Genomic DNA, 56630 nt, shown 5'->3' with positions numbered 1-56630 from the left:
CATCGCCAGCCTGCTGCTCGGTGCCTGTGCCCAGCAACCGCTGCGCGGCACCGGTGACATGGGCGTAGTGGTCGAACGCGCCACCGGCTCGCTTCAGATCATCGAGACCAGCGGCAAGACCCGCCTGGCGCGCATCGAGGGGCTCGGCGATCTGTCCCACGCCTCGGTGGTGTTTTCCCGCGATGAACGTTTCGCCTATGTCTTTGGCCGTGATGGCGGGCTGACCAAGGTCGACCTGCTGCGCCAGCGTATCGAGAAGCGCGTGATCCAGGCGGGCAACAGCATCGGCGGCGCGATCAGCCAGGATGGCCGCCTGATCGCGGTCGGCAACTATGAACCGGGCGGAGTGAAGGTCTTCGATGCCGAGACGCTGGAACCGGTGGCCGACATTCCTGCTACGCCCCTGGCCGACGGCAGCCGCAACGCCCGTGTGGTCGGCGTCATCGATGCCCCCGGCCAGCGCTTCATCTACAGCCTGTTCGATACCAACGAGACCTGGCTGCTGGATTTCAGCCAAGGCGATGCACCTCTCGTCACCCGCTTCGAGAATGTCGGCAAGCAGCCCTACGACGCGCTGTTGACGCCCGACGGCCGCTATTACGTGGCCGGCCTGTTCGGCGAGGACGGCATGGCCAAGATCGACCTTTGGCACACGGCCCGCGGTGTCGAGCGCATCATCGACGGCTACGGTCGCGGTCAGGAAAAACTGCCGGTCTACAAGATGCCCCATCTGGAAGGATGGGCGGTGGCCGGCAACCAGACCTTCGTTCCCGCCATCGGTCAGCATCGAGTGCTGGTGATCGACTCGCAGAGCTGGAAGCAGACGGACGTCATCGACGTGGCTGGCCAGCCGGTATTCGTCATGGCCCGGCCGGACGCCCGTCAGATCTGGGTCAACTTCGCCCACCCGGACAACGGCAAGGTGCAGGTGATCGACAGCGAGACCCACGACATCATCGCCACCCTCGAACCAGGTCCAGCGGTGCTGCACATGGAATTCACCGCGCGAGGCGACCAACTCTGGTTGTCGGTACGCGACGGTAACGAAGTCCAGGTCTGGGATCCCTACACCCTCGAATTGACCGCGCGCCTGCCCGCCGACAGCCCGAGTGGCATTTTTTTCACCAGCCGCGCCCACGAGACGGGGTTGTGATATGCGAATCGACCCCCTCAGCCGGCGCCTGATCGACCGCTTCCAGCACGGCATGCCCTTGTGTGCCGAACCCTACCGAGCCATGGCCGAAGCGCTTGATTGCAGTGAAGACCAGGTACTGGCCTGCCTCGAACGATTGGCGCAGGACGGTGGCCTGTCACGCATCGGCCCGGTGTTCGAACACCGCCGCGCCGGTGCCAGCACCCTGGTTGCCCTTTCCGTGCCGGAGTCAGGACTGGATCAGGTCGCAGAGCGGATCAACCGGTACCCCGAGGTCAACCACAACTACCTTCGCGAGCACCGCTACAACCTCTGGTTCGTGCTCACCGGCCCCGACCGCGCACATATCGATCGGCTGCTCATCGAAATTGCCGAGGAGACCGGACTGACGCCACTGGACCTGCCCATGCAGGTTGCCTACCGCATCGACCTCGGCTTTCCCATTGGAGACATGCCATGACATCGTCTCTCGATGACCGCCAATCCCTGCAATTGCGCCGCCTGCTGGAAACCGGACTCCCGCTCGCCACGCGCCCCTATCAGTTGCTGGCCGCGCGCATCGGGGCCAGCGAGCAGGCGGTGATCGAACAGGTCCGGTGCTGGAGCGAGAGCGGTCTGTTTCGCCGCGTCGGGCTGGTAGTCAAACACCGCGCCTTGGGCTTTCAGGCCAACGCCATGTTGGTGATGGATATCCCTGACGAGCAGGTCGACGCCGTCGGTCGCGCCCTCGCCCAAGCCCCCGGAATCAACCTGTGCTATCAACGCCCGCGGCGTCTGCCGCAGTGGACCTACAACCTGTTCTGCATGGTTCACGGTCACGAGCGCAGGCAGGTTTGCGAGTTGATCGAGGCACTGCTGGCCGAACATGGGCTGAGCGATGTACCTCATCAGCTGCTGTTCAGCAGTCGCGCGTTCAAGCAGTGCGGGGGCCGCTATGCGCCACCCGCTGCGCAGGAGCCTGCAGGAAATGGATGACCTGGGCCGCCTTCTGATCAATCGTCTGCAAACCGGATTGCCGCTGGTTCGCCATCCCTGGCAGGCCCTGGCCGAGGAGCTGGGCACTGACTCGCGAACGCTGCGCGAGCGTGTCCAGGTGTTGCTCGATGACGGCATCCTGACCCGCTTCGGCCCGATGTTCGACATCGACCGGTTGGGCGGTGCCTTTACCCTCGCTGCGCTCGCTGTGCCAGAGGCGCGCTTCGATGCGGTGGCCGAGCAACTCGCGGAGATGCCCGAGGTGGCGCACAACTACCGTCGCGAGCACGCATGGAACATGTGGTTCGTGCTCGGCTGCGCGACGCCGGAGGGTGTCGCCCAGGCCATCGCCCGTATCGAGGCACAGACCGGCCTGCCGGTGCTCAACCTGCCAAAGGAGGAGACTTATCATGTCGGCCTGTACTTTTCGGTGTGAATCGAAGGCCCCCCCTGGCTCGATCGCAACGTCTGGACCTGTCGACCGTTCGCTGGCGACGCGCCTGGTGGAACTCACCGAAGGGGGCCTTCCTCTGGTGGATGACCCCTGGGCCTGGCTGGCCGAGCGCCTTGGCATCGACATCGAGGCGACCCTCGCGCTGTTGCAACGATTGCAGGCCGACGGAGTGATTCGCCGCATCGCCGCGGTGCCCAATCACTACCGCCTCGGCTACCGGCACAACGGCATGACCGTCTGGGACGTGGATGACCGGGAAATGGCCCGGCTCGGCCCCTTGATCGGTGCCCAGGTTTTCGTCAGCCACTGCTATCGCCGACCTCGGCAGCAGGGCTGGCGCTACAACCTGTTCGCCATGGTCCACGGCCGCAGCGCCGAGAAAATCGACACCTACCGCAGCCTGATCCGGGAACTGCTAGGCAGCGCCTGCCGTGCCGACGAAATGCTGGTCAGCAGCCGCATCCTGAAAAAGACCGGGCTGCGGATTGCTGCTGCGGCGCGCTGAGCAGGCGCGGCCAGCGATGCGCCAGCAGCTATTACGCCCGGCTGATTGGCTTCCCCATCGGCCGGTTATCGCCACGAACGCCGCCTGTTTGTTGTTTCCGATCAAGGACCGGCAACTGCCGCTCGGGGATGCTGCGTTCATCGAACCACGCGACGTGCGTGACGCGGGAGAGACGCTCATGTTGAGAATCAGCCATTACCTGCGGGCCCTCACCCGGCCAGCCATGCCGGTACTGGGTGCACGGAGCGCCGACACGCGCCGGCCGCCCGTAGTGATCTGGAACCTGCTGCGCCGCTGCAACCTGACCTGCAAGCACTGCTATGCGACATCGGCGGACAGCGTATTCCGCAACGAACTGGATACAGGCGAAGCGCTCGAGGTCATCGATGACCTCCACGAAGCGGGGGTTCGCGTATTGATCCTGTCGGGTGGCGAGCCGCTGCTGCGCGATGACATCTTCGAGCTTTCCGACTACGCGCGCCTGAGGGGATTTTACGTCGCACTGTCAACCAACGGCACGCTGATCGGCGACGGCAACATCGAGCGCATCGCCGCCTCCCACTATGACTATGTGGGCATCAGCATCGACGGGCTGGAGGCGGTGCACGATGACTGGCGCCAGCTCAAGGGCAGCTTCGCAGCATCCATGCATGCCATCGACCTGTGCCGCCGATACGGTATCCGCGTTGGCCTTCGCACCACACTGACCCAGGACAACTACCCACAGCTGCCCGCTCTGCTGGCCCTGATGCATGAACACGACGTGCAAAAGTTCTATCTCTCGCACCTCAATTACAGTGGGCGCGGCAAACGCAACCGCAAGGCCGACGCCCTTCACCAGATGACCCGCGACGCGATGCACCAGCTGTTCGAACAGGCTTGGGAGGACGTACAGCACGGCCGCGAGACGGACTTCGTCAGCGGCAACAACGATGCCGACGCCATCCTGCTACTGCAGTGGGTCGAATCCAGGCTGCCGCAACACCGCGACCGGCTCGAGCTGTTGCTGCGTGCCTGGGGCGGAAATGCGTCGGGCAGCGGCATCGCCAATATCGACAACATCGGCGACGTCCATCCGGACACTTACTGGTGGCAGTACACCGTCGGCAACGTGCGGCGGCAATCCTTTCGCGAATTGTGGATGGAGCGGCCCGACCCGCTGCTGAGCGAACTGCGTCGATACCCCCGCGCCGTCGGCGGGCGCTGTGCCCAGTGCCGCTGGCTGTCGATCTGCAACGGCAACACCCGCACCCGTGCCTGGGCCGAAGGCAATCTCTGGGGCGAAGATCCCGGCTGCTATCTGAGCGATCAGGAGATTGGCCTGCCGCAATCCCAATGCATTCCAAGCGTCGTGATCTAGCCAGAGAGCGGCCCGAGTCCGCCACACCCAACACCGCAGCCCGTTGAGAATTCAGGAGTTCGTATGGATCAGCCACACACCCTCCCCGCTTCGCTCGGCACCACGCTGGCGGCTGGTGAGGTCGCCCTGGTCGGCGCCGGACCCGGCGACCCCGGGCTGCTCACACTGCATGCCTGGAGCCTGTTGCAGCAGGCCGATGCGGTGGTTTACGACCGCCTGGTGAGCGACAGTCTGATGCAACAACTGCCCACCAGTTGCGCACGCCATTACGTCGGCAAATCCAGCGGCAACCATAGTCTGCCGCAGCCGCAGATCAACCAGTTGCTGGTTGATCTGGCAAAGCAGAACCTGCGGGTGGTGCGCCTCAAGGGCGGTGATCCGTTCATTTTCGGTCGCGGCGCGGAAGAGCTCGAATATTTGCTGGCCCACGGCATCAACAGCCAGGTCGTTCCTGGCATTACCGCCGCTGCCGGTTGCAGTGTTTACGCCGGCATTCCGCTGACTCACCGTGACTTGGCGCATTCCTGCCAATTCGTTACCGGGCATCTCCAGGAAGACGGCGCCCTGCAACTGCCCTGGGGCAGCCTCGTCGAAGGCAAACAGACACTGGTGTTTTATATGGGCCTGGCCAGCGTCGATGAAATATCACGCAACCTGATCGCCGCCGGATTGCCGCCCGATACGCCGGCAGCACTGATCGGCAGCGGCACCCGACCAGACCAACGCGTGGTGCGCTGCACCCTCCGACAACTGCCGACCATCGCACAGGAGAAACAACTGGTTCCACCGACCCTGACCGTCATCGGCCAGGTCGTTGGCCTGTTTGCCGAACACGGCATGGAGTACCCCGCCCGCATGCTCTCGGTGCGTTCCGAAGAAGCCGTCCTCATGGAGGCCGCATGCGAGTAGTCCCGTTTCTTGTGATAGCGCTCTGTGCCGCAGCCGGGGCGGCGACGCACGACGACAGTCTGGAGCAGGCCGGCACGCTGTACGAAAAACACTGCCAGAGCTGCCACGGCGTCAACCGCCTCGGCGGGGCCGGTCCGGCGCTGCTGCCGGAGAGCCTTGTTCGCATCAAACCGGGCGAGGCCTATGCGGTTATCCGCGACGGCCGCCCGGCAAGCCAGATGGCCGCCTATTCCAGCATGCTGAACGAGACACAGATCGCCGGCCTGGTCGACTACCTCTACCAGCCCTCGGCGGTGCCGCCGACCTGGAGCGACGCCGACATCCGCGCCAGCCACCGCATTCTCACCGACGTCGCCACGCTACCGACGACCCCGCAGCACGGCGCCGACCTGCGCAACCTGTTCGTCGTGGTGGAGGCTGGCAATCATCACGTCCGCGTGCTGGACGGCGATCGCTTCGAGGAACTGGCCAACTTCCAGTCGCACTTCGCCCTCCACGGCGGGCCGAAGTTCTCGCCCGACGGCCGCTTCGTCTACTTCGCCTCCCGTGACGGCTGGGTCAGCGTCTACGACCTGCACAACCTGACCATGCTCGCCGAGGTCCGCGCCGGGCTGAACACCCGCAACCTGGCGGTGAGCAACGACGGCCGTTGGGTGCTCGTGGGCAACTACCTGCCGGGCAACCTGGTGCTGCTCGACGCCCGCGACCTGTCGCTGGTCAAGCACATCCCCACCGTAGGCCGGGATGGCACGCCGTCACGGGTCAGCGCCGTGTACACCGCGCCGCCGCGCGACAGCTTCGTGGTTGCGCTGAAGGACGTGAAAGAGGCCTGGGAGCTCTCCTATGCCGGCGAGCCGACTTTCGAACCGCGGCGCATCGAGGCTGCCGACTTCCTCGACGATTTCTCCTTTACCCCGGGCTACCGCTATCTGCTCGCCACCTCGCGCAAGGCCCATGGCGGCCAAGTGATCAACCTGGACAACGGCCAGGCGGTCACCGACATTCCTCTTCCGGGCATGCCGCACCTGGGCTCGGGCATTTACTGGAAGCGCGACGGCAAGTGGGTGTTCGCCACCCCCAACGTCAGCAAGGGGCTGATTTCGGTGTTGGATCTGGAAACCTGGAAGCTGATCAAGGAGATCCCCACGGAAGGCCCGGGTTTCTTCATGCGCAGCCAGGCGAACTCGCCCTACGCCTGGACCGACGTGTTCTTCGGCCCGAACAACGACGCCGTGCACCTGATCGACAAGCAGACCCTGGAAGTCGCCCACACCCTGCGGCCGATGCCGGGCAAGAACGCCGCCCACGTGGAGTTCACCAACGACGGCCGCTACGCCCTGCTCAGCGTCTGGGACGCCGACGGTGCGCTGATCGTCTACGACGCCAACACGCTGGAAGAGATCAAGCGCATCCCGATGAACAAGCCATCGGGCAAGTACAATGTCGGCAACAAGATCGAGTTCGCCGAAGGCACCTCGCACTAGCACCGGCGGGTCGCCGCCGAGAACGGCGGGCGACCTGTCATCCGCAAGCCAATACAATCGCTGGTCCATCGCTTTCATCGCACTGAAGTGCCGACCATGGACATCGATCTCGCCCGCACCTTTCTCGAGATCATTCGCAGCGGCAGGTTTCATCGCCGTTGTCGCAGAGCGGTAGGTAGCTGCTCACCCTCGGCTCCGAGGTGAGTCTGTGCAACCTGTTGATGCTGGCGCGGGCCCAGCGTCTGCGGCAGGGGCTGGCCAGCCATGCGATACGGCTCGAAGTGGCCAGTAGCTAAGAACTGCAGAAGAAGCTCGATCTGGGCGTGCTGGACGCCGCGCTGCGCACCAGCCGGGGTACTGGCCGGGCCTGCAGGCCGAGCAGCTGCTGGAGGAAAAGCTGATCCAGGTGGTGCAGACGCAGAATCCCGCCCTACCTGTACGTGGACCTGGGGGCCCGGCGTTTCGCAAGCAGCACAACCAGGCGCCGCCGGAATGCAGCCGCGCGGCGCTGTCGTTCAACCTCGGGCCGCTGGCCCTGCAGAACCTGATGCAGTGCGGCGGGCGTGGCTATTCCGTACCCGCGTGATGCAGCGCTATCTGGACAAGGGAGATTCTCAAGCGGGTGAAACAGGCTCCGGAGTTCTCCTACCCGATCCATCTGGCCCACGTCCGCGCCAGCGAGTCGCCGGCACTCCAATGCCACCGAGCCCAAAGCCTTTACCTTTCGATCTGGCGGAATGCCAGTCATAGGCCGCCTCGCAGAGGCTGCGTTTTTTTGGAGCCTAGTATTTGGATAAGCAGGTGTGAACACCAGCCCCGGCGCCCATCGCCGGCTGCTCAGCCCGGATGACCGTCCACGCGCGGGGCCACCAGCATCGGCGTGTAACGCCAGACATAGAGGGCAAAGGCCAGCGCCCAGCAGGTCGCCGCCAGCCACAGGCCGGTAACCGGCCAGGCGACGGCGAGGAACACCCGCGCCGCCGTGCCGAGGTTGAACAAGACGAAGGCGGCGACGATGCCGGGCGGCAGCTGCAGCGGGCGGCCGGTATGGCCGAGCGTCACCCGGGCGATCATCGCCAGGATCAACCCGCTCATGGCGCCGACCGTCAGCGCATGCAGCGCCGGGCTGGACTGCGCCAGCAGGCCGAAATGCCAGAGCGCCAGGCCGAACGCCGCCACCACCAGCCAGAGCATGGCCACGTGCAGCGACCAGAGCAGGCCGACGGTCCAGATACCCTCGTCGTACCAGCGCGCCAGGCGCAGCACATGGCCAGCGCCGATGGCGGCGAACAGCACGCCCAGCCACGGCTGAGGGCGCATGGCAAGGCCGAAGGCGTGCGTCAGGGCAATCAGCCCGGTGCCCGTCAGCAGGGCCACATCCAGCCATACCCAGGGCTTGACCGCTTCCACCCTGCCCAGCCCACGCTGGGTGAAGAACGGGATCACCCGTCCGCCGATCAACGCCATCAGCGCCGCGACCAGCCACAGACCGGCCAGCACGCCCTGGCGCTGCAGCGCATCGCTGTTCTGCAGCAGGCCGATCAGCACCAGCAGATCGGCTCCAGCCATCAGCGCCAGTACCGCAACGATCGGGTAGTTACGCTTCTGCCGAACCGCCCAGAGCATCTGCGCCATCAGCCAGGCCAGGGCCAACAGGAACAGCAGGTCCAGCGGCGCCAGCCACTCGGCCGGCAGACCGAACAGCCAGCCCAGGCGCGCCGCCAGCCAGACCAGCGCCAGCCCTTTCAGGCGATTGCCGGAGGGTGCGGCCTGGCCGGTCCAGGTTTGCACTGCGGTGAGCAGAAAGCCGGCGACGATGGCCATGGCGAAGCCGAATAGCATCTCGTGGCGATGCCAGGCCAGCCAGCCGCCGGTGGGCTGAAAGCCCGGCCAGTGGCCGGTCCAGGTCGCGACCCAGAGCGGGATCGCTAGCAGCGCGTAAAGGCTGCCGGCGAGAAAGAACGGGCGAAATGCGAGCCGCCAGATAGGCGCGACACTCAACGCTTTTCGTCGATCGATGACGTGCAAGGAAGCCTCCAGACGCTCTGTGCCCGGCTACGCAAGCGTCACGCACCGGACTGAATGGCAGCCCCTCAGGATGCGGGAGCCTGGCTTACTTTTACAGGTAGGTGCGCCCGGCAGGCTTGATCGCAATCAGCTTTTTCAAAGAGAGCAAATGCCGCGGGCAGGAGGGATCGTTTACGCCTGCTCATCCGGGCATGACCGGATAAGGGAGCGTACCGGGCGCGAACCTGACAGGCAACGGCGAGCCGGGCAGTCCGCCGCACGACAGGCTTATTTGGCGGAGTGCGCCTTGAGCCACGCACGAAGCTGATCGGCTTCCTGTTCCTGCGCCGCGATCACCGCTTCGGCCAGCGCTCGCATTTCGGGATCCTTGCCGTACTGCAGCTGGATTCGCGCCATCTCGATGGCCCCTTCGTGGTGAGCCAGCATTCCGGATGCGAACGCCACGTCTGGGTCCTTCGCCAGGATGCCGTCGTGCATGTCGTCGTGCATGGCCTGCATCGACTTCATGTAGGCCTCGTTGGCAGGACCGGCCGCGTGGCTGCCCGGACCATGGTCGTGCGCATGAGGCGCCTCGTTCGCCAGCGCAACTGAGCCCATGATGCATGCCAGGGTACCCACCACGAATCTCTTCATCATCGAACCTACCTCCAGGGTTGTAAGGCCTCGACGTTAGGGCTTACCGCGGTGGCAAGGTCAATTCGCCGGCTCAGGCCGAATGTAACCCTTTGTGATGAGGATTAGCGCTAACCCTGCTGCGTGACGAAGCGAGCCCGGAGGGTCCGGGCTCGATGGGGCGTTGAGAAACTGCGCGTCGCGATTGCTGGCGCCGGGGCCAGCGGAAGCCACCCAAGCGGGCGGCTTCCCTGGCCTGGCGTCAGATGCCGGTGGGCGTGCGCATGGTGACGAACTCTTCGGCGGCCGTCGGGTGGATGCCGATGGTTTCGTCGAACACCTGCTTGGTGGCGCCCGCCTTCAGCGCCACCGCCAACCCTTGCATGATTTCCCCGGCATCGGGTCCGGCCATGTGGCAACCCAGCACGCGGTCGGTCTGGACGCAGACCACCAGCTTCATCAGGCTGCGCTCGAGGCTGTCGGTCATGGTCAGCTTCATCGGCCTGAACCGGCTTTCGTAGACGCGGACCTGCCCCACCTCTTGCCTCGCTTCCTCTTCGGTCAGGCCGACGGTCGCGAGGTTGGGCAGGCTGAACACGGCGGTAGGGATCAGCCGGTAGTCCACAGGGCGATATTCCTCGGGCTTGAACAGGCGGCGCGCAACGGCCATCCCTTCGGCCAGCGCGACCGGCGTGAGCTGAACGCCGCCAGTGACGTCGCCGATCGCCAGGATCGAGGGCACCGAGGTCTGATAGCGCTCGTCGACCTTCACGTAGCCGTCGTCATCCAGCGCGACGTCCACGGCCTCGAGGCCGAGCCCTTCGAGCATGGGCCTGCGCCCGGTCGCATAGAGGATGCAGTCGGCTTCGAGCGTGCGACCGTCTCCGAGCGTCGCGAGCAAGCTGCCATCGGGCAGTTTGTCGATGCGGACGATGTCGGCGTTGAACTGCAGGTCGATGCCCTTCTTGATCATCTCGTCCTTCAGATGATCGCGCAGCGAGCCATCGAACCCACGCATGAACAGCTCGCCGCGATAGACCTGGGTGGTCTGGGCGCCGCAGCCGTTGAAGATGGAGGCGAACTCGACCGCGATGTAGCCACCGCCCACCACGATCGCCCGCCGCGGCAGGCGTTCCAGGTAGAACACTTCGTTGGAGGTGATGGCGTGTTCGCGGCCCGGAATCTCCGGCACGAACGGCCAGCCACCGGTGGCGACGAGAATGTGCTGCGCGGTGTAGCGCTTGCCGTCGACCTCCACGCTATGCGCGTCGACGATGCGGGCGTGCGCCTGCAGGAGCGTCACGCCGCTGTCGACCAGCAGGTTCTGGTAGATGACGTTGAGGCGCTTGATTTCCTTGTCCTTGTTCGCGATCAGGGTCGCCCAGTCGAAGGTCGCTCCGTCCAGGGTCCAGCCGTAGCCCTGCGCCTGCCCGAAATCTTCGGCATAGTGGGCGCCGTACACCAGCAGCTTTTTCGGCACGCAACCGACGTTCACACAGGTTCCGCCCAGATAACGGCTCTCGGCGATCGCAACCCGCGCGCCATAGCTGGCGGCGAAACGTGCGGCCCGCACGCCGCCTGAACCGGCACCGATCACGAACAGGTCGAAGTCATAGGTCATGGGCTGTTGTCTCCTTCTAGAACCATCAAGCATACCCCAGGCCTTCACCCGAGATCATTCCAGGAGTATCGCATGCGCCCTGCCCTGACCCACCTGGCCCTCCACGTGCCTGACCTCGAGGCATGCATCGATTTCTATGAGCGCTTCTGCGGCCTGCACGTGTTCCACGAGCGCCCCGGCAAGGGCTCTCGCATCGTCTGGATGGCCGAGCCCGGCAAGGAACGCGAGTTCATCTTCGTGATCATGCCCGGAGGCCAGGCCCGCGCGCTGGCCGATACCGACTACAGCCATTTCGGCTTCGCCCTGGAAAGCCGCGAGGCCGTGGACGAGATCGCCGCACGGGCGCGAGCCGCCGGCTGTCTCATCTGGGAGCCGCGCGAAGACGAATATCCGGTCGGCTATTACTGCGGCCTGCGCGACCCGGCCGGCAACTATGTCGAGTTCAGCTACGGCCAGCCGCTGGGGCCCGGAGCCGAGGCGTTGCCGATCCCCTGATGCGACAAAGCCGCCCGAAGGCGGCTTTGCTTGCTGCTGCAGACGGCGGGCTTAGAACGCCTTGCCGGTCTGGTAGAAGTGCTCGTAGCAGAAGTTGGTAGCGGAGATGTAGCCCTCTGCGCTACCGCAGTCGAAACGCTGGCCCTTGAACTTGTACGCCAGCACGCAACCGTCCTTCGCCTGGCGCATCAGCGCGTCGGTGATCTGGATTTCCCCGCCCTTGCCCGGCTCGGTCTGCTCGATCAGCTCGAAGATGTCCGGCGTCAGGATGTAGCGGCCGATGATCGCCATGTTCGACGGCGCGTCTTCCGGCTTGGGTTTTTCGACCATGTGGCTGACGCGGAAGATGTCGTCGCGGATCATTTCGCCGGCGATCACACCGTACTTGCTGGTTTCTTCCGGCGGTACTTCCTGGATGGCGACGATCGAGCAGCGGAACTGGTTGTACAGCTTGACCATCTGCGACAGAACGCTGTCGCCTTCGAGGTTGATGCAGAGGTCGTCGGCCAGCACCACGGCGAACGGCTCATCGCCGATCAGCGGGCGGCCGCTGAGGATGGCGTGACCCAGACCTTTCATTTCAACCTGACGGGTGTAGGAGAAGCTGCATTCGTCGATGAGCCTGCGGATGCCGACCAGGTACTTTTCCTTGTCGGTATTGCGGATCTGGTGTTCCAGCTCATAGCTGATGTCGAAGTGATCTTCCAGCGAACGCTTGCCCCGCCCGGTGACGATCGCGATCTGGTTGAGCCCAGCCTCCAGCGCCTCCTCGACCCCGTATTGAATCAGGGGCTTGTTGACCACCGGCAGCATTTCCTTGGGCATTGCCTTGGTGGCCGGCAAGAAGCGGGTACCGTATCCGGCCGCGGGGAAAAGGCATTTCTTGATCATTACTGAGTCCTTGTTGGATAGGGTCCAATCGATGTGCCGCTTGAACGACAGGCAACAGCTGCCTTGAGGTGACCGGCCGACGCCTTTCGAGACGGGAAAAACCGCGTAGGGGGCCGAATCTAGAGGCTACGACCACCGAACGACCGGGGGGTTCGCAGGGCCCTAACAAACGGTACGCATCAGCTCGGATCGGTCGACCGCCACCTGGATTGGAGCCAGGTCTTCGCGGGCGGCATAGAGTGATCCGGGCGATGCCGTCTGTCTACTGCCGGGGCCACGAACGCATTGCCGCAGGCTGATCGAGGCTATCGGCCCGACTGACAGGGATTGGCTATCTAACGCTCCAGCAGACGCCTCATGGCTCGGGGCTGCGCCAAACGGGACCGGTCTTGGCGGCCCTCGGCCCGGCAATGGCCCAGACGATCAGCCCAACGATGGGAAAGAGCGAAATGCCGATGGCCCAGAGCGCCTTCGCCCCGACGCCGCGATCGCTGCGGAACACGCTGACGATGGCCCAAAGATCCAGCAGGATGATGGCCACGGCGCCGATGATCGCCAGGTAGGAAAACGCATCACTCATGAGCCGGCCTCCAAAGCACGCTTGCTATATCTGGCCGCTCTCTCCAGGTGCAGTTCCGTGCGCGCGCCTGCCGCCGTGATCCGCTGGCCGCCGCCAAAGGCGCTCGCCCGTTCCCGGGCCAACCCAGGACCGACTCGGGCGCCCTGCATGGCTATCCGAAGGACATAACGAAAAAAGCCGCCTCTGCTTGAACAGAGACGGCTTCGATATTGGTGCCCGAGGCCGGAATCGAACCGGCACGACGGTTAAGTCGGGGGATTTTCTTACCACTTCGGCTTTCACCGCCAGCAGCGTCGCTGTTCGTGGTCTGGAGCACGCCTTCACCTTAGCCTTGCGCCTTAGGTGCCCGCCGTCTGCTCTCTACACCTTCCCGGCGCTTACGCATCGGGCTTGGCTCGGCGTTGGCTCGGATGCATCGAGCATCCAGGGCGTTCGCCGAATTTGACGGGCTTCACCTCTGGAGTTTCCTCCGGAGGGCTCAAATTGATTCAAGTCCCCTGTGTCTACCAGTTTCACCACTCGGGCATGCCGCATCTGCGCTCGCGGCGCGCAGGACTATAACCACCCTCTTTCACCCATGCAACCGCGCAACGGCTGGGACGCGAACTCGAACAGAAACAAAAAAGCCCTGTAGATCAATGATCTACAGGGCTTCAATGATGGAGGCCGATGTCGGAATCGAACCGGCGTACACGGATTTGCAATCCGCTGCATAACCACTCTGCCAACCGGCCTCAAAACGAAGACGCCGCATACTGCGGCGTCAGCGTCAACAAACTGGAGCGGGAAACGAGACTCGAACTCGCGACCCCGACCTTGGCAAGGTCGTGCTCTACCAACTGAGCTATTCCCGCGTCGTGGTGACGGGCGCCATTCTATAGTTTCGGAGCGGCGCGTCAACCCCTTGATTAAAAAAGTTTTTATTTCTTTTCCGTAGCGCTCAAGTGAGGCCATGCGGCAATCAGGTAATTAGCCATCGACCACAGGGTCAGTGCCGCCGCCACGATGAGCAAACCGTAGCCCAGGGCCACCCACGCCGTGAAGACCGGCGGGTTGGCCAGCAGGATCACCAGCGCCACCATCTGAGCGGCGGTTTTCCACTTGCCCAGATTCGAAACCGCAACCCGCGCACGGGCGCCCAGCTCGGCCATCCACTCACGCAGCGCCGACACCACGATCTCACGCCCGATGATGATCGCCGCGGGCAAGGTCAGCCAGAGATTGGCGTGGTGCTCGACCAGCAGCACGAGCGCCACGGCGACCATGAGTTTGTCCGCCACGGGATCGAGGAAGGCACCGAACGGCGTGCTCTGCTGCAGCCGACGCGCCAGGTAGCCGTCCAGCCAGTCCGTCACCGCGGCGATGGTGAACACGGCGCTTGCGGCCAGATAACTCCAGTGGAACGGCAGGTAGAACAACAGAATGAAGAAGGGAATCAGCAGGACGCGCAGGACGGTAAGCAGGTTTGGGATGTTCATCAGTACCAGAGTTCCGCCGATTTGAGGGGCATTCTACTCACTGTGGAGGGCGGCATAAATCGACTCGGCCAGCTTTTTACTCACGCCCGGCGCCTTGGCGATCTCATCCACGCTGGCCCTGCACAGTTCCTGAAGACCACCAAAGTGCTTGAGCAGTTCGCGCCTGCGCTTCGGACCAACGCCCGCGATGTCCTCCAGCGTGGAGGTACGGCGGGTTTTCCCGCGCCGTGCGCGGTGTCCGGTAATGGCGAAACGGTGGGCCTCGTCGCGCACCTGCTGGATCAGGTGCAGTGCCGGCGAGTCGGCCGGCAGCGTGAACTCGTGCTCGGCATCGTTGAGGTAGAGCGTTTCGAGCCCCGGCTTGCGGGTCACGCCCTTGGCCACGCCCAGCAGGATCATGTCCGGCACCGCCAGTTCGTCCAGCACCTCCCGCGCCATGTTCAACTGGCCCTTGCCGCCGTCGACGAGCAGTACGTCCGGCAGCTTGCCCTCGCCTTCGGCGGCCTTGCGAAAACGCCTCGTCAGCGCCTGATGCATGGCAGCATAATCGTCGCCCGCCGTGACATCTTCGATGTTGTAGCGCCGATAATCCGACTTCAGCGGTCCCTCCGGCCCGAAGACCACGCAGGAGGCCACCGTCGCCTCGCCGCTGGAGTGGCTGATGTCGAAGCATTCGAGCCGCATCGGCACCTCGTCCATTTCCAGCGCCTCGGCCAGCGCATCGAAACGCGCCGCCAGGTGTTGGCGGTTCGCCAGCCGGGCGCTCAGTGCCTGCTCGGCGTTGGTCAGGGCCAGCTGCTGCCAGCGCGCACGCGTCCCGCGGACCCTGTGGCTGATTGCGACCTCGCGCCCCTTGAGCTCGGCAATGGCGCTGACCAGGGTCGGAAAATCCTCGTGCACCGCGTTGACGATCAGCTCTCCCGGCAGATCGCGCTCCATCGAAGCGAGGTAATACTGCTCCAGGAAAGCCTGCAGGACCTCGGCGACGCTCTCCTCGATGGCCACCTGTGGGAAGAAGTTCTTGCTGCCCAGCACCCGCCCGGAACGCACCGTGATCAGGTGGACACAGGCACCGCCCGGACTCACCGTCGCGGCAACGATGTCCACGTCGCCGGTGCCGCCTTCCATGCTCTGCTGATCCTGAACGCGGCGCAGGATGCCGATCTGGTCGCGGATCTCGGCGGCGCGCTCGAAATCCAGGGCCATCGCCGCCTTCTCCATGTTCGCCGAGAGCTCGGCCGAAAGCGTGTTGCTGCGCCCTTCCAGGAACATGATCGAATGCCGCACGTCCTCGGCATATTCGGCCGGGTCCACCAGGCTGACGCACGGCGCCTTGCAGCGCTTGATCTGATATTGCAGGCACGGCCGGGTACGGTTGCGGAAATAGCTGTCCTCGCACTGGCGTACCTGGAACGCCTTCTGCAGCAGGCCCAGGCTCTCGCGTATCGCGCCGGCGCTCGGATAGGGTCCGAAATAGCGCCCCGGCTCCTTTTTGGCACCGCGATGGATGCTCAGGCGGGGGTAGTCGCCGCTCGAGAGAAACACGTACGGGTAGGATTTATCGTCACGCAGCAGGATGTTGTAGGGCGGACGCAGCTGCTTGATGAGCGTCTGCTCCAGCAGCAGCGCTTCGGTCTCGTTGGCCGTGATGGTCGTTTCGACCTGGACGATCTTGCTGACCAGGGCAGCCGTCTTCGGCGCCTGCCCCACCTTGCGGAAGTAGCTTGCCAGACGCTTCTTGAGGTTCTTCGCCTTGCCGACGTAGAGGATCTTGCCGTCCGCATCGAACATCCGGTAAACACCGGGCCGCCCGCTGCAGGAGGCGAGGAATGCGGAAGAATCGAAGGTGCTGGACATCAGTTGATGGCGTCGACCATGCCATGGCGAACCGCGAGCAATACCAGCTCCACGTCGCTGGTGATCGAAAGCTTGTCGAATATCCGGTAGCGGTACGTGTTCACGGTCTTGGGCGATAGGCAGAGCTTGTCGGAGATGACCTGGACCTTCTGGCAATTGGCGATCATCAGGGCGATCTGGATCTCGCGCTCGGACAACAGGTCGAACGGCGAACCGTTTACCTGGGGCTGGAAGGATTTCAGCGCAAGCTGCTGGGCGATCTGGGGGCTGATGTATCGCTGGCCGGCGAAGACCAGGCGGATCGCCTGGACCATCTCGTTGAGCCCGGCACCCTTGGTCAGATAACCGGCGGCGCCGGCCTGCAACAGCCGCGTCGGGAAGGGATCTTCCTCGCAGACGGTAACGGCGACGACCTTCATGTCCGGGTAGCTTCGGAGGAGCTTGCGGGTAGCCTCGAGGCCGCCGATGCCTGGCATCTTGACGTCCATCAGGACGACATCGGGCTTCAATTCGCGCGCTTTCTTGATCGCCTCTTCGCCCGATTCGGCCTGGCCCACCACCTGCAGCCCATCGATATCGGCGAGCATTCGGGAAATGCCCGTACGAACCAGATCGTGGTCATCGACCACAAGCACCCTAATCAAGCGGACACCTCATTGTGCATGGATAAGTGGCTGGGTCGTCAGATCGCACCAAGAGTGGCCGAACTCTAACAAAAAAACCATGATCTAACGCAGCATCCAGCGACTTGCGCGCAGGCCGAATACCATCACTGCACAAAATGGCGAGGCAGTGAGAGTCGAAATCATTACCCGCGACGTCGGGCCGGGCATTCTACGGAGGCATGCAAACTTCGCAAGTCTGCGAAGGGTGCATATTGGGGACATTTCGGGAATACCCGACAGCTGGGAGGCCCGATTGTTTGGAACTCCCAACTGCAACGTCGGTGGGATTTCAAGGCGCCGAGCCATCCCTTCCTACAGGACGGTCATGTCCTACACGTAGCTGCTGATCCTTATGCATAGCCGGCGGATCATCGCGTGAACATGTGTCCCCTCCGCTCGGCTACGGCATCCTCCACTTGAATGCCGGCCAAGCGAGTGCGAATGGCGTTAGATTTTGAAGCGCATGACCAAGCTGTTCAGATCAATCGCCAAACGGGAGAGATCTTGACTAGCCGCACTGGTCTGATGTGCGCCGGCAGAGGTTTGCACCGCTAGATCACGGATATTGACCAAATTGCGATCGACCTCTCGCGCCACCTGGGCTTGCTCTTCAGAGGCGCTGGCTATGACCAGGTTACGCTCGGTAATGTGGCTGATTGCCTGGGTAATTTCTTCCAGTGCCTGGCCTGCGGCGCGGGCGACATCAAGGGTGCTGTGAGCCAGCTCGTTGCTGTTGCGCATCGCAGACATTGCCTCATTGGTGCCTTCTTGCACTCCAGCAATCATGCTTTCGATTTCTCGGGTGGATTGCTGCGTCCGGTGCGCCAGGGCACGGACCTCGTCGGCCACCACAGCGAAACCACGGCCAGCCTCACCAGCCCGGGCAGCCTCGATTGCCGCGTTGAGAGCGAGCAGGTTCGTCTGTTCAGCAATGGAACGGATTACGTCTAGCACGCTGCTGATACTACGTACTCTGTCGGCAAGCTGTTCGACCTGAGTTGCCGTCCCGGTCACGTTCTCGGCCAAACTGGTGATCGATTCGACGGTTTTGATGACTTGGCGCTGCCCTTCACGGGCTGTTTTATCAGAGTCGCGGGAGGCTTCGGATGTGGCAACCGCATTTCGCGCGACTTCATCGACTGCCGTGGTCATTTCATTGACTGCGGTCGCAGCTTGCTCCAGTTCGTTATTTTGCTGATGCAAACCTTTGCTCGAATCCTCGGTGACAGCATTTAGCTCTTCGGCTGCCGAAGCCAGTTGATCCGACGAACTGGCGATGCTCTGGATGGCGTCCTTCAGGTTTTGTTGCATCGTCTGCATGGAGCGAAGCAGAGTGGCTGGCTCATCCGATCCAGCAACAATAATAGTCTCAGTTAAATTGCCAGCCGCGATCGTCTCCGCCACCCGTACGGCTTCAGACAGCGGCTTGACGATACTCCGCGTCAGCGCCAACGCCAGAGCCGCAGTAAGCAAGGCCGCGAATATGACGAGACCGATTACAGACGTGACAGAGCGGTCATATACCTGATCGGCCAATGCCGAGGATGAATCCGCCACTTCTGCGTTAATTTTCATAAGCGCGCCAAATTGCGCCCCAAGGTCATCCGAAAGTGCTTTGTATTCAGTGCCGAGCAGAGAAGCAAGCTCATCCAGGCGCCCTTCGTTCGACAATCGGATTAGCTTGTCGTTAACCGCATAGTAGGCGTTGAGTGCTTGTTCCAAGCGCAAGAACTGTTGGCGCTCGCGGTCATTGGAGAGCAGCGTCTCATACCGCTCTTTGGCCGTCTTTAACAGCTCCGTGAGCTCCGCCGCACGAGCAATACTGATTGCCAGTTCCTCTGGCTGACGGTCGACCAGTATGCGGAAGGAAACGATTCGAATTCGAAGGATGTTTTCGTTAATTCGCCCCAGCGCAGCGTAGCTGGGCATGCTGTTTTCCCTTAATTCGACAGCCGCACCCCGGATTGTCTTCATCTCAATAAGAGAAAAGGCTCCCAGCAACATTACAAGCAATGCGATTAGTGAAAAACTGAGAAACGCGCGCGGCGCGATTTTAATGCGTCGAAGATACATGTCGATTATCCAGTGTCTAGAGCTGAGCGAAATTAGCGTTCCGATATTCCTCTCTCGTTATCGGCGCACAGACAACTCGCTAGAAGGTGACTGACGATAATCAAGCATGAGAATGAGGCATCATGCGTCTGGACAATTTGGCTTCCCCGCCCGACGGAGACCTATGGAAAGCCCTACCGTCCCGCCGAGACGAGCCGCTGTCTGTTGATGGCGTGGTTGTTGACCGCACCGGTCTTCGAAGCCTCTTCCGTCATCACGAGGCCTATTCGTTTCGGACAGCTGGCCAATTCAACAAGGGCAAGCCGGAGGCTCAGTTGCGATCTGTTCGGATATCGAGGGAGTTGCGCCTGGAATACAGCGCGGAGGCATACACGAACCGCTCATATGTCAGTTCGTCGACGGCGCGAGCATTCCCGCTGATGGCGCTGCGCCATGCAGGTGACGGCTGGATAGAGAAAGCCCTTCGCCTTGGGCCAGATGGGGGGCGGCGATGACCGATCAGGCAGAAATCCTGAGCCACGCACCACTCTGCCGCCTTTCTGGTTGCGCAGAAAAACAGTAGCCGGGAACGATGCGGGAACGCCCACACCCGCTTTTCGATTCCTCAGAAACGCCGAAGGCCCCGGAATTCGGGGCCTTCGGACTTCAAGATGGCGGAGGCGGTGAGATTCGAACTCACGGAAGAGTTTCCCCTTCGGCGGTTTTCAAGACCGCTGCCTTAAACCACTCGGCCACACCTCCGCATAAAGCGGGCGGCAATATTACCGAATCGAAACACACTGTCAAACACTGCCCCCTGGTACGGTTTTCAGCCTCTGCTATGATCCGGGCAGATCGTCTTCAGGTTTGTCTGCACCATCAGGAGTGTCGTCATGCACGAACAGAACTACGCAGTAAACAGCGCGCAGGTCGAGGAACGGGAAGTCAGCAAGGTGCTGCGCAATACCTATGGCCTGCTGGCCATGACCCTGGGCTTCAGCGGACTGGTCGCCTACCTCGCGATGCAGGCCAACGCGGCCTACCCGAACATCTTCGTGGTGCTGATCGGCTTCTACGGCCTGTTCTTCCTCACCGCGAAGCTGCGCAATTCGGCGTGGGGCCTGGTCTCCACCTTCGCCCTGACCGGCTTCATGGGCTACACCCTCGGCCCGATCCTCAACATGTACCTGGGACTGGCCAATGGCGGCGAGCTGATCGCCTCGGCCCTGTCGATGACCGCCCTGGTGTTCTTCGGTCTGTCCGCCTTCGTGCTGACCACCCGCAAGGACATGAGCTTCCTCAGCGGCTTCATCACCGCAGGGTTCTTCGTCCTGATCGGCGCCATGCTGGCGAGCTTCTTCTTCCAGATCAGCGGTCTGCAACTGGCCATCAGCGCAGGCTTCGTCCTGTTCTCCTCGGCCTGCATCCTGTTCCAGACCAGCGCCATCATCCATGGCGGTGAGCGCAACTACATCATGGCCACCATCAGCCTGTTCGTCTCGATCTACAACCTGTTCATCAGCCTGCTGCAGCTGCTCGGCATCTTCAGCAACAACGATTGATCCAACGGCGTCGGAAGAGCCCGCTTCGGCGGGCTTTTTCGTTTCTGCAGCTGGCGTATCATTGCGCCCATGCTCTGCCATGGTGAACCATGAAATTCGCGATCGCCCTCTTCTCCGCCCCCTACAGCCCCGCCTCGCGCCGGGCCTTGCGCTTTGCCGAGGCGGCCCTGGCCGGTGGCCACGAGATCGTACGGCTGTTCTTCTATCAGGATGGCGTCCACAGCGCCTCGGCCAATGTCGTCACCCCGCAGGATGAACCGGACACCGCCGCCGAGTGGTCGCGCTTCATCGCGGCCAAGCAGCTGGACGGCGTGGTCTGCATCGCTGCCGCTCTGCGTCGAGGCGTACTGGATGCACGTGAGGCCGATCGCCATGGCCGCCCCGCCGCCAACCTCGCCCAGGGCTGGGAGCTTTCGGGGCTCGGTCAATTGCATGAAGCCGCGCAACAGGCAGATCGTCTGATCTGCTTCGGAGGTCATTGATGGCTCGCTCGATGCTGATCATCAGCCGGCAATCGCCCTGGTCCGGGCCCGGTGCCCGCGAAGCACTGGACATCGCACTGGCCGGCGGCGCTTTCGAGCTGCCCATCGGGCTGCTTTTCCTGGACGACGGCGTCTTGCAGCTGGCCCCCGGACAACAGGCAGCGGCCTTGCAGCAGAAGGACCTCACCGCCAACCTCAAGGCGCTCTCGCTGTTCGGCGTGGATGAGCTTTATGCCTGCGCCCGCAGCCTTGCCGAGCGGGGCATGGCCGGTTCCGGCCTGACGCCCGCGGTGCAGACCCTCGATGCGCAGGGCCTCGCCGAACTCATCAACCGATATGACCAGGTGATCACGCTCTGATGGGTACCCTGCACGTGCTCTCCCACTCCCCCTTCAGCGACGACCGCCTTGCGAGCTGCCTGCGCCTGCTCGCGCCGGGCGATGCGCTGCTGCTCACCGGCGATGCGGTGTACGCGCTGGCGGCGGATACCGCGCAGCGGCAGGCACTGGAGCTGATGCCCGATAGCGTGGCGCTGTTCGCCCTGGACGAAGACCTGCAAGCCCGCGCAGTGGTCGCGCTGCCGGCGCGCCTGACGGCTGTCGACTACAGCGGGTTCGTCGAACTCTGCGCGCGCTACGCCCGGGTCAACAGCTGGCTATGAATGACCGACTGATCGTGGGCGAACACCCCGTCGCCCTGGACAAGGAAGGCTACCTGGTCGACCTCGACGACTGGAACGAGGCGGTCGCCCTCCAGCTCGCCGCGGCCGAGGGCATCGCGCTCGAAGCCGACCACTGGGAAATCATCGGTCTGCTGCGGCAGTTCTATCGGGAGTTCCAGCTGTCACCGGCGACCCGTCCGCTGGTCAAGTACGTGGCGCGGGAACTGGGCCCTGAAAAGGGCAACAGCCAGCACCTCAACCGCCTTTTCAACGGCACGCCAGCCAAACTTGCCGCCAAGCTGGCTGGCCTGCCCAAGCCGAGCAACTGCCTATGATGGTGACACCTGCCGAACACCCCTTCGCCCCCTTCGTCCGTATTCTCGGCAAGGGCAAGCGGGGAGCCCGCGATCTGACCCGTGAGGAAGCCAGGCAAGCCATGGGCATGCTGCTCGACGGCGAGGTCGAGGAAGCCCAGCTGGGCGCGTTCCTGATGCTGCTGCGGCACAAGGAAGAAAGCGCCCAGGAACTGGCCGGCTTCACCGAAGCGGTCCGCGAACGACTGGAGGCACCCTTGATCCCCGTCGACCTGGACTGGCCGAGCTACGCCGGCAAGAAGCGCCACCTGCCCTGGTACCTGCTGGCCTGCAAATGCCTGGCTCAGAACGGGGTGCGCATCCTCCTGCACGGCGGCGGCGCCCATACCGCCGGCCGGATCTATACCGAACAGCAACTCGAGCTGCTCGCAATCCCCCTATGCAGCGATTGGCACGAGGTTGCCGCCGCACTCGACAACGGTACGCCGGCGTTCATCCCGCTGGGCGCCTGGATGCCCGAGCTGCAGCGCATGATCGATCTGCGCAACGTGCTCGGCCTGCGCTCGCCGATCCATTCGCTGGCTCGCATCCTCAACCCCCTCGGCGCGCGCTGCGCGCTGCAGAGCATCTTCCACCCCGGTTATCAGGAGAACCACCGCGAAGCCAGCCGGCTGCTCGGCGACACCTCCATCGTGATCAAGGGCGAGGGCGGCGAGATCGAGATCAACCCCGACGCGCGGTCGCACCTGTACGGGACCCAGGCCGGTGAAGCCTGGGACGAGGAATGGCCGCCCCTGTCGCCGCAGCGCCACGTGAAGCCGGCCACGCTCGACCCGCAGCAGATGCTGACCGTCTGGAACGGCACGGCCGAAGACGACTACGCGCAGCTGGCCGTCGTGGCGACCATGGCCCTGGGCCTGCGTGCACTCGGCCGCAGCCGCGACGAAGCCTTCGCGCTGGCGAACCGTTACTGGGCGGCGCGCAATTCATCGAATCCGGCGATGGATTTGACCGGGGTTTAGCGCGCTTCGATCGAACCAACGCCCCTAGACTGCCTCCTATCTGAAGCGAGAGGAGGCAGATATGGGACTTTTGGTCGACGGCCAGTGGCAGGACCGCTGGTACGAAAACAGCAAAGACGGGAAATTTCAGCGCGAGCAGGCTCAACGCAGAAACTGGATCAGTTCGGACGGCGGGCCCGGTCCGGACGGCCAGCCCGCAGCCCCTGCCGAGCCGGGGCGCTACCATCTCTACGTGTCCCTGGCCTGCCCCTGGGCTCACCGCACGCTCATCTTCCGCAAGCTCAAGCAGCTCGACGCGCTGATCGACGTTTCGGTGGTCAGTTTCCTGATGGCCGAACATGGCTGGACCTTCGATCGCAGCACCGGCTCGAGCGGCGATGCGCTGGACGGCTTCGACTACCTCCACCAGCGCTACACCGCCGATGACCCGAACTACACCGGCCGGGTAACGGTACCGGTGCTGTGGGATCGCAAGGAGCGGCGCATCGTCAACAACGAGTCCGCCGAAATCATCCGGATCTTCAACGATGCGTTCGACGCAATCACCGGCTCGACCCTCGACCTCTACCCCGAGCCATTGCGCGAGCAGATCGACGCCCTCAACGAACGTATCTACCCGGCCGTCAACAATGGCGTTTATCGCGCCGGCTTCGCCACGGCCCAACCGGCTTACGAAGAAGCGTTCGACGAGCTGTTCGCCGAGCTGGATCACCTGGAGGCGCTATTGGGCACCCAGCGCTACCTGACCGGCACCTTTCTCACCGAAGCCGACTGGCGCCTGTTCACCACCCTGGTGCGCTTCGACGCCGTCTATCACGGGCACTTCAAGTGCAATCTCAGGCGCATCGAGGACTACCCCAACCTGTCGAACTGGCTGCGGGAGCTGTATCAGTGGCCCGGCATCGCCGAGACGGTGAATTTCGAGCACATCAAGGGCCACTACTACCGCAGCCACCGGAACATCAACGCCAACGGGCTGGTGCCCAAGGGCCCCGAACTCGCCCTGGACCGCCCTCACGACCGCGGTCGATTACCGGGGCGAGGGATCTGGACGCGACGCTGACGACGTCAGTCACCCGGATGGCTGGCCTGGGCGCCTTCGAACCAGGCCAGCTTGTCGCGCAGCGAGACGACGTCGCCGACGATGATCAGGGTCGGCGCCTGGACCTGATGACGCGCCACCTGTAGCGGCAGATCGGCCAGCGTGCCGGTGAACACCCGCTGGTTGGCCGTGGTGCCCTGCTGCACCAGCGCGGCCGGTGTGTCCGGCCGTCGCCCGTGGGCGATCAACTGCTGGCAGATGACCGGCAGCCCCACCAGCCCCATGTAGAACACCAGGGTTTCGCCGGGCGCGACCATTTCCTGCCAGGGCAGGTTGCAGCTGTCGTCCTTCAGGTGACCGGTGATGAAACGCACCGACTGGGCATAGTCGCGGTGGGTCAGGGGGATGCCGGCATAGGCCGCGCAGCCGCTCGCCGCGGTGATGCCAGGCACCACCTGGAACGGAATGCCGTGAGCGGCGAGCTCCTCGATTTCCTCGCCGCCACGGCCGAAGATGAAGGGGTCGCCGCCCTTGAGACGCACCACGCGCTTGCCCTGCCGGGCCAGTTCGACCAGCTGCTGGTTGATCTGATCCTGCGGCAAGGCATGATTCGCCCGCTGCTTGCCGACGTAGATGCGGTCGGCGTCGCGGCGGCAGAGTTCGAGAATCGCAGGCGCAACCAGGCGGTCGTAGAGCACCACATCGGCCTGCTGCATCAGGCGCAAGGCACGGAAGGTCAACAGGTCCGGATCGCCAGGGCCGGCGCCGACCAGATAGACCTCACCCAGCTCGCGCGGTGCCGCGCCTGCAAGCTTCTCGGCGAGCAAGGTGCTGGCCTGCTCGTCCTGGCCGGCGAGGCAGCGCTCGGCGATCGGCCCCTGGAATACATCTTCCCAGAAGACCCGGCGCTGCTGAAGGTTCGGCAGCGCCGCCTTGACCTCGCGACGAAAGCGCTTGGCCAGACCGGCGAGGCGCCCATACGCGGCGGGAATCCAGGTTTCCAGCCGGGCGCGGACAAGCCGCGCCAGCACCGGCGCATCACCACCGCTGGACACCGCGACGACCAGCGGAGAGCGGTCGACGATGGCCGGGAAAATCACGCTGCACAGCGCGGGCGCATCGACCACGTTGACCGGCATGCCGAGGCGGTTGGCGTCTTCGGACACCTGGGCATTGAGCGGTTCGTCGTCGGTCGCAGCGACCGCCAGGACGCATCCGCCCAGATCCTCGGCGGCGTAGACCCGCTCCACGCACGCCCCACCTCCCTCTTCCACCAGGATGCGCAGCGACGCCTCGATATCCGGCGCGACGACCTTCAGCCGAGCGCCGGCGTCGGCAAGCAGTCGCGCCTTGCGCAGCGCGATTTCGCCACCGCCGACCACCAGAACGGTGCGCCCGCGGAGCATGTGGAACAGCGGTAGGTAATCCATCGAAACGGTCCTGCAGGCGATAACGGCGAAACGGGCGGGCGGCATGAGGCCGCCCGGCGGCTCAGCCTATGAGCTCGATGCCGCCCATGTAGGGCTTGAGCACCTCGGGCACGCGGATGCTGCCATCGGCCTGCTGGTAGTTTTCGAGCACCGCCACCAGCGTGCGGCCGACCGCCAGGCCCGAGCCGTTGAGGGTGTGCACCAGCTCCGGCTTGCCGGTCTCGGGATTGCGGTAGCGCGCCTGCATCCGGCGCGCCTGGAAGTCCCCGCAATTGGAGCACGAGGAGATTTCGCGGTATTTGTCCTGGCTCGGTACCCAGACTTCCAGATCGTAGGTCTTGGTCGCCCCGAAGCCCATGTCCCCCGTGCACAGGGCCAGTACCCGGTACGGCAGCTCCAGCAGCTGCAGCACACGCTCGGCGTTGGCAGTCAGGCTTTCCAGGGCTTCGAACGAGCGGCTCGACTCGACGATCTGCACCATCTCCACCTTGTCGAACTGATGCTGGCGGATCATCCCGCGGGTATCCCGACCGGAGGCACCCGCCTCGCTGCGAAAGCACGGCGTATGGGCGACGAACTTCAAGGGGAGCTGCTTGGCGTCGAGCATCTCGCCGGCCACGATGTTGGTCAGCGACACCTCGGCCGTCGGGATCAGGTACAGGTCGGCCTGCCCTTCGCGGCCGATCCTGAACAGGTCTTCCTCGAATTTCGGCAGCTGCCCGGTGCCCTGCAGTGCCGGCGCCTGCACCAGATAAGGCGTATAGGCTTCTTCGTAGCCATGTTCGCGGGTGTGCAGGTCGATCATGAACTGCGCCAGCGCGCGGTGCAGCCGGGCGATCGGGCCGCGCATCAATGCGAAGCGCGCGCCCGACAGCTTGGCCGCCGTTTCGAAGTCCAGCCAGCCATGCTGCTCACCGAGCGCGACATGATCCTGAACCGGGAAGTCGAACGTCGTGGGTGTGCCCCAGCGACGTACCTCGACGTTTTCGTCCTCGCCCTTGCCCACCGGGACCGACTCGTGCGGCAGGTTGGGCAGACTAAGCATCAGCTGATCCAGTTCGTCCTGAATGCCCTGCAGGTCGGCTTCGGCCGCCTTGAGTTCGGCCCCCATGCGGTCAACGTCGGCCAGCAGCGGTGCGATGTCCTCGCCACGCTGCTTGGCCTGCCCGATGGACTTGGAGCGGGCGTTGCGCTCGGCCTGCAACTGCTCGGTGCGCGTCTGCACCGTCTTGCGCTGGGCTTCGAGCGCCTCGATACGCGCCACGTCGAGCTGAAAGCCCCGGGTGGCCAGACGGGCTGCGACGTCCTGCAGCTGGTTGCGTACGAGTTTGGAATCAAGCATGGCGAGTCTCGTTCTGTTGAGGCTTTGGATTAGCAAGAGGAAGCGAAGTTTACTGCGAAGCGTGCGCGCTTCATAACCTGGCGAGCGATACCCCCAGCCATGCGGCCAGCAACCCGCCGCCGACACTGAGCGCGAGATAGGCCAGCGCGACGCCGATCTGCCCGGACTCGAGCAGGCGCAAGGTATCGAGGGAAAAGGTCGAGAAGGTGGTCAGCGCGCCGAGAACGCCCACCACCAGGCCGCCGCGGATTTCCAGAGGGATGTCCGGGCGCTCCAGGAAGGTCATGTACAGGTAGCCGATCAGCAGGCAGCCAAGCAGGTTCACCGCGAGGGTCGCACCATAGAAGTAGCGCGGCCAGTTGGCATTGACCCAGTTGCCCACGCCGAAGCGAATCAGGGTGCCGACCACACCGCCCGCCGCGACCGCCAGCGCCATGCGCATCATGGTTTTCGTCTCTGGCGGGGGCTTTCCCGGTCCAGCCGAGCCAGGTGCTCGAGCTTGTCGCGGATCTTGCCCTCCAGGCCGCGCGGCACCGGCTGGTAGTACTGACGCGGCGCCAGGGCTTCGGGGAAATAGTCCTCGCCCGCGGCGTAGGCATCCGGCTCGTCATGGGCGTAGCGATACTCTTCGCCGTAGCCGAGCTCCTTCATCAGCCGCGTGGGGGCGTTGCGAAGATGCAGCGGGACTTCCTGCGAGCCGTTTTCCGCCGCATCGCGCATGGCCGCCTTGAAGGCGGTATAGACCGCATTGCTCTTCGGTGCGCAGGCGAGATACACGATTGCCTGGGCGACGGCCAGCTCGCCCTCGGGGCTGCCCAGACGCTCCTGCACGTCCCAGGCATTGAGGCACAGGCCCAGCGCACGCGGGTCGGCATTGCCGATCTCCTCGCTCGCCATGCGCACGACGCGCCGGGCGATGTAAAGCGGATCGCAGCCACCATCGAGCATCCGGGCGAACCAGTACAGTGCCGCGTCGGGATTCGATCCACGCACCGACTTGTGCAGGGCGGAAATTTGGTCGTAGAACGCCTCCCCGCCCTTGTCGAAGCGACGCCTGCTGTCGCCCAGCAGATCCTGCAACAGGGACGCGGCGATAGGCTCGCCCGGCTCGGCCAGGTCCGAGGCGTTCTCGAGCAGATTGAGCAACCGCCGCCCGTCACCGTCGGCGGCGGCCAGCAGCATGCGAAAGCTCTCCTCCGGCAGGCTCAGGTGGAGATCGCCCAGCCCCTTGGGCTCGGTCAGGGCGCGTTCGACCAGACGGCGCATCGCCTGCTCGTCCAGGCTCTTGAGCACGTAGACGCGGGCGCGGGACAGCAGTGCGTTGTTCAGCTCGAACGAAGGGTTCTCGGTGGTCGCGCCGATGAAGATCAGCGTGCCATCCTCGACATAGGGCAGGAAGGCGTCCTGCTGGGACTTGTTGAAGCGATGCACCTCGTCGACGAAGAGTATCGTCCGCCGCCCGTACTGGGCGGCCTGCTGCTTGGCCACCTCGACCGCCAGGCGGATTTCCTTGACCCCGGCGAGCACCGCCGAAACCGTCTCGAAGTGAGCATCGGAAACCTTCGCCAGCAGTCGCGCCAGGGTGGTCTTGCCGACCCCGGGCGGCCCCCAGAAGATCATCGAGTGCAGTGCGCCCTGTTCCAGCGCCTCGCGCAGGGGCTTGCCCCGGGCCAGCAGATGTTCCTGCCCCACGTACTCGTCCAGCGTGGTCGCGCGCAAACGCGCGGCCAGTGGCTGGGATACGGGTTCGCGACTGAACAGGTCCATCGAGCTTAGGGCCTCAAGCGGCCACATGGGCCGCGGCAGATCATGCGTGGTCGGACGTCACTCGCTGATGACGTCCGCGCCGGCGGGAATTTCAAAGGTGAACTGGTCAGCCGGGATCGGCTCGTTCATCTTCACACCCATGAAGAGAATGTTGGTGCGCTGACCGACGCTGTCGATCAGCTGCATGTCGTTGATCACCCCACCCCGGAAGGACAGTCGCAGGTTGTCGAACAGCGTGTCGCTCGCCCTGGGCTTGAGCACGAAATCCACCACGTCGCCGGCTTCCTTGTGGGAAATCTCGAAGTTCTGGCTGATTTCGGAAACGTCACCGGAAAGCAGCAACGCCGGAGTATGGGTCAGGCGCTGGTCCAGGGTCTGGATGGTGACCTGCTCGAGATCCGGATCGTACAGCCAGACCTTGCTGCCATCGGACACCAGCAGCTGCTCCATCGGCGCGTCGGTGTGCCAGCGGAACTGCCCGGGGCGCTTGAGCGCCAGCTCGCCCGAGGCCTCCTGGAGCTGGGTGCCGGTGCCGTCGAGGGACAGCTGGGAGAAACGCCCGCTGAGCGTTTCGGCCTTGCTCAACAAGGCCGTCAGCCGTTCGGTGGAAGCGGCCTGATCGGCCTGGGCCGGGCCCACGAACAGCAGAGCGGAGGCGAACAGCACGCGTATCAGATGCATTGGTACCTCGGCAATCAATCGCGAATCGGGGCCGGCGCGATCACTTCGCGCGAGCCGTTGGTATTCATGGAGGTCACGACGCCGGCCATTTCCATGGCTTCGATCATGCGCGCAGCGCGGTTGTAGCCGATCTTCAGCTTGCGCTGGACCGCGGAAATCGAGGCGCGCCGGCTTTCGAGCACGAAGCGCACCGCTTCGTCATACAGCGGATCCTCTTCGCTGCCCTCGCCGCCACCGCCTTCGCCGCCACCCTCGAAACCGCTGCCGCTTTCTTCGACGCCGGCAAGGATTTCCTCGATGTAGTCCGGCGCGCCACGGGCCTTCCAGGCTTCGACCACCCGGTGAACCTCGTCGTCCGAAACGAAGGCGCCGTGCACCCGGATCGGCAGGCCGGTGCCAGGTGGCAGATAGAGCATGTCACCATGGCCGAGCAACTGCTCGGCGCCACCCTGATCGAGGATGGTCCGCGAGTCGATCTTGCTGGACACCTGGAACGCCATCCGCGTCGGGATATTGGCCTTGATCAGACCGGTGATGACGTCCACCGAGGGGCGCTGGGTCGCGAGGATCAAATGGATACCGGCCGCCCGTGCCTTCTGCGCGATACGGGCGATCAGCTCTTCGACCTTCTTGCCGACGATCATCATCATGTCGGCGAATTCGTCGACGATCACCACGATGGTTGGCAGCGTCTTGAGCAGCGGCGCTTCGTCTTCCATGCTCTCACGCCGATAGAGCGGGTCGATCAGCGGCGTGCCCGCCTCCTCGGCATCCTTGACCTTGCGGTTGAAGCCGGCGAGGTTCCTGACGCCCATTGCCGCCATCAGCTTGTAGCGCCGCTCCATCTCCGCCACGGACCAGCGCAAGGCGTTGGCCGCCTCCTTCATGTCGGTGACCACCGGACACAACAGGTGCGGGATGCCTTCGTAGATCGACAGTTCCAGCATCTTCGGGTCGATCATGATCAGCCGCGCCTCTTCGGGCGTCGACTTGAACAGGATCGACAGGATCATGGCGTTGACCCCGACGGATTTACCGGAGCCGGTGGTACCGGCCACCAGCAGGTGAGGCATCTTGGCAAGGTCGGCGGTCACCGGCTTGCCGCCGATATCGTGGCCGAGCGCGATGGTGACCGGCGACTTGGCCTCGTCATACTGGGTCGAGGAAAGCACTTCCGAGAAGCGGACGATCTGCCGGTCCTCGTTGGGGATCTCGATGCCGACGGTGGTCTTGCCGGGGATCACTTCCACCACCCGCACGCTGATCACCGCCAGCGAGCGCGCCAGGTCCTTCGCGAGGTTGGAGATGCGGCTGACCTTAACGCCCGCCGCGGGCTGGATTTCGAAACGGGTAATCACCGGGCCCGGATGCACCGACTCGACGATTACCTCGACGCCGAACTCCTTGAGCTTGATTTCCAGCAGCCGCGACATCGCTTCGAGCGATTCGGGCGAATATTGCTTCTGCTGCTTTTCGGCGACATCGAGCAGCGAGATCGGTGGCAGACTGCCCTCGACCGCGGTGTCGACGAACAGGTTGGCCTGCTTCTCCTTCAGGACCCGCTTGCTCGGCTCCACCGGCTTGGCCGGCACCGGCGGGGTGATCACCGGAGCGGGACGCTTCTCGCGCTCGCTCATGTGCTTGGCCAGCGCCTCCTCGCGCTCGATGACGCGCTCCTTGACCCTGGCACGCTCGCGCTTGTCCGCAACCATCGGCGCGGCGACTTCGTTGACCAGATCATCGGCGTCGCGCAGGCGCGCGACCTTCTGCTGGCGCTCCGTGCGACCGGCCCACCAGCGGCTGAAGAAGCTCTGGATCAGCTCACCCAGATCCAGAGTGATCTTGCCGGTGACGTCCATCACCTTGAACCAGGACAGGTCGGTGAACACGGTCAGGCCGAACAGGAACAACGCCAGGAAAACCAGCGTACTGCCCTGAACGTTCAGCGACATAACCGCCAGTTGCCCAAGGCTTTCGCCCAGCGCGCCACCTGCGGACGCGGGCAGATGATTGGCCGCATCGAAATGGATGTAGGCAAGCGCCGAGCCTGACAGCACCAGGAATACCAGGCCGATCAGGCGCCAGGAAAACAGCCAGCCGCTCCACGACCAGGGCTGATGGCGGGCACGAAACACCTGCCAGGTCTTGATGCCGAGCAGCAGCGGAAACAGGTAGGCGAAATAGCCGAGCGCCATGAACAGCACGTCGGCAAACCAGGCGCCGGCACGCCCCGCGGCGTTCTGCACCTGCTGGACGTTGCTGGTGTGGGTCCAGCCCGGGTCGCCCGCATCGTAGGTGAGCAGGGCCATCCACAGGTAGGCGCACAAGGCGCCCAGCGCGATGAGGGCGCCTTCCTTGAGACGGTAGTGCAGCTGCTGACGCCAGGCGGCGGCAAGTGAAGGTACGGAGGTATTCTTCAAAACGCGTTCTTTCCTGCGCCGTTGGGCGCGATCTGTTTAGCCGTGGCCGGCCGGAACCTGGCCATTGTACGGGTTTGTCGACGCGATGCCATGTCGGTTCCCTGGCCGCTTGGGCTTTTACCCGAGCTTCGGTGTAGCATAACCGGCAACTTTTCCCCTGCGGCTCGATTCGAGCACGCTTCTCTATTCGCAACAAAGGCTTATGAGGGCTTTTTATGAGTGAAGTCAAGCATTCGCGTCTGATCATCCTCGGCTCCGGCCCAGCCGGATACACCGCAGCGGTGTACGCCGCGCGCGCCAACCTCAAGCCTGTGGTCATCACCGGCATCCAGCCCGGCGGACAGCTGACCACCACCACCGAAGTGGACAACTGGCCGGGCGACCCCGAAGGGCTGACCGGCCCGGGCCTGATGGATCGCATGCAGCAGCATGCCGAGCGCTTCGAGACGCAGATCGTGCACGATCACATCCATACGGTCGACCTGCAGAACCGCCCCTTCACGCTCACGGGTGACAGCGGCACCTATACCTGCGATGCCCTGATCATCGCCACCGGCGCGTCTGCGCAGTACCTCGGCCTGCCCTCGGAAGAAGCCTTCGCCGGACGCGGCGTTTCCGCGTGCGCGACCTGCGACGGATTCTTCTACCGCAACCAGGTGGTTGCCGTGATCGGCGGCGGCAATACCGCCGTCGAAGAAGCCTTGTACCTGTCCAACATCGCCAAGGAAGTGCACCTGGTGCATCGGCGCGACAAGCTTCGCTCCGAGAAAATCCTCCAGGACAAGATCATGGAGAAGGCCGCCAACGGCAACATCCGGCTGCACTGGAACCACACCCTCGAAGAAGTGCTGGGCGATGCCAGCGGCGTCACCGGCATGCGCCTGAAGAGCACCCTCGACGGTACGGAAAGCACGCTGGAGCTCGCCGGCGTGTTCATCGCCATCGGGCACAAGCCCAACACCGACCTGTTCCAGGGCCAGCTCGACATGCGCGACGGCTACCTGAAGGTACGCGGCGGTAGCGAAGGCGACGCCACCAGCACCAACATCCCTGGCGTTTTCGCCGCCGGCGACGTGGCCGATCACGTCTATCGCCAGGCGATCACCTCCGCCGGCGCAGGCTGCATGGCCGCCCTGGACGCCGAGAAGTTCCTCGACAACTGACTCCCCTACCCCGCCGGCCCTATTGCCCATGTTGACCTGGCTGCAGCGCGACGACCTGAGCTTTCCGCCTCTGGAAAAGGCGCTGCGCCAGCCCAACGGGTTGCTGGCCGCCGGCGGGGACCTGTCCCCCGCGCGCCTGATTGCGGCCTATCGCCACGGCTGCTTTCCCTGGTATCAGGACGGCCAGCCGATCCTCTGGTGGTCGCCCGACCCACGCACCGTGCTTTACCCGGACGAACTCCACGTGTCGCGCAGCCTGCGCAAGCGCATTCGCCAGGGCGACTACCGGGTGACCTTCGATCGAGCTTTCACCCAGGTCATCCGGGAATGCGCCGCACCGCGTGACTACACGGACGGCACCTGGATCACGTCACCGATGCAATCGGCCTACATAGAGCTGCACGCCCAGGGCATCGCCCACTCGGTCGAGGTGTGGCGCGACGATCAGCTGGTTGGCGGGCTGTACGGCCTGGCCATGGGCCGTCTGTTTTTCGGCGAGTCGATGTTCAGCCGCGCCAGCGATGCGTCCAAGGTCGGCTTCGCCTGCCTGACGGAACGTCTTCGTCACTGGGGATTCGAACTCATAGACTGCCAGATGCCGACGCAGCATCTGGCCAGCTTCGGCGCGCGCCCGATTCCCCGCGAGCAATTTGCCGAAACCCTGACGAGGTGCCTGGATCAGGACAGTTCTGCAGACTGGATCATCTAGTCGATGACACGAGCCTGACCTACACTCAGTTCAAGATCGCTGAGAGTTGACCATGACCTCACTGGCTCGCCTCAAGTTTTATGCAACCCAGCCCCACCCCTGCAGTTACCTGCCGGACGAGCAGGCGACCACGCTGTTTCTCGATCCCAGCCAGCCGATGGATGTACAGGTCTATGCCGAGCTTTCGGAAATGGGCTTTCGACGCAGCGGCGACCATCTTTACCGCCCGCATTGCCAACGCTGCACCGCCTGCATTCCGGCCCGCATCCCCGCGGCAGGCATCACGCCGAACCGCCAGCAGAAACGCATCCTCAAACGCAACGCCGACCTCCAGGTCAGGAAGGTCCGGCCCGTTTTCACTGAGGAATACTATTCCCTGTATGCGCGCTATATCGAACAGCGCCACGCCGACGGCGACATGTACCCGCCGAGCCGCGACCAGTTCCATACCTTCCTGGTGCGTGACCTGCCCTTTTGCCACTTCTATGAGTTTCGCCTTGAGGGCCGCCTGCTCGCCGTGGCGGTGACCGACGTGCTGCCGAACGGGCTCTCGGCGGTGTACACCTTCTACGATCCCAACGAAGAACGCCGCAGTCTCGGCCGCTATGCCATCCTCTGGCAGATCGGCGAAGCCGCTCGCCTGGGTCTCCAGGCGGTCTACCTCGGTTACTGGATCAAGAACTGCCGCAAGATGAACTACAAGACCGAGTACCGCCCCATCGAGCTTCTCGTGAATCAGCGCTGGGTAAGCCTTAGCTGAAGCCCTTGGCTCACAGGTGCGTTTCAGGCACAATGCTTGCCGCTTTTGCCTGGGCACAATTCGCGCCAGGCCACCACTGAACACCGAGGGCTTTACTGCATGTCGAAAGAAGACAGCTTCGAAATGGAAGGTACTGTCGTCGACACCCTGCCTAACACCATGTTTCGTGTGGAGTTGGAAAACGGGCACGTCGTTACTGCGCACATCTCCGGAAAGATGCGCAAGAACTACATCCGGATTCTCACCGGGGACAAAGTTCGCGTCGAACTGACCCCGTATGACCTCAGCAAGGGTCGCATCACCTATCGCGCGCGCTAAAACGCAGGCGAATGAAAAAACCCGGCTTGAGCCGGGTTTTTTTGTAGCTGCTCCAAAATCGAGCCCGGCGCCTGATTGCTCAGACTCCAGGCCTATCGCTTCAGGCCATCTCCGCCGCTGTCTCGAACTCGAAGAACACTTCGCCGTCCCGCACATCCACGTGCACCACGCCGCCATGCTCGGCCAGCTCACCGAACAGGATCTCCTCGGCCAATGGCCGCTTGATCTTGTCCTGAATGAGCCGGGCCATCGGACGAGCCCCCATCTGCACGTCATACCCCCGCTCAGCCAGCCAGCTGCGCGCCGCGTCGGTGACCTCGAGCGTGACATGCTTGTCCTCGAGCTGGGTCTGCAGCTCGATGAGGAACTTGTCGACGATGCTCTTGATGACTTCGTGGCTCAGGCGGCCGAACTGGATGATGGTATCCAGGCGGTTGCGGAACTCGGGCGTGAAGCTCTTCTTGATCACTTCCATCGCATCCGACGCGTGATCCTGGTGGGTAAACCCGATCGACGCACGCGCTGCGGTTTCCGCGCCGGCGTTGGTGGTCATGATCAGAATGACGTTGCGGAAATCCGCCTTGCGCCCGTTGTTGTCGGTCAGGGTGCCGTGGTCCATCACCTGCAGCAGCAGGTTGAAGACCTCGGGATGCGCCTTCTCGATTTCATCGAGAAGCAGCACGCAGTGCGGCATCTTGGTGATCGCCTCGGTCAGCAGACCGCCCTGATCGAATCCGACGTAACCCGGCGGAGCACCGATCAGTCGCGACACTGTGTGGCGTTCCATGTATTCGGACATGTCGAAACGCACCAGCTCGATCCCCAGGGCCTTGGCCAGCTGACGCGCCGCCTCCGTCTTGCCGACCCCGGTAGGCCCTGCGAACAGGAACGAACCGACGGGCTTGTCCGGCGCCTTCAGGCCTGCACGGGACAGCTTGATCGCCGTGGCCAGCGAATCGATCGCATCGTCCTGGCCGAACACCGTGAGCTTGAGGTCGCGCTCCAGGTTGCGCAGCAACTCCTTGTCCGAGCTGCTGACATGCTTGGGCGGAATCCGCGCGATCTTCGCCACGATGTCCTCGACCTCGGGCACATCGATACGCTTGACGCGCTTGTCCTCCGGCTGCAGACGCTGATAGGCGCCGGCCTCGTCGATCACGTCGATCGCCTTGTCCGGCATGTGCCGGTCATTGATGTAGCGCGAGGCCAGTTCCGCCGCCGCGCGCAGCGCCTCGTCGCTGTATTCGATGTGGTGGTGCTGCTCGAAGCGGGACTTGAGCCCCTTGAGAATGCCCACGGTATCCTCGACGGAAGGCTCGATCACATCGACCTTCTGGAAACGGCGGGCGAGCGCGCGGTCCTTCTCGAAGATGCCGCGGAACTCCTGGAAGGTCGTCGACCCGATACAGCGAATCTCGCCCGACGACAGCAGCGGCTTGAGCAGGTTGGACGCATCCATCACCCCGCCCGAGGCCGCGCCGGCACCGATGATCGTATGGATCTCGTCGATGAACAGGATCGCCTGCGGACGCTTGCGCAGCTCGCCGAGCAGCGCCTTGAAGCGCTTCTCGAAATCACCCCGGTACTTGGTACCGGCCAGCAGCGCCCCGAGGTCGAGGGAATAGACCACGCTATCGGTCAGCAGCTCGGGTACCTGGTTGTCGACGATTCGCTTGGCCAGGCCCTCGGCGATCGCGGTCTTGCCGACGCCGGCTTCGCCTACCAGCAGGGGATTGTTCTTGCGGCGCCGCGCGAGAATCTGGGCCACACGCTCGACCTCATGCTCGCGTCCGACCAGGGGATCGATCCGGCCCTGCCGGGCCAGCTCATTGAGGTTGCTGGCGTAGGCGTCGAGCGGATGGCCGGAAGAGGCGGACTCGCCACCCTCCTCGTCCTGCATTTCGGACTCGCTTTCCGGCGCGGACGAATTGCCCGGTACTTTCGAAATCCCATGAGCGATGTAGTTGACGACATCGATGCGGGCGACGTTCTGCTGCTTGAGCAGGAACACCGCCTGGCTTTCCTGTTCGCTGAAGATCGCCACCAGCACGTTGGCGCCGGTGACTTCGCGCTTGCCGGAGCTTTGAACATGGAACACGGCTCTCTGGAGCACACGCTGAAAGCCCAGCGTCGGCTGGGTTTCGCGCTCTTCGTCATGCTGCGGGATCAGGGGTGTGGTGGAATCGATGAATTCCTGCAGGTCATGCCGCAGTTTGTCGAGACTGGCGCCGCATGCACGCAGCACGGTGGCGGCGGCCTCGTTATCCAGTAGCGCCAACAAGAGGTGCTCAACCGTCATGAATTCATGGCGCTTGGTACGTGCCTCTTTGAAAGCCAGGTTCAGAGTGACTTCGAGCTCACGGTTCAACATAACTTTCACCTCTTACCCAAGCAGTCGGGGTTAACCGTCCTTCTCGATCTCACAGAGCAGTGGATGCTGACATTCCCTTGCGTATTGGTTGGCTTGCATTGCCTTGGTTTCGGCAACGTCTCGCGTGTAGACACCGCACACCGCCCGCCCCTCTGTATGGACGGTCAGCATGATCTTGGTTGCCAATTCCCGGTTGTGATTGAAGATACCTTCCAGCACTTCTACGACGAAATCCATCGGCGTGTAGTCATCATTAAACATGACAACTTTAAACATCGGAGGTGCCTTGAGTTCCGGCTTCGCCTCTTCCAAGGCCAGCCCGGAGGCGTCGTCCTCGTCCTGCGACGGACGGTCCTGATTGAATGTTAGTCGAATCTGCGGGATTGCACGCATGCGGATAACGGTTCTTCGTTCGGGGCTTCTGGGCCGGTGGAATTTGACGAGCTTCGCAGCCACCCGATGAGCTGGCTTGACTATCTGCAAAACGGTGATACAAACAATTAAGTGCCTAACGGCACTCCGGGTCACGCGCTTTCGCTCACAAGGTTCACCAGCGCGTCATCGAGTGGATGTTACTCCAGTGATGGAGTCCTTTGCAGAGGGATAACAGCATGCTAAGCGGTAAGGTCAAGTGGTTCAACAACGCCAAAGGCTATGGATTCATCGTAGCAGACGGCGGCGATGAGGACCTGTTCGCCCACTATTCGGCCATCCAGATGGATGGATACCGGACACTCAAAGCTGGGCAGGCAGTCATGTTCGACATCCTGCAGGGCCCCAAGGGCCTGCACGCCACCAATATTCGAGCGCTGACGACTTCGGCGGAAGTCCTGGAGCCGGCGGCAGAGAACGCATCTGCCGTAGGCGCCTGAGCAGCGAACAAACGAAAAGGCCGGTCAGAAAAGACCGGCCTTCTTTCGCTCGACCGCGTTACATGTGGCTGATCATGGCATCGCCGAACTGCGAGCAGGACATCAGCTGCGCGCCCTCCATCAGGCGCTCGAAGTCGTAGGTGACCGTCTTCGCAGCGATAGCGCCTTCGGTGCCCTTGATGATGAGATCCGCCGCTTCGTACCAGCCCATGTGGCGCAACATCATCTCGGCCGACAGGATCAGCGAACCCGGGTTCACCTTGTCCTGCCCGGCATATTTCGGCGCCGTGCCATGGGTCGCCTCGAACATGGCGACGGTATCGGACAGGTTGGCCCCCGGCGCGATACCGATGCCACCCACTTCCGCCGCCAGCGCATCGGACAGGTAGTCGCCATTCAGGTTGAGCGTGGCGATCACGTCGTATTCGGCCGGACGCAGCAGGATCTGCTGGAGCATGGCGTCGGCGATCACGTCCTTGACCACGATGTTCTTGCCCGTCTTGGGATTCTTGAACTGCATCCACGGACCGCCATCGAGCAGCTCGGCACCGAACTCGTCGCGCGCGATCTCGTAACCCCACTCCTTGAAGGCGCCCTCGGTGAATTTCATGATGTTGCCTTTGTGCACCAGGGTGACGGAGCTGCGATCGTTGTCCACCGCGTACTGCAGCGCCTTGCGCACCAGGCGCTTGGTGCCTTCCTCGGAGACGGGCTTGATGCCGATGCCGCACATGTCGGTGAAGCGGATCTTCTTGACGCCCATTTCCTCGGTGAGAAACTTGATCACCTTCTGCGCCTCGGCAGAGCCGGCTTTCCACTCGACACCGGCGTAGATGTCTTCGGAGTTCTCGCGGAATATCACCATGTCCACATCGCCCGGTTTCCTCACCGGACTGGGCACGCCGGTGAACCAGCGCACCGGGCGCTGGCAGACGTACAGATCCAGCTCCTGGCGCAGGGCGACGTTCAGAGAGCGTATGCCGCCACCGACCGGCGTGGTCAGCGGCCCCTTGATGGAGACGACGTAGTCGCGAACGACCTCCAGGGTTTCCTTGGGCAGCCAGGTATCCTGGTCATACACCTGGGTCGCCTTCTCGCCGGCATAGATTTCCATCCATGCGATCTTGCGCTCACCACCGTAGGCTTTCTGCACCGCGGCATCGACGACCTTGATCATCACGGGACTGATGTCCACACCGATACCATCGCCTTCGATATAGGGGATGATCGGATTGTTCGGCACGCTCAGGGAATGGTCGGCATTGACGGTGATCTTTTCGCCGCCCGCCGGCACCTGGATCTTTTCGTAACCCATGCTGGACTCCGTTTAGTTGTTTAAACGACGTGTACGCCCTCCGAGGGTAGCGCAGATATTCCAGGCCGAACCACACTGCATTGGTCTTAGGTAGCAATCCATTCTGCTGCGCACCGGCGCGATGGTATACTCGCACGATGACTGCCGAGTCATAGGGGCGAGTCCGTTCGACGAATAGCTCGCCTTTCCGGGACGTCCTGCTATTGCGTTTCGATATCCCACCTGGTGCATCCACATCACCGCGGCGAATTTCGATAACTGGCCCTCGACGGGGTCGGAGCGCCTACCCGCGCGAATCGCGATTCCGTGCACGCTCAGCAAAGAGAGAGAGTCAACGCTAATGTCCACCCGTTCGAAGATTACCTACACCTTCACCGACGAAGCCCCAGCCCTCGCTACCTACTCGCTTTTGCCCATCGTCCAGGCTTTTGCCGCTTCGGCCGATATCGAGGTCGAGACGCGTGACATCTCTCTTGCTGGCCGCATCCTCGCCGGCTTCGCCGATCAACTGGGCGACAAGCGCGTCGAAGACGACCTGGCCAAGCTCGCCGAGCTGACCGTCACCCCGGACGCCAACATCGTCAAGCTGCCGAACATCAGCGCCTCCGTACCCCAGCTCAAGGCCGCCATCGCCGAGCTGCAGGCTCAGGGCTACAACATTCCGGACTACGTCGAAGACGCCCAGACCGACGCCGAGAAAGATGCCCGCGCCCGCTACAGCAAGGTGCTCGGCAGCGCCGTGAACCCGGTCCTGCGCGAAGGCAACTCGGACCGCCGCGCTCCGGCGGCCGTCAAGGCCTACGCCCGCAAGCACCCGCACTCGATGGGCAAGTGGAGCAAGGCGTCCCAGTCCCATGCCGACTACATGCGCGGCGGCGACTTCTTCTCCAGCGAACAGTCGATCACCATGGACAAGGCCGGTGACGTGCGCATCGAGTTCGTCGGCAAGGACGGCCAGGTCGAAGTGAAGAAGCAGCTCGCCCTCAAGGAAGGCGAAGTGCTCGACAGCATGTTCATGAGCTGCCACAAGCTGCGCGATTTCTTCGAGTACACCCTGCAGGACTGCAAGGAAACCGGTGTGATGTGGTCCCTGCACGTCAAGGCGACCATGATGAAGATCTCCCACCCGATCGTCTTCGGCCACGCGGTCACCGTCTATTACAAGGACGTGTTCGACAAGTGGGGCAAGCTGTTCGATGAAATCGGCGTCAACCCGAACAACGGCCTGTCCAGCGTCTACGACAAGATCAAGAGCCTGCCCGCCTCCCAGCAGGAAGAAATCCTGCACGACATCCACGAGGTGTACAGCCACCGTCCGGAAATGGCGATGGTCGACTCGGTCAAGGGCATCACCAACCTGCACATTCCGAGCGATGTGATCGTCGACGCCTCGATGCCGGCCATGATCCGCAACTCCGGCCAGATGTGGGGTCGCGATGGCAAGCAGAAGGACACCAAGGCGGTGATGCCGGAAAGCACCTACGCCCGCATCTACCAGGAAATGATCAACTTCTGCAAAACCAACGGTGCCTTCGATCCGCGCACCATGGGTAGCGTGCCGAACGTCGGCCTGATGGCGCAGAAGGCCGAGGAATACGGCTCGCACGACAAGACCTTCGAGATGAAGGCCGACGGCACCATGCGCGTCGTGCTGGCCGACGGCACCGTGCTGATGCAGCACCAGGTCGAGAAAGGCGACATCTGGCGCGCCTGCCAGACCAAGGACGCCCCTATCCGCGACTGGGTCAAGCTGGCCGTGACCCGCGCCCGCCTGTCCGAGACGCCGGCCGTGTTCTGGCTCGACCCCGAGCGCGCCCACGACCGCGAGCTGAAGAAGAAGGTCGAAACCTACCTGAAGGATCACGACCTGAGCGGTCTCGAGATCCACATCATGGGCTACAACGAAGCCATCCGTTTCTCCATGGAACGCATGATCCGTGGCAAGGACACCATCTCGGTGACCGGCAACGTGCTGCGTGACTACCTGACCGACCTGTTCCCGATCATGGAACTGGGCACCTCGGCCAAGATGCTGTCGATCGTCCCGCTGATGGCCGGCGGCGGCATGTACGAGACCGGCGCAGGTGGCTCGGCGCCCAAGCACGTGCAGCAGCTGACCGAAGAGAACTACCTGCGCTGGGATTCCCTGGGCGAGTTCCTGGCACTGGCCGTGTCCCTGGAAGAGCTGGGCATCAAGAGCGGCAACGCCAAGGCCAAGCTGCTCGGCAAGTGCCTGGACGCTGCGACCGGCAAGCTGCTGGACAACAACAAGTCGCCGTCGCGCAAGATCGGCGAACTGGACAACCGTGGCAGCCACTTCTACCTGGCGATGTACTGGGCACAGGAACTGGCCGCGCAGACCGAAGACGCCACTCTGGCCGCTCACTTCGCGCCGCTGGCCAAGCAGCTGACCGAGAACGAAGCCAAGATCGTCGCCGAGCTCAACGCGGTTCAGGGCAAGCCGGCGGACATCGGTGGCTACTACCGCACCAACCCGGAACTGACCAGCAAGGTCATGCGCCCGAGCGAAACCTTCAACACGGCACTGGCGTCCTTCGCCTAATCGCCTCTTGCGTCACCGAAAGCCCCGGCCCCGGCCGGGGCTTTCTTTTTGGGCGCAGCGGGCCGGACGGCCCTGCTATGCTCGGCCCCTTTCGCTTCAGGAGCATGCCCATGCGCTGGCAACCCCATGTCACCGTCGCCACCATCGTCGAAGATCAGGGCCGTTTCCTGCTGGTCGAGGAAGAGATCGCCGGGCAGCTCGTGTTCAACCAGCCCGCCGGCCACCTGGAAGCCAACGAGACCCTGCGCGAAGCTGCCATCCGCGAAACCCTGGAGGAAACCGGCTGGGACGTTGCGCTGACCGGCGTGGTCGGCATCTACCTCTACACCGCTCCCAGCAACGGGGTCACCTATCAGCGGATCTGCTTCAGCGCCGATCCCGTGCGCCATCATCCACAGCGCCCACTGGACACCGGCATCCATGCCGCCCGCTGGCTGAGCCGCGACGAGCTGGCGGCGCAATCGGAGCGCTGGCGCAGCCATCTGGTGATGCGCTGCATCGATGATTATCTGGCCGGCTCGCCCTACCCGCTGGCAGTCATCCGTGAGTGACCGTCGCTTCTGATAGAATTCGCCCCTTTCGAACGTCCTGCTGAATCGCCATGTCCGCCCAGACCCACCCTGCACCCCAATCACAACGCGTCATCGTCGGCATGTCCGGCGGCGTCGACTCGTCCGTTTCGGCCCTGCTGCTGCTCGAACAGGGCTACCAGGTCGAAGGCCTGTTCATGAAGAACTGGGAGGAGGACGACGGCACGGAGTACTGCACGGCGATGGATGACCTGGCCGATGCCCAGGCGGTCTGCGACAAGATCGGCATCAAGCTGCACACCGCCAACTTCGCCGCCGAATACTGGGACAACGTCTTCGAACACTTTCTGGCGGAGTACAAGGCCGGCCGCACGCCCAATCCCGACATCCTCTGCAACCGCGAGATCAAGTTCAAAGCCTTTCTCGACTACGCCCTGTCGCTGGGCGCGGACCTGATCGCCACCGGTCATTACGTCCGGCGGCGAGACGTCGACGGACGCAGCGAACTGCTCAAGGGCCTGGACCCGAACAAGGACCAGAGCTATTTCCTGCATGCCGTGGGCGGCGAGCAGATCGGCCGCACCCTGTTCCCGGTGGGCGAGCTGGAAAAGCCGCAGGTACGCGCCATTGCCGAACGCCACGGCCTGGCCACCGCGAAGAAGAAAGACTCCACCGGCATCTGCTTCATCGGCGAACGCCGCTTCAGCGATTTCCTCAAGCAGTACCTGCCGGCACAGCCCGGCGATATCGAAACGACCGAGGGCGCGGTGATCGGGCGTCATCATGGGCTGATGTACCACACCATCGGTCAGCGCCAGGGGCTCGGCATCGGCGGGCTCAAGGATGCCGGCGACGATCCCTGGTACGTGCTGGGCAAGGACCTCGAGCGCAACGTGCTGATCGTCGGCCAGGGCAACAACCACCCCTGGCTGTTCTCCAGCGCGCTGCAGGCCTCGGATATCTACTGGGTCAATCCGATCGATACCACAGCGCCGCGCCGCCTCACGGCCAAGGTGCGCTACCGCCAGGCCGACCAGGCCTGCACCCTGGAGCGACAGGGCTCGGGCTACCGGGTCCTCTTCGACGAGCCCCAGCGGGCCGTGACGCCCGGGCAGTCGGTGGTGTTCTACGACGGCGAGGTCTGCCTGGGCGGTGGCGTCATCGAGCAGGCCGAACGCGTCGAGGATGCACGCCCATGACCCCGATTCAGGAGCAGCTGGTCGCGCTGGGTGCGGTTTTCGAGGCTGCGGTGCTGGTGGATCGCATCGCCCGCACCGGTCAGATCCCCCAGGCTTCGCTGGCATGCATGCTCGGCAGCCTGCTGGTACGCGACCCGCCATCGACCCTGGATGTCTACGGCGGCGACGACCTGAATCTGCGCGACGGCTACCGTGCCCTGAGCAGCGCGCTCGAACGCGATGCCAACGCGCTGCAGCGGGAGCCTCTTCGCTACGCCCTGGCGCTGGTGGCGCTGGAGCGTCAGCTGGACAAGCGCGGCGACATGCTGCAGTTGATCGGAAGCCGCCTGGATCAGATCCAGCAGCAGGTCGAACACTTCGGACTGACCCACGAAAACGTCGTGGCCGCCTGCGGAGGCCTCTACGAGGACACCCTCAGCACCTTCCGCCAGCGGATCCAGGTGCATGGCGACATGCGCTACCTGCAGCAGAGCGACAATGCGGCAAAGATTCGCGCACTGCTGCTGTGCGGTATCCGCTCGGCACGGCTCTGGCGGCAGCTCGGCGGCCATCGCTGGCAGCTCGTCTTCAGCCGCCGCAAGCTGCTGGACGCGCTGTATCCGATGATCCGTGGTCACGACTGACCACGCGCGACCCTGGCCGAACGTCGCCATTGCAGGCGGCCGCCGAACGCACTCCGGCAGCCGCCCTTGCCTTTCGTGTATCATGTGCGCCCTTTTATGACCCGTCCGTCGAGAACCCCCATGCAGCTTTCCTCGCTCACAGCGGTTTCCCCCGTCGATGGCCGCTACGCCGGCAAAACAAGCGCACTGCGCCCCATCTTCAGCGAGTACGGTCTGATCCGCTGCCGCGTACTGGTCGAGGTACGCTGGCTGCAGCGTCTGGCGGCGCATCCCGGTATCCCCGAGGTCGCAGCCTTTTCCAGCGAAGCCAATGCCCTGCTCGACCAGCTGGCCGACAACTTCCAGCTCGAACATGCCGAGCGCGTGAAAGAGTTCGAACGCACCACCAACCACGATGTGAAGGCGGTCGAATACCTGCTCAAGGAACAGGCCAGGCAGCTGCCGGAGCTGGCCAAGGTCAACGAGTTCATCCACTTCGCCTGCACCAGCGAGGACATCAACAACCTGTCCCACGCGCTGATGCTGCGTGAAGGCCGCGATCAGGTCCTGTTGCCGCTGATGCGCCAGATCGCCGATGCGATCCGCCAGCTGGCGGTGCAGCATGCCGACGTGCCGATGCTGTCGCGCACCCATGGCCAGCCGGCGTCCCCCACTACGCTGGGCAAGGAGCTGGCGAACGTGGTCTATCGCCTGGAGCGGCAGATCGCCCAGGTACAGGCCGTGCCCCTGCTGGGCAAGATCAACGGTGCCGTCGGCAACTACAACGCGCATCTGTCGGCTTATCCGGACGTGGACTGGGAAGCCAACGCCCGTGCCTTCATCGAGGACGACCTGGGCCTGCAGTGGAACCCCTATACCACCCAGATCGAGCCCCACGACTACATCGCCGAGCTGTTCGATGCGATCGCGCGGTTCAACACCATCCTCATCGACTTCGACCGCGACGTCTGGGGCTACATCTCGCTGGGCTACTTCAAGCAGAAGACGGTGGCCGGTGAAATCGGCTCCTCCACCATGCCGCACAAGGTCAACCCGATCGATTTCGAGAACTCCGAAGGCAACCTGGGCATCGCCAACGCGCTGTTCCAGCACCTGGCGAGCAAGCTCCCCATCTCTCGCTGGCAGCGCGACCTGACCGATTCCACGGTCTTGCGCAACCTCGGTGTAGGCTTCGCCCACAGCGTGATCGCTTATGAGGCTTCTCTCAAGGGAATCAGCAAGTTGGAGCTCAATGCTCAACGCATTGCTGAAGACCTGGACAATTGCTGGGAGGTTCTGGCCGAACCCATCCAGACCGTCATGCGTCGATACGGCATCGAGAACCCCTACGAGAAGCTCAAGGAGCTCACCCGTGGCAAGGGCATCAGCCCCGAGGCCCTCAAGACCTTCATCGACGGCCTCGACATGCCGGCCCAGGCCAAGCAGGAACTCCACGCCCTGACCCCGGCGAACTACATCGGCAATGCGGCTGCCCAGGCCAAACGCATCTGACCGATCCTTGCGACTCACCACGCCCGGCTGAGCCGGGCGTTTTTTATTGCCGCCTTGTGCGGCAAGGACTTAGGCATGACTTCTGATAAAGCACTCGAAATCCTCGGTGGGATCAGCGCACGGGTTTTCCTGCGTGACTACTGGCAGAAAAAGCCTCTGCTCATCCGTCAGGCGCTACCGGGGTTCCAGAGTCCGATCAACGCCGACGAGCTGGCCGGGCTGTCCCTCGAGGAAGACGTGGAATCCCGTCTGGTGCTTGAGCATGGCGATCGCCCCTGGGAGCTGCGCCGCGGTCCCTTCACCGAGCAGACCTATCAGGAACTGCCCGAGCGGGACTGGACGCTGCTGGTGCAGGCCGTCGATCAGGTCGTGCCCGAGGTGGCCGAACTGGTCGAACACTTCCGCTTCCTGCCCAACTGGCGCATCGACGACATCATGATCAGCTTCGCCACGCCAGGCGGCGGCGTCGGCCCGCATTTCGACAATTACGACGTGTTCCTGCTCCAGGCGCAGGGCAAACGCCGCTGGCGCATCGGCCAGATGTGCGACAGCGAAAGCCCGCTGCTCGATCACGCCGACCTGCGCATCCTCGCGGATTTCGAAGGCACCGAGGAATGGGTGCTGGAGCCGGGCGACATGCTCTACCTGCCTCCGCGGCTGGCCCATTACGGCACCGCCGAAGACGACTGCATGACCTACTCGCTGGGCTTCCGGGCACCTAGCGCCGCCGAAGTGCTGACTCACTTCACCGACTTTCTCGCCCAGTTCCTGCCAGACGAAGAACGCTACAGCGACGCCGATCTCGAGCCGACCGACGATCCCTTCCAGATCCAGCAGGACGCGCTCGACCGGCTGAAGAAGCTGCTGGCCGAGCACATGAGCGACGAGCGCCTGCTGCTGACCTGGTTCGGGCAGTTCATGACCGAGCCGCGCTATCCCGAGCGGGTCGCCGAAGCGGACATCGACGAGGACGAGTTCCTCTCGGCACTCGGCGAGGGTGCCGTGCTGCTGCGCAACCCCGCCGCGCGCCTGGCCTGGAGCGAAGTGGACATCGGCCTGCTGCTGTTCGCCAGCGGCCAGAGCCGGCTGCTGCCCGGGCACCTGCGCGAGCTGCTCAAGCTGATCTGCTCGGCCGACGCGTTACATGCCGATAACCTGGGGCCATGGCTCGACGACGAGGATGGGCGTAATCTAGTCCGGCAACTGGTCCTACAGGGAAGTCTGGAGTTTGCTGATGAATGACATCCACGTGCGGATTGCCGACTGGCAGAAGGACTACACGGAGCTGCGGAGAATTCGTGAGACGGTCTTCATTGCCGAGCAGTCGGTGCCGCCGGAGCTGGAGTGGGATGCCGACGACGCCGAGGCGATTCACTTCCTGGCACAGGAAGGCGATTACCCTGTCGGCACCGCGCGCCTGCTGCGCGACGGCCACATCGGCCGCGTCGCCGTGCTCAAGGACTGGCGCGGCATGAACGTCGGCAATGCCCTGCTTCACGCGGTGATCGCCGAAGCCGAACGCCGCGGGTTGTCCCAGCAGAAACTCACCGCCCAGGTCCATGCGACCTCCTTCTACGAGCGACTGGGATTCTCCGTGGTCAGCGAGGAATACCTCGACGCCGGCATCCCCCACGTCGACATGATCCGCCAGAGCCAGTGAGGGCAGCATGAGCGAGTACGTCCCGGAAGACACGGAGCCGCTCGATGAGCTGCCCGCCATCGAGTTCGAGTCTCCGGGACGCTTCGCCATCAACAACCCCGCCCCCGACGTACCCGAACCGGAGCGCTGGGAGCCCGCGCCGTTCGTGCTCGGCACGACCGAGGCGCTGCAGCGCTTCACCCTGCCCGAACAGATTCGCCCCCACGCCTTGGCGATGCTGCAACAGGCGCGCCGCAGCCTCTGCCTGTATACCCCCGACCTCGAGCCCTGGCTGTATCACCACAGCAGCATCCAGCAGGCTTGCAGCCAATTCCTGCTGGCCCATCCGCGCAATCGCTTGCGCATCCTGGTTGGTGACTCCAGCCGAGCCGTGAAGGAAGGACATCGCCTCCTCAATCTGGCCCGTCGGCTGACCAGCAACCTGCACATCCGCAAGATCAACCCGGACTACCCGGCCAGCGACCCCGCCTTCCTGCTTGCCGATACCAGTGGCTTGATCCTGCGCCCGGAGCTCGACAGCTACGGCGGTTACGCCCTTTACCGGGACCCCGGCAGGGTTCGCCTGCGCCAGGCGGAGTTCGATCGCGCCTGGGACAGCAGCCTCTCGGATCCCGACCTGCGGAGCTTTCTGCTATGAAGCGCCATCTCCTTACTGCGCTGATGATCGCTGTCAGCCTCCCCCTGCAGGCAGCCACCGAAGTGATCACCCTCGATTTCCGGATGGCAGAAGACGTCATCCCGATCGCCCAGTCCGTGGTCGGCGACCAGGGCCGGGTCAGCGCCTACGGCAATCAGCTGATCGTCAACGCACCCGATGCCGTCATCGCCGAGCTGCGCACGGTGCTCTCCCAGCTCGATAGCGCCCCCAAGCGTCTGCTGATCAGCGTCGACACCCAGGATTCGGGCAACCTCAGCGCGCGTGGTTACGGCGTCGATGGCTCGATCAGTGCCGGCAATGTCGAAATCGAGGCGGGCCGCGGCGAGGTTCGTGGCCGCGACCAGGTGCGCATCATTCGCCACAGCACCCAGACCCGTGACGCCGGCGTGCAGCAGGTGCAGGCCACCGAAGGCTATCCCGCGCTGATCCAGGTCGGCCAGAGCGTCCCGCTCACCACAACCGGCACGGATGGCTACGGCCAGGTCTACCAGAACACCCAGTACCGCAACGTGATGCGCGGCTTCTACGCCACCGCCACCCTGTCGGGCGAGCGGGTGCAGGTCACCATCAGCAACAACCGCGACCGGCTGAACCAGCATCAGCCAGGCGTGATCGACGTGCAGACGACCGAAACCCGGATCAGCGGGCGTGTCGGCGAATGGATGACGCTCGGCGGCGTTTCGGAAAGCCAGAGCAGCACCCAGAACGGCACCCTGCGCCGCCATTCCACCCAGGGTCAGCAGGACCTTTCGCTGCGCCTGAAGGTGGATGTTCTCGACTGAACAGTCATTTTTTCAAAGCCCCTCCAAAAATGTAGTGCCTGAAAAAATACACTACAAAACGTTTGACGAGCGCTTTCCCCCAGCGCATGATGGCCTCGCTCCCGCTAACCAGAGGACCTGAAAAGGCCTCCGGAGCGCGCTCCAGCCAACCAGCCGAGCCGTTCCGTGACTGCATCGCCCACAAGGCGGACTGACGAGGTTGCGACTGGAACGAGTCGTCCTGAGGGACGGGGAAGCGATTTGCGTACAGCCTGATGACAGTCACGACAGCGAGCGAGCCGCCCAACGGTATCCACGAACCGGTAAGCGCTCCGACGAATCCATCGTCAGCCGCTGAGTCCCCAGGTAGTCGTCTTCGGCGAACCCCTCCTTCGGTTTCAATCCTCGTCCCGGTCGATATTTCGACGCTCTGCCTTGTGTGCCATCTCCATCAGCGTTAGCACGCAGGTTCCAGTGGGAAAAGTCGGTGCTCTAACAACCTAAACTTTTGAAGGATTGACCCATGTCCGCTTATCAAAACGACATCAAGACCGTTGCCGCTCTGAAAGAAAAAGCTGGCAATAGCTGGAGCGCTATCAACCCGGAATCCGTCGCTCGCATGCGGGCCCAGAACCGCTTCAAGACCGGCCTCGACATCGCCAAGTACACCGCCGCCATCATGCGCAAGGACATGGCCGAGTACGATGCGGATTCGTCGCTCTACACCCAGTCGCTCGGTTGCTGGCATGGCTTCATCGGTCAGCAGAAGCTGATCTCTATCAAGAAGCACCTGAAAACCACCAACAAGCGCTACCTCTACCTCTCCGGCTGGATGGTCGCCGCCCTGCGTTCCGATTTCGGCCCCCTGCCCGACCAGTCGATGCACGAGAAGACGGCCGTTTCCGGCCTGATCGAAGAGCTCTACACCTTCCTGCGCCAGGCCGATGCCCGTGAACTGGACCTGCTGTTCACCGCGCTGGACGCCGCCCGCGCCGCCGATGACCAGGCCAAGGCCAGCGAAATCCAGTCGCAGATCGACAACTTCGAAACCCACGTGGTGCCGATCATCGCCGACATCGACGCTGGCTTCGGCAACCCGGAGGCCACCTACCTGCTGGCCAAGAAAATGATCGAAGCCGGCGCCTGCTGCATTCAGATCGAAAACCAGGTCTCCGACGAGAAGCAGTGCGGCCACCAGGATGGCAAGGTCACCGTGCCGCACGCCGACTTCCTCGCCAAGATCAACGCCGTGCGCTACGCCTTCCTCGAACTGGGCGTGGACGACGGTGTGATCGTCGCCCGTACCGACTCCCTTGGCGCCGGCCTGACCAAGCAGATCGCCGTCACCAACCAGCCCGGGGATCTGGGCGACCTGTACAACTCCTTCCTCGATTGCGAGGAAATCTCCGAAGCCGAGCTTGGCAACGGCGACGTGGTGATCAAGCGTGAAGGCAAGTTGCTGCGTCCCAAGCGCCTGCCGAGCAACCTCTTCCAATTCCGCAAAGGCACTGGTGAAGACCGTTGCGTACTGGACTGCATCACTTCCCTGCAGAACGGCGCGGACCTGCTGTGGATCGAGACCGAGAAGCCGCACGTCGGCCAGATCAAGGCCATGGTCGACCGCATCCGCGAAGTCATCCCCAACGCCAAGCTGGTCTACAACAACAGCCCGTCCTTCAACTGGACCCTGAACTTCCGCCAGCAGGTGTTCGACGCCTTCGTGGCCGAAGGCAAGGATGTGTCCGCCTACGACCGCGCCAAGCTGATGAGCGTGGAGTACGACGATACCGAACTGGCTCAGGTCGCCGACGAGAAGATCCGCACCTTCCAGCGCGACGGCTCGGCTCACGCCGGCATCTTCCACCACCTGATCACCCTGCCGACCTACCACACCGCCGCGCTGTCCACCGACAACCTGGCCAAGGGTTACTTCGCTGACGAGGGCATGCTGGCCTACGTCAAGGGCGTACAGCGTCAGGAACTGCGCCAGGGCATCGCCTGCGTCAAGCATCAGAACATGGCCGGCTCGGACATTGGCGACAACCACAAGGAGTACTTCGCCGGCGAGGCAGCGCTCAAGGCCAGCGGCAAAGACAACACCATGAACCAGTTCCACTAAGCGCCTCCTGAAACCGAAAAGCCCCGGCAATGCCGGGGCTTTTTCGTTCGGGCGCACATCCAGAATGCAGCTCGTCGAGCGAAGCGGACAGTGTCATGGTTTTGTCGCACAGGCACACTAGCGTCAAGACTCCGTTGATTATCCCCTTCATGGAGCTGCGTCGTGACTATAGAAAAAGAGAACGCCCTGTTCGGCAATGGCGATGAGTTGCCCAGCAATCACTCGACCAACCCGCACATCAACGAAGTCATCGCCCTGGGCCGGCGCAAGGTCCTGACAGGAGGCGCCACGCTCGGCGCGCTGGCGTTTCTCGGCGTCACCATGCCCGGCGCCGCTTCGGCCGCCGAGGCCCTGGCGAAAGCCGCGAACACCCCGCCCTTCAAACTGCGCACCCGCCTGCCCTTCGAGCCGGTCATGGTCACCCGCGCCGACACCATCACGGTCCCTGCCGGTTATACCGCCAGAGCCTTCATTCCATGGGGCACCCCCATCTGCGGCAGCTACCCGGCCTTTCTCGATAATGCCGGCAACAGCGCTCAGGACCAGGCCCAGCAGACCGGCATGCATCACGATGGCATGCACTTCTTCCCGATGGACTCGAAGAACGGCATCGGTCGCCAGAGCGACCATGGCATGCTCTGCCTGAACCACGAGTACATCGATGCACCGCTGCTGCACCCGAACGGCCCCACCGTGGTCAACGGTCGCCGGGTGAACGTCGATGAAGTCCGCAAGGAAATCAACGCCCACGGTGTTTCGGTCGTGGAAATTCGCCGCGGACCACGGGGCGACTGGGACGTGATGCCCACTGCGCGCAACCGCCGCATCACAGGCGCAACGCCGATGCACATCGCCGGTCCCGCCCGTGGCCATGCACTGATGAGAACGCGCTACAGCCCGAGCGGCACCTCGACCCGCGGCACGCTGAACAACTGCGCCAACGGTTTCACGCCCTGGGCGACCTACCTGACCTGCGAAGAGAATTGGGCAGGCTACTTCGCCAGCACCGACGAAACGCTGCCGCGCGAACTCTCGCGTTACGGCATCGGCCGCTCCGGACGCTACGGCTGGGAAACCGTGCCGGGTGACGAGTTCCAGCGTTTCAACTGCACCCGTACCGCCCGCGACGCCACCGGCGATTACCGTAACGAGCCGAATACCTTCGGTTGGATCGTCGAGATCGATCCCTTCGATCCCGATGCGGTGCCGGTCAAGCACACCGCGCTGGGCCGTTTCGCCCACGAAGGCCTGGTGTTCGCACCGGTCAGGGCCGGACGCCCGGTCGTCTGCTATTCGGGCGACGACTCGCAGAACGAGTACATCTACAAGTACGTCAGCCGCGACCAGTATCGTCCGCAGCGCAGCGACGGCCGCCTGCTCGATGACGGCACCCTCTACGTCGCCCGCTACAACCCGGACGGCAGCGGTGACTGGCTGGCGCTGGACATCAACGACGCGAACTTCCAGCGCGCCTGCGTAGCAGCTGGGGTCACCTTCGCCGACCAGGGCGAGGTGCTGATCAACACCCGCCTGGCCGCCGATATCGTGGGCGCCACCAAGATGGACCGCCCCGAGTGGGGTGCGGTGAATCCAGACAATGGCGACGTGTATTTCACCCTGACCAACAACGGTTCGCGTCGCGAGGCCGATGCGCCCAACCCGCGCGCGCCGAACCCCTACGGGCACATCATCCGCTGGCGTGAGGCGAGCAGCGATTTCGCCGGCACGCGCTTCACCTGGGATCTCTACCTGCTCGCAGGCCCGGAAAGCGACAGTCTCGATCCGACGGGCAAGCCGCTGGATCAGACCAACATCCTCGCGAGCCCGGACGGCCTGTGGTTCGACGACGAAGGTCGGCTCTGGATTCAGACCGACATGAGCGGAAGCCAGCAAACCGCGGGACCGTTCGGCAACAACCAGATGCTGGTGTCGGACCCCAAGACCGGCGAGGTCAAGCGCTTCCTGGTCGGCCCCTACGGGTGCGAGGTCACCGGCATCACCGCGACGCCGGACTTCCGTACGCTGTTCGTCAACATCCAGCATCCGGGCGAAGGCTCGACGCCGACCGACTTCACCAGCATCTGGCCCGACGGCCCGGGCCGCCGTCCGCGCTCGGCAACGGTGATCGTCACCCGCGACGACGGGCGACGTCTGATGTGACGAGATCTTGAAAGAAGCCCGGCAAATGCCGGGCTTCTTTTTTATTGAGGCAGCTCTTCTTGAGGCCCTGTGAACAGACCCCAGGTCGAAATGAACAAGGCGGCGATCAAAGGCCCGATGACGAAACCATTCAGACCGAACAGCGCCAGGCCGCCGAGGGTCGAGATCAGCACCACGTAATCGGGCATCTTGGTGTCCTTGCCCACCAGGATCGGGCGCAGGATATTGTCGACCAACCCGATGACCAGCACGCCGTACAACGTCAGGATGATGCCCTGCCAGACCGCCCCGCTCATCAGGAAGTAGATGGCCACGGGCGTCCAGATCAGCCCGGCCCCCACCGCGGGCAGCAACGACAGCAAGGCCATCAATACGCCCCAGAGCGATGCACTGGGTATGCCCAGCACCGCGAATATGATTCCGCCTAGAACCCCCTGGGTCACGGCCACCACGATATTGCCCTTGACGGTCGCCCGCACGACCCGGGTGAACTTGCTGAACAGGCGACGCTTTTGCGTTTCGCTCAACGGAATCGCCTTGCGAATCCGGGCCACGAGCTCTTTGCCGTCCCTGATCAGGAAGAACAGCAGATAGATCATCACGAAAAAGCTGACGAAGAACTGGAAGGTGCCCTGACCGAAACTGAACGCCTTCGTCGCCAGGTACTGGCTACCCTCGAGCGCTCCGCTGGCCAGCCGGGCACGCAGGCTTTCCATATCCCCCCCCAGCCCGAACCGATCCAGCTGGTTCTGCAGCGGGGTGGGAAGCATTTCCCTGGCGTAAGTGACATAGCCTCCTATGTCCAGATCCCCGCTCTGAATCCTGCGGTAGAGCGATGCGCCCTCCTGGACCAGCAGACCGGTGATGAAGATCACCGGCAGGACCGCAACGACCAGACAGACCAGTAGCGTGATCAGGGCCGACAGGTTCCGGCGATTGTGCAGCCGCTTGTACAGCCAGCGCTGCAAAGGGGCAAAGATGATGGCCAGGATCACGGCCCAGAACACCGCGCCGTAGAAAGGCAGCAGAATCCAGCCGAACGCCACGGACACCACGACCAGCAGGGTAAGGAAAACCTTGTACTCGAGGGTTGGATTGAACATTGCGCAACCATCTGGACCGTTGTTCCAGTTAGTCAACGCGCGGCTCTGTGAGTGCTGTGGATCTGCAACAAAGGAACACCCGACAGGCTTTCCTGCCGGATACGAAGCGGGCACGATGCAGAAGGCAAAAAAAAACGGGATGCCGCTTGACGGCATCCCGCTGTAGAACTTGATGCGCGACTACAACGTCATCGCAGCGAACCAGCCGAACGCGATCAGCGGCAGGTTGTAGTGCAGGAACGACGGCACCACCGTATCCCAGATATGGCTGTGCTGGCCGTCGACGTTGAGGCCGGAGGTCGGGCCGAGCGTCGAGTCGGATGCCGGCGAACCCGCATCGCCGAGCGCGCCGGCGGTGCCGATGATGCTGACGATCGCCAGGGGGCTGAAACCGAGCTGCATCCCGAGCGGGACGAAGATTGCCGCGATGATCGGTACGGTCGAAAAGGACGAGCCGATACCCATGGTCACCAGCAGGCCGACCAGCAGCATCAGCAGCGCGGCGACCGCCTTGCTGTTGCCGATCCAGGCGGCGGACGCATCCACCAAGTTCTTGATGTCGCCGGTGGCTTTCATCACCTCGGCAAAACCTGCGGCGGCGATCATGATGAAGCCGATCATCGCCATCATCTTCATGCCTTCGGTGAACAGGTCATCGGCTTCCTTCCAGCGCACCACTCCGGAGACGGAGAAGATCACAAAGCCGGCCAGCGCACCGATGATCATCGAATCCAGCCACAGCTGAATGATGAATGCCGCGGCCACCGCAACCAGGGCCATCAGCAGGCTCCAGGGGCTGAACGAGGTCGATTGACGGCCACCTTGGTCGATCCGATCGAGATCGTAATCGCGAGGCTTGCGGTAGCTGATCAGGATCGCCACCAGCAGGCCGAACACCATGCCCAGCGCGGGAATGAACATGGCGTGGGTAACGCTGACATCGGAAACGTCCAGACCGGCCGACGTGATGTTCGCGAGCAGAATTTCCTTCAGGAAAATCGCACCGAAGCCGACGGGCAGGAACATGTAGGGGGTGATCAGGCCGAAGGTGATCACACAGGCGATCAGGCGGCGATCGAGCCGAAGCTTGGCCAGTACGTACAACAGCGGCGGAACCAGCAGCGGAATGAACGCGATATGGATGGGCAGGATGTTCTGCGAAGACACCGCCACGGCGAGAAGCAACCCGATCAGCGCCCATTTCACGCCGCTGCTACCGGTGGTGGCGCTCTTGTCCCCGACCAGCTTCAACACCCGATCGGCCAGCGCATGAGCCAATCCGGATTTCGCGATGGCAACGGCAAAGGCGCCCAGCAACGCATAGGACAACGCAACCGTCGCGCCACCGCCAAGCCCCTTGTTGAAGGCTTCGAGACTGCCATGGATGCCCAACCCGCCAAGCAGACCGCCCACCAGTGCGCCAACGATCAAGGCGACCACCACGTGAACGCGTATCAAACTGAGGATCAGCATGACCCCCACCGCGGCTATTACAGAATTCATTTCTCCCCCATCAGCAGTGGCAACGCCTGAAAAAAGGGCGGTAGTCTGCGTTGCACATCCTCTGCTGTCAAAACATTCGCAGCGTGGCGATCCGTATTGTTCGGAATCGAACGGACGTACGCATGAGTAACCTCGCAGCTGATCGCCACGCCCGCATGTGGAGGTGCGGTACCATGCGCCTTTGGCAAGGCAATCAGAGAACTCGCGTGGAAATTTTCAAGGAATTCACTTTCGAATCGGCCCACCGCCTTCCCCATGTACCGGAGGGGCACAAGTGTGGGCGGCTGCATGGGCATTCGTTCCGCGTCGCCCTCTATATAAAAGGCGAGGTCGATCCCAAGACCGGCTGGATACGTGATTTCGGTGAACTGAAGGCGATCTTCAAGCCACTTTACGAGCAGCTCGACCACAACTATCTGAATGACTTGCCGGGCCTCGAAAACCCCACCAGTGAAAACCTGGCGCGCTGGATCTGGGTCAAGCTCAAGCCCGAGCTACCGGAACTGTCGCGTATACGCATTCACGAAACCTGTACCAGCGGCTGCGAATACCGCGGCGATTGATTCGCTTCGGCTCGGTTGCGCCTCTTGCAGTGCGCCGTGTTTAGCCATGGAGCGGTTGCAGGTGCCTTGCGCGTATTCACTCGGCGGAAAGCCATTTGGCTTATGGCCTGCCAGGCGCAGCCGCGATCCTGGTACGCCCTGTCGGCGGGCAAGTTCGGAGCGCTTTAACGGATTAGCCTCGCACCTCCCTCGCTACACCGCGCTAGGCGCATTCGCACCTACCGGCGCCGATTAACATAAATTGGCTACACGGAACGGCCCCATACCGCGCACGAACCTGCCGCCTGCAGAAACCAAAAGAACTCGAGCGACTGGGCCCGAGCTAAGCGTCTGCCCGTCGCGCCAAA

At 63.3% G+C, this 56630-nt stretch carries 54 protein-coding genes, 3 tRNA genes and 1 pseudogene (1 of these 58 running past the window's edge); 35 read left to right on the top strand and 23 right to left on the bottom strand.

Features of this window, described 5'->3' with window-relative positions; all coding sequences use genetic code 11:
• From DN824_RS10915 to DN824_RS22885, 9 genes and pseudogenes are all read left to right on the top strand, one after another.
• A protein-coding gene (locus tag DN824_RS10915; protein WP_138408427.1) for a cytochrome D1 domain-containing protein crosses the window boundary here: on the top strand, positions 1-1153 show its 3' portion. Its footprint begins 26 nt before the window's first position; the window shows 1153 of its 1179 coding nt (coding positions 27-1179); its start codon lies beyond the left edge, outside the window; its stop codon occupies positions 1151-1153.
• 1 nt (position 1154) lies between these two features.
• Complete coding sequence (locus DN824_RS10910) at positions 1155-1613, top strand: Lrp/AsnC family transcriptional regulator (RefSeq protein WP_138408426.1); 459 nt, start codon at positions 1155-1157, stop codon at positions 1611-1613.
• Positions 1610-2128 (top strand): siroheme decarboxylase subunit beta, encoded by a 519-nt coding sequence (ahbB, locus tag DN824_RS10905; protein WP_138408425.1) that lies wholly within the window; start codon positions 1610-1612, stop codon positions 2126-2128. The genes DN824_RS10910 and ahbB (DN824_RS10905) overlap by 4 nt, the downstream gene beginning before the upstream one ends.
• On the top strand, positions 2121-2564 hold the full coding sequence (locus tag DN824_RS10900) for an Lrp/AsnC family transcriptional regulator (RefSeq protein WP_138408424.1): 444 nt from the start codon (positions 2121-2123) through the stop codon (positions 2562-2564). The genes ahbB (DN824_RS10905) and DN824_RS10900 overlap by 8 nt, the downstream gene beginning before the upstream one ends.
• Entirely contained in the window at positions 2539-3087 is a 549-nt protein-coding gene (gene ahbB, locus DN824_RS10895) for a siroheme decarboxylase subunit beta (RefSeq protein WP_158295379.1), read from the top strand. Before DN824_RS10900 ends, ahbB (DN824_RS10895) begins: the two co-directional genes overlap by 26 nt.
• A 178-nt stretch (positions 3088-3265) precedes the next feature.
• On the top strand, positions 3266-4447 hold the full coding sequence (gene nirJ / locus DN824_RS10890; RefSeq protein ID WP_138408469.1) for a heme d1 biosynthesis radical SAM protein NirJ: 1182 nt from the start codon (positions 3266-3268) through the stop codon (positions 4445-4447).
• 63 nt (positions 4448-4510) lie between these two features.
• Positions 4511-5356, top strand: a complete 846-nt coding sequence (gene cobA, locus DN824_RS10885) for a uroporphyrinogen-III C-methyltransferase (protein ID WP_138408423.1) — start codon at positions 4511-4513, stop codon at positions 5354-5356.
• A complete protein-coding gene (locus DN824_RS10880) occupies positions 5347-6840 on the top strand; it encodes a nitrite reductase (RefSeq protein ID WP_138408422.1) in 1494 nt (497 codons plus the stop codon). The genes cobA and DN824_RS10880 overlap by 10 nt, the downstream gene beginning before the upstream one ends.
• A 155-nt stretch (positions 6841-6995) precedes the next feature.
• A pseudogene (locus DN824_RS22885) lies at positions 6996-7534 on the top strand (LysR substrate-binding domain-containing protein); the annotation flags it as partial.
• A 143-nt stretch (positions 7535-7677) separates the two neighbouring features.
• Here DN824_RS22885 and DN824_RS10870 read toward each other — a convergent pair.
• The 3 genes from DN824_RS10870 to gorA all read right to left on the bottom strand — a co-directional run bounded on the left by DN824_RS10870 (position 7678) and on the right by gorA (position 11101).
• Positions 7678-8868 (bottom strand): NnrS family protein, encoded by a 1191-nt coding sequence (locus DN824_RS10870; protein WP_138408421.1) that lies wholly within the window; start codon positions 8866-8868, stop codon positions 7678-7680.
• 267 nt (positions 8869-9135) lie between these two features.
• Positions 9136-9501: a CopM family metallochaperone gene (gene copM / locus DN824_RS10865; RefSeq protein WP_138408468.1), complete on the bottom strand. Its 366-nt coding sequence runs from the start codon at positions 9499-9501 to the stop codon at positions 9136-9138.
• Between the two features lie 241 nt (positions 9502-9742).
• Complete coding sequence (gorA, locus tag DN824_RS10860; protein WP_138408420.1) at positions 9743-11101, bottom strand: glutathione-disulfide reductase; 1359 nt, start codon at positions 11099-11101, stop codon at positions 9743-9745.
• Between the two features lie 72 nt (positions 11102-11173).
• On the opposite strand from gorA, the gene DN824_RS10855 reads away from it, so the two are divergent.
• Positions 11174-11596 (top strand): VOC family protein, encoded by a 423-nt coding sequence (locus DN824_RS10855; RefSeq protein WP_138408419.1) that lies wholly within the window; start codon positions 11174-11176, stop codon positions 11594-11596.
• 51 nt (positions 11597-11647) lie between these two features.
• Here the strand turns inward: DN824_RS10855 and galU are convergent, their stop codons facing one another.
• From galU to DN824_RS10815, 8 genes are all read right to left on the bottom strand, one after another.
• Positions 11648-12487: a UTP--glucose-1-phosphate uridylyltransferase GalU gene (gene galU, locus DN824_RS10850; protein WP_138408418.1), complete on the bottom strand. Its 840-nt coding sequence runs from the start codon at positions 12485-12487 to the stop codon at positions 11648-11650.
• 355 nt (positions 12488-12842) lie between these two features.
• Entirely contained in the window at positions 12843-13067 is a 225-nt protein-coding gene (locus DN824_RS10845; protein WP_138408417.1) for a PLD nuclease N-terminal domain-containing protein, read from the bottom strand.
• Positions 13068-13727: 660 nt separating this feature from the next.
• A tRNA-Cys gene (locus tag DN824_RS10840) sits at positions 13728-13801 on the bottom strand.
• A 44-nt stretch (positions 13802-13845) separates the two neighbouring features.
• Positions 13846-13921, bottom strand: a tRNA-Gly gene (locus DN824_RS10835).
• Positions 13922-13987: 66 nt separating this feature from the next.
• Complete coding sequence (gene pgsA, locus DN824_RS10830) at positions 13988-14545, bottom strand: CDP-diacylglycerol--glycerol-3-phosphate 3-phosphatidyltransferase (RefSeq protein ID WP_138408416.1); 558 nt, start codon at positions 14543-14545, stop codon at positions 13988-13990.
• A 33-nt stretch (positions 14546-14578) separates the two neighbouring features.
• Positions 14579-16402, bottom strand: coding sequence for an excinuclease ABC subunit UvrC (uvrC, locus tag DN824_RS10825; protein ID WP_138408415.1), 1824 nt, complete (start codon positions 16400-16402; stop codon positions 14579-14581).
• Positions 16402-17046 carry a response regulator transcription factor GacA gene (gacA, locus tag DN824_RS10820; protein WP_138408414.1) on the bottom strand — a complete coding sequence of 215 codons (645 nt, stop codon included), beginning with the start codon at positions 17044-17046 and terminating at the stop codon, positions 16402-16404. The genes uvrC and gacA overlap by 1 nt, the downstream gene beginning before the upstream one ends.
• A 468-nt stretch (positions 17047-17514) precedes the next feature.
• A complete protein-coding gene (locus DN824_RS10815) occupies positions 17515-19140 on the bottom strand; it encodes a methyl-accepting chemotaxis protein (RefSeq protein WP_138408413.1) in 1626 nt (541 codons plus the stop codon).
• Between the two features lie 122 nt (positions 19141-19262).
• On the opposite strand from DN824_RS10815, the gene DN824_RS10810 reads away from it, so the two are divergent.
• Positions 19263-19634: a hypothetical protein gene (locus DN824_RS10810; RefSeq protein ID WP_138408412.1), complete on the top strand. Its 372-nt coding sequence runs from the start codon at positions 19263-19265 to the stop codon at positions 19632-19634.
• A 157-nt stretch (positions 19635-19791) separates the two neighbouring features.
• Here DN824_RS10810 and DN824_RS10805 read toward each other — a convergent pair.
• A tRNA-Ser gene (locus tag DN824_RS10805) sits at positions 19792-19881 on the bottom strand.
• Between the two features lie 131 nt (positions 19882-20012).
• On the opposite strand from DN824_RS10805, the gene DN824_RS10800 reads away from it, so the two are divergent.
• From DN824_RS10800 to DN824_RS10770, 7 genes are all read left to right on the top strand, one after another.
• Positions 20013-20681 carry a Bax inhibitor-1/YccA family protein gene (locus DN824_RS10800; RefSeq protein WP_138408411.1) on the top strand — a complete coding sequence of 223 codons (669 nt, stop codon included), beginning with the start codon at positions 20013-20015 and terminating at the stop codon, positions 20679-20681.
• A gap of 89 nt (positions 20682-20770) precedes the next feature.
• Positions 20771-21163, top strand: a complete 393-nt coding sequence (gene tusD, locus DN824_RS10795) for a sulfurtransferase complex subunit TusD (RefSeq protein ID WP_138408410.1) — start codon at positions 20771-20773, stop codon at positions 21161-21163.
• Positions 21163-21522 (top strand): sulfurtransferase complex subunit TusC, encoded by a 360-nt coding sequence (gene tusC / locus DN824_RS10790; protein WP_138408409.1) that lies wholly within the window; start codon positions 21163-21165, stop codon positions 21520-21522. Before tusD ends, tusC begins: the two co-directional genes overlap by 1 nt.
• Positions 21522-21824, top strand: a complete 303-nt coding sequence (gene tusB, locus DN824_RS10785) for a sulfurtransferase complex subunit TusB (protein ID WP_138408408.1) — start codon at positions 21522-21524, stop codon at positions 21822-21824. Before tusC ends, tusB begins: the two co-directional genes overlap by 1 nt.
• Positions 21821-22159: a TusE/DsrC/DsvC family sulfur relay protein gene (locus DN824_RS10780; protein ID WP_138408407.1), complete on the top strand. Its 339-nt coding sequence runs from the start codon at positions 21821-21823 to the stop codon at positions 22157-22159. The genes tusB and DN824_RS10780 overlap by 4 nt, the downstream gene beginning before the upstream one ends.
• Positions 22156-23160 carry a glycosyl transferase family protein gene (locus DN824_RS10775; protein ID WP_138408406.1) on the top strand — a complete coding sequence of 335 codons (1005 nt, stop codon included), beginning with the start codon at positions 22156-22158 and terminating at the stop codon, positions 23158-23160. Before DN824_RS10780 ends, DN824_RS10775 begins: the two co-directional genes overlap by 4 nt.
• Positions 23161-23221: 61 nt before the next feature.
• Positions 23222-24223 carry a glutathione S-transferase family protein gene (locus tag DN824_RS10770; RefSeq protein ID WP_138408405.1) on the top strand — a complete coding sequence of 334 codons (1002 nt, stop codon included), beginning with the start codon at positions 23222-23224 and terminating at the stop codon, positions 24221-24223.
• A 5-nt stretch (positions 24224-24228) separates the two neighbouring features.
• On the opposite strand, the gene cysG is transcribed toward DN824_RS10770, so the two are convergent.
• The 6 genes from cysG to ftsK all read right to left on the bottom strand — a co-directional run bounded on the left by cysG (position 24229) and on the right by ftsK (position 31842).
• Positions 24229-25632, bottom strand: a complete 1404-nt coding sequence (gene cysG / locus DN824_RS10765; protein ID WP_138408404.1) for a siroheme synthase CysG — start codon at positions 25630-25632, stop codon at positions 24229-24231.
• A gap of 61 nt (positions 25633-25693) precedes the next feature.
• Positions 25694-26974, bottom strand: a complete 1281-nt coding sequence (gene serS, locus DN824_RS10760; RefSeq protein ID WP_138408403.1) for a serine--tRNA ligase — start codon at positions 26972-26974, stop codon at positions 25694-25696.
• A gap of 70 nt (positions 26975-27044) precedes the next feature.
• Positions 27045-27419, bottom strand: a complete 375-nt coding sequence (gene crcB / locus DN824_RS10755) for a fluoride efflux transporter CrcB (RefSeq protein ID WP_138408402.1) — start codon at positions 27417-27419, stop codon at positions 27045-27047.
• Positions 27416-28741: a replication-associated recombination protein A gene (locus DN824_RS10750; RefSeq protein WP_138408401.1), complete on the bottom strand. Its 1326-nt coding sequence runs from the start codon at positions 28739-28741 to the stop codon at positions 27416-27418. The genes crcB and DN824_RS10750 overlap by 4 nt, the downstream gene beginning before the upstream one ends.
• Positions 28742-28798: 57 nt before the next feature.
• Positions 28799-29422 (bottom strand): outer membrane lipoprotein periplasmic chaperone LolA, encoded by a 624-nt coding sequence (gene lolA, locus DN824_RS10745; protein WP_138408400.1) that lies wholly within the window; start codon positions 29420-29422, stop codon positions 28799-28801.
• Between the two features lie 14 nt (positions 29423-29436).
• Positions 29437-31842: a DNA translocase FtsK gene (ftsK, locus tag DN824_RS10740; protein ID WP_174236494.1), complete on the bottom strand. Its 2406-nt coding sequence runs from the start codon at positions 31840-31842 to the stop codon at positions 29437-29439.
• A 215-nt stretch (positions 31843-32057) separates the two neighbouring features.
• Between ftsK and trxB the strand changes: the two genes are divergently transcribed.
• The 4 genes from trxB (at position 32058) to infA (ending at position 34792) form a co-directional block, all read left to right on the top strand.
• Positions 32058-33005: a thioredoxin-disulfide reductase gene (gene trxB, locus DN824_RS10735; protein WP_138408399.1), complete on the top strand. Its 948-nt coding sequence runs from the start codon at positions 32058-32060 to the stop codon at positions 33003-33005.
• A 28-nt stretch (positions 33006-33033) separates the two neighbouring features.
• On the top strand, positions 33034-33714 hold the full coding sequence (aat, locus tag DN824_RS10730) for a leucyl/phenylalanyl-tRNA--protein transferase (protein WP_138408398.1): 681 nt from the start codon (positions 33034-33036) through the stop codon (positions 33712-33714).
• Positions 33715-33766: 52 nt separating this feature from the next.
• Positions 33767-34474: an arginyltransferase gene (locus tag DN824_RS10725; protein ID WP_138408397.1), complete on the top strand. Its 708-nt coding sequence runs from the start codon at positions 33767-33769 to the stop codon at positions 34472-34474.
• A 99-nt stretch (positions 34475-34573) separates the two neighbouring features.
• Positions 34574-34792 (top strand): translation initiation factor IF-1, encoded by a 219-nt coding sequence (gene infA, locus DN824_RS10720; RefSeq protein WP_002553999.1) that lies wholly within the window; start codon positions 34574-34576, stop codon positions 34790-34792.
• Between the two features lie 100 nt (positions 34793-34892).
• Here infA and clpA read toward each other — a convergent pair whose 3' ends face one another.
• Together clpA and clpS are read right to left on the bottom strand one after the other, a co-directional pair.
• Positions 34893-37163 (bottom strand): ATP-dependent Clp protease ATP-binding subunit ClpA, encoded by a 2271-nt coding sequence (clpA, locus tag DN824_RS10715; protein ID WP_138408396.1) that lies wholly within the window; start codon positions 37161-37163, stop codon positions 34893-34895.
• Between the two features lie 30 nt (positions 37164-37193).
• Positions 37194-37556 carry an ATP-dependent Clp protease adapter ClpS gene (clpS, locus tag DN824_RS10710; protein ID WP_138408395.1) on the bottom strand — a complete coding sequence of 121 codons (363 nt, stop codon included), beginning with the start codon at positions 37554-37556 and terminating at the stop codon, positions 37194-37196.
• 218 nt (positions 37557-37774) lie between these two features.
• Here clpS and cspD point away from each other — a divergent pair, with 218 nt between their 5' ends.
• Positions 37775-38035 carry a cold shock domain-containing protein CspD gene (cspD, locus tag DN824_RS10705; protein WP_138408394.1) on the top strand — a complete coding sequence of 87 codons (261 nt, stop codon included), beginning with the start codon at positions 37775-37777 and terminating at the stop codon, positions 38033-38035.
• Positions 38036-38093: 58 nt separating this feature from the next.
• On the opposite strand, the gene icd is transcribed toward cspD, so the two are convergent.
• Entirely contained in the window at positions 38094-39350 is a 1257-nt protein-coding gene (gene icd, locus DN824_RS10700; RefSeq protein ID WP_138408393.1) for an NADP-dependent isocitrate dehydrogenase, read from the bottom strand.
• A gap of 340 nt (positions 39351-39690) precedes the next feature.
• Here icd and DN824_RS10695 point away from each other — a divergent pair, with 340 nt between their 5' ends.
• The 11 genes from DN824_RS10695 (at position 39691) to DN824_RS10640 (ending at position 53114) form a co-directional block, all read left to right on the top strand.
• Entirely contained in the window at positions 39691-41913 is a 2223-nt protein-coding gene (locus DN824_RS10695; protein WP_138408392.1) for an NADP-dependent isocitrate dehydrogenase, read from the top strand.
• Positions 41914-42023: 110 nt separating this feature from the next.
• Positions 42024-42464, top strand: coding sequence for an NUDIX hydrolase (locus DN824_RS10690; protein ID WP_138408391.1), 441 nt, complete (start codon positions 42024-42026; stop codon positions 42462-42464).
• 50 nt (positions 42465-42514) lie between these two features.
• Positions 42515-43642: a tRNA 2-thiouridine(34) synthase MnmA gene (gene mnmA, locus DN824_RS10685; RefSeq protein WP_138408390.1), complete on the top strand. Its 1128-nt coding sequence runs from the start codon at positions 42515-42517 to the stop codon at positions 43640-43642.
• Complete coding sequence (gene hflD, locus DN824_RS10680; protein ID WP_138408389.1) at positions 43639-44265, top strand: high frequency lysogenization protein HflD; 627 nt, start codon at positions 43639-43641, stop codon at positions 44263-44265. The genes mnmA and hflD overlap by 4 nt, the downstream gene beginning before the upstream one ends.
• Before the next feature lie 120 nt (positions 44266-44385).
• On the top strand, positions 44386-45756 hold the full coding sequence (gene purB, locus DN824_RS10675) for an adenylosuccinate lyase (RefSeq protein ID WP_138408388.1): 1371 nt from the start codon (positions 44386-44388) through the stop codon (positions 45754-45756).
• Between the two features lie 75 nt (positions 45757-45831).
• Positions 45832-46998: a ribosomal protein uL16 3-hydroxylase gene (locus tag DN824_RS10670; RefSeq protein WP_138408387.1), complete on the top strand. Its 1167-nt coding sequence runs from the start codon at positions 45832-45834 to the stop codon at positions 46996-46998.
• A complete protein-coding gene (locus DN824_RS10665) occupies positions 46991-47416 on the top strand; it encodes a GNAT family N-acetyltransferase (protein ID WP_138408386.1) in 426 nt (141 codons plus the stop codon). Before DN824_RS10670 ends, DN824_RS10665 begins: the two co-directional genes overlap by 8 nt.
• Positions 47417-47423: 7 nt before the next feature.
• Entirely contained in the window at positions 47424-48053 is a 630-nt protein-coding gene (locus DN824_RS10660; protein WP_138408385.1) for a DUF7931 domain-containing protein, read from the top strand.
• Complete coding sequence (locus DN824_RS10655) at positions 48050-48856, top strand: secretin N-terminal domain-containing protein (protein WP_138408384.1); 807 nt, start codon at positions 48050-48052, stop codon at positions 48854-48856. The genes DN824_RS10660 and DN824_RS10655 overlap by 4 nt, the downstream gene beginning before the upstream one ends.
• Positions 48857-49358: 502 nt before the next feature.
• Positions 49359-50954 (top strand): isocitrate lyase, encoded by a 1596-nt coding sequence (locus DN824_RS10645; protein ID WP_138408382.1) that lies wholly within the window; start codon positions 49359-49361, stop codon positions 50952-50954.
• 162 nt (positions 50955-51116) lie between these two features.
• Complete coding sequence (locus DN824_RS10640; protein ID WP_138408381.1) at positions 51117-53114, top strand: PhoX family protein; 1998 nt, start codon at positions 51117-51119, stop codon at positions 53112-53114.
• Positions 53115-53155: 41 nt separating this feature from the next.
• Here the strand turns inward: DN824_RS10640 and DN824_RS10635 are convergent, their stop codons facing one another.
• Both DN824_RS10635 and DN824_RS10630 read right to left on the bottom strand, forming a co-directional pair.
• Positions 53156-54217 carry an AI-2E family transporter gene (locus DN824_RS10635; protein ID WP_138408466.1) on the bottom strand — a complete coding sequence of 354 codons (1062 nt, stop codon included), beginning with the start codon at positions 54215-54217 and terminating at the stop codon, positions 53156-53158.
• Between the two features lie 180 nt (positions 54218-54397).
• The gene (locus DN824_RS10630; RefSeq protein ID WP_138408380.1) at positions 54398-55720 is read right to left on the bottom strand and encodes a Na+/H+ antiporter family protein; all 1323 of its coding nucleotides are present in this window, start codon (positions 55718-55720) and stop codon (positions 54398-54400) included.
• A gap of 206 nt (positions 55721-55926) precedes the next feature.
• Between DN824_RS10630 and queD the strand changes: the two genes are divergently transcribed.
• Positions 55927-56283 (top strand): 6-carboxytetrahydropterin synthase QueD, encoded by a 357-nt coding sequence (gene queD / locus DN824_RS10625; protein WP_138408465.1) that lies wholly within the window; start codon positions 55927-55929, stop codon positions 56281-56283.
• The last annotated feature ends 347 nt before the right edge of the window (positions 56284-56630 follow it).

This window comes from Stutzerimonas nosocomialis (assembly GCF_005876855.1).
In the GTDB taxonomy this organism is placed as follows: Bacteria; Pseudomonadota; Gammaproteobacteria; order Pseudomonadales; family Pseudomonadaceae; genus Stutzerimonas; species Stutzerimonas nosocomialis.
This window is presented reverse-complemented; position numbering and strand designations above follow the sequence as displayed.

Bases quoted from the DNA above. Each gene is read 5' to 3' on its own strand.
- DN824_RS10910 (WP_138408426.1), top strand. From the start codon at position 1,155: ATGCGAATCGACCCCCTCAGCCGGCGCCTGATCGACCGCTTCCAGCAC.
- ahbB (WP_138408425.1), top strand. From the start codon at position 1,610: ATGACATCGTCTCTCGATGACCGCCAATCCCTGCAATTGCGCCGCCTG.
- DN824_RS10900 (WP_138408424.1), top strand. From the start codon at position 2,121: ATGGATGACCTGGGCCGCCTTCTGATCAATCGTCTGCAAACCGGATTG.
- ahbB (WP_158295379.1), top strand. From the start codon at position 2,539: ATGTCGGCCTGTACTTTTCGGTGTGAATCGAAGGCCCCCCCTGGCTCG.
- nirJ (WP_138408469.1), top strand. From the start codon at position 3,266: ATGTTGAGAATCAGCCATTACCTGCGGGCCCTCACCCGGCCAGCCATG.
- cobA (WP_138408423.1), top strand. From the start codon at position 4,511: ATGGATCAGCCACACACCCTCCCCGCTTCGCTCGGCACCACGCTGGCG.
- DN824_RS10880 (WP_138408422.1), top strand. From the start codon at position 5,347: ATGCGAGTAGTCCCGTTTCTTGTGATAGCGCTCTGTGCCGCAGCCGGG.
- copM (WP_138408468.1), bottom strand. From the start codon at position 9,501: ATGAAGAGATTCGTGGTGGGTACCCTGGCATGCATCATGGGCTCAGTT.
- gorA (WP_138408420.1), bottom strand. From the start codon at position 11,101: ATGACCTATGACTTCGACCTGTTCGTGATCGGTGCCGGTTCAGGCGGC.
- DN824_RS10855 (WP_138408419.1), top strand. From the start codon at position 11,174: ATGCGCCCTGCCCTGACCCACCTGGCCCTCCACGTGCCTGACCTCGAG.
- galU (WP_138408418.1), bottom strand. From the start codon at position 12,487: ATGATCAAGAAATGCCTTTTCCCCGCGGCCGGATACGGTACCCGCTTC.
- DN824_RS10845 (WP_138408417.1), bottom strand. From the start codon at position 13,067: ATGAGTGATGCGTTTTCCTACCTGGCGATCATCGGCGCCGTGGCCATC.
- pgsA (WP_138408416.1), bottom strand. From the start codon at position 14,545: ATGAACATCCCAAACCTGCTTACCGTCCTGCGCGTCCTGCTGATTCCC.
- uvrC (WP_138408415.1), bottom strand. From the start codon at position 16,402: ATGTCCAGCACCTTCGATTCTTCCGCATTCCTCGCCTCCTGCAGCGGG.
- DN824_RS10815 (WP_138408413.1), bottom strand. From the start codon at position 19,140: ATGTATCTTCGACGCATTAAAATCGCGCCGCGCGCGTTTCTCAGTTTT.
- DN824_RS10810 (WP_138408412.1), top strand. From the start codon at position 19,263: ATGCGTCTGGACAATTTGGCTTCCCCGCCCGACGGAGACCTATGGAAA.
- DN824_RS10800 (WP_138408411.1), top strand. From the start codon at position 20,013: ATGCACGAACAGAACTACGCAGTAAACAGCGCGCAGGTCGAGGAACGG.
- tusD (WP_138408410.1), top strand. From the start codon at position 20,771: ATGAAATTCGCGATCGCCCTCTTCTCCGCCCCCTACAGCCCCGCCTCG.
- tusC (WP_138408409.1), top strand. From the start codon at position 21,163: ATGGCTCGCTCGATGCTGATCATCAGCCGGCAATCGCCCTGGTCCGGG.
- tusB (WP_138408408.1), top strand. From the start codon at position 21,522: ATGGGTACCCTGCACGTGCTCTCCCACTCCCCCTTCAGCGACGACCGC.
- DN824_RS10780 (WP_138408407.1), top strand. From the start codon at position 21,821: ATGAATGACCGACTGATCGTGGGCGAACACCCCGTCGCCCTGGACAAG.
- DN824_RS10775 (WP_138408406.1), top strand. From the start codon at position 22,156: ATGATGGTGACACCTGCCGAACACCCCTTCGCCCCCTTCGTCCGTATT.
- DN824_RS10770 (WP_138408405.1), top strand. From the start codon at position 23,222: ATGGGACTTTTGGTCGACGGCCAGTGGCAGGACCGCTGGTACGAAAAC.
- cysG (WP_138408404.1), bottom strand. From the start codon at position 25,632: ATGGATTACCTACCGCTGTTCCACATGCTCCGCGGGCGCACCGTTCTG.
- serS (WP_138408403.1), bottom strand. From the start codon at position 26,974: ATGCTTGATTCCAAACTCGTACGCAACCAGCTGCAGGACGTCGCAGCC.
- crcB (WP_138408402.1), bottom strand. From the start codon at position 27,419: ATGATGCGCATGGCGCTGGCGGTCGCGGCGGGCGGTGTGGTCGGCACC.
- DN824_RS10750 (WP_138408401.1), bottom strand. From the start codon at position 28,741: ATGGACCTGTTCAGTCGCGAACCCGTATCCCAGCCACTGGCCGCGCGT.
- lolA (WP_138408400.1), bottom strand. From the start codon at position 29,422: ATGCATCTGATACGCGTGCTGTTCGCCTCCGCTCTGCTGTTCGTGGGC.
- trxB (WP_138408399.1), top strand. From the start codon at position 32,058: ATGAGTGAAGTCAAGCATTCGCGTCTGATCATCCTCGGCTCCGGCCCA.
- aat (WP_138408398.1), top strand. From the start codon at position 33,034: ATGTTGACCTGGCTGCAGCGCGACGACCTGAGCTTTCCGCCTCTGGAA.
- DN824_RS10725 (WP_138408397.1), top strand. From the start codon at position 33,767: ATGACCTCACTGGCTCGCCTCAAGTTTTATGCAACCCAGCCCCACCCC.
- infA (WP_002553999.1), top strand. From the start codon at position 34,574: ATGTCGAAAGAAGACAGCTTCGAAATGGAAGGTACTGTCGTCGACACC.
- clpA (WP_138408396.1), bottom strand. From the start codon at position 37,163: ATGTTGAACCGTGAGCTCGAAGTCACTCTGAACCTGGCTTTCAAAGAG.
- clpS (WP_138408395.1), bottom strand. From the start codon at position 37,556: ATGCGTGCAATCCCGCAGATTCGACTAACATTCAATCAGGACCGTCCG.
- cspD (WP_138408394.1), top strand. From the start codon at position 37,775: ATGCTAAGCGGTAAGGTCAAGTGGTTCAACAACGCCAAAGGCTATGGA.
- icd (WP_138408393.1), bottom strand. From the start codon at position 39,350: ATGGGTTACGAAAAGATCCAGGTGCCGGCGGGCGGCGAAAAGATCACC.
- DN824_RS10695 (WP_138408392.1), top strand. From the start codon at position 39,691: ATGTCCACCCGTTCGAAGATTACCTACACCTTCACCGACGAAGCCCCA.
- DN824_RS10690 (WP_138408391.1), top strand. From the start codon at position 42,024: ATGCGCTGGCAACCCCATGTCACCGTCGCCACCATCGTCGAAGATCAG.
- mnmA (WP_138408390.1), top strand. From the start codon at position 42,515: ATGTCCGCCCAGACCCACCCTGCACCCCAATCACAACGCGTCATCGTC.
- hflD (WP_138408389.1), top strand. From the start codon at position 43,639: ATGACCCCGATTCAGGAGCAGCTGGTCGCGCTGGGTGCGGTTTTCGAG.
- purB (WP_138408388.1), top strand. From the start codon at position 44,386: ATGCAGCTTTCCTCGCTCACAGCGGTTTCCCCCGTCGATGGCCGCTAC.
- DN824_RS10670 (WP_138408387.1), top strand. From the start codon at position 45,832: ATGACTTCTGATAAAGCACTCGAAATCCTCGGTGGGATCAGCGCACGG.
- DN824_RS10665 (WP_138408386.1), top strand. From the start codon at position 46,991: ATGAATGACATCCACGTGCGGATTGCCGACTGGCAGAAGGACTACACG.
- DN824_RS10660 (WP_138408385.1), top strand. From the start codon at position 47,424: ATGAGCGAGTACGTCCCGGAAGACACGGAGCCGCTCGATGAGCTGCCC.
- DN824_RS10655 (WP_138408384.1), top strand. From the start codon at position 48,050: ATGAAGCGCCATCTCCTTACTGCGCTGATGATCGCTGTCAGCCTCCCC.
- DN824_RS10645 (WP_138408382.1), top strand. From the start codon at position 49,359: ATGTCCGCTTATCAAAACGACATCAAGACCGTTGCCGCTCTGAAAGAA.
- DN824_RS10635 (WP_138408466.1), bottom strand. From the start codon at position 54,217: ATGTTCAATCCAACCCTCGAGTACAAGGTTTTCCTTACCCTGCTGGTC.
- DN824_RS10630 (WP_138408380.1), bottom strand. From the start codon at position 55,720: ATGAATTCTGTAATAGCCGCGGTGGGGGTCATGCTGATCCTCAGTTTG.